Annotated in this window: 46 protein-coding genes (2 of these 46 only partly in view); 29 read left to right on the forward strand and 17 right to left on the reverse strand. The window is 40.2% G+C overall.

Features of this window, described 5'->3' with window-relative positions; translation table 11 throughout:
* The 4 genes from SD449_RS09025 to SD449_RS09040 form a co-directional block, all read right to left on the reverse strand.
* A protein-coding gene (locus tag SD449_RS09025; RefSeq protein ID WP_318310094.1) for a JAB domain-containing protein crosses the window boundary here: on the reverse strand, nt 1-344 show its 5' portion. It extends 106 nt beyond the left edge of the window; only the first 344 of its 450 coding nucleotides appear in the window; the start codon lies at nt 342-344; its stop codon lies off the left edge, out of view.
* Nucleotides 345-421: 77 nt separating this feature from the next.
* Nucleotides 422-802 (reverse strand): DUF6876 family protein, encoded by a 381-nt coding sequence (locus tag SD449_RS09030; RefSeq protein WP_318310095.1) that lies wholly within the window; start codon nt 800-802, stop codon nt 422-424.
* A gap of 76 nt (nt 803-878) precedes the next feature.
* Nucleotides 879-1,280 carry a single-stranded DNA-binding protein gene (locus SD449_RS09035; protein WP_318310096.1) on the reverse strand — a complete coding sequence of 134 codons (402 nt, stop codon included), beginning with the start codon at nt 1,278-1,280 and terminating at the stop codon, nt 879-881.
* Entirely contained in the window at nt 1,277-1,471 is a 195-nt protein-coding gene (locus SD449_RS09040) for a hypothetical protein (RefSeq protein WP_318310098.1), read from the reverse strand. Before SD449_RS09040 ends, SD449_RS09035 begins: the two co-directional genes overlap by 4 nt.
* Nucleotides 1,472-2,188: 717 nt before the next feature.
* Here SD449_RS09040 and SD449_RS09045 point away from each other — a divergent pair.
* The 8 genes from SD449_RS09045 (at nt 2,189) to SD449_RS09080 (ending at nt 16,633) form a co-directional block, all read left to right on the forward strand.
* Complete coding sequence (locus tag SD449_RS09045; RefSeq protein ID WP_318310099.1) at nt 2,189-2,878, forward strand: response regulator transcription factor; 690 nt, start codon at nt 2,189-2,191, stop codon at nt 2,876-2,878.
* A gap of 64 nt (nt 2,879-2,942) precedes the next feature.
* Nucleotides 2,943-3,635, forward strand: a complete 693-nt coding sequence (locus SD449_RS09050) for a response regulator transcription factor (RefSeq protein ID WP_318310101.1) — start codon at nt 2,943-2,945, stop codon at nt 3,633-3,635.
* A 163-nt stretch (nt 3,636-3,798) separates the two neighbouring features.
* Nucleotides 3,799-5,148, forward strand: coding sequence for a DUF5723 family protein (locus SD449_RS09055; RefSeq protein ID WP_318310102.1), 1,350 nt, complete (start codon nt 3,799-3,801; stop codon nt 5,146-5,148).
* A 2-nt stretch (nt 5,149-5,150) separates the two neighbouring features.
* Nucleotides 5,151-7,712: a VWA domain-containing protein gene (locus SD449_RS09060; RefSeq protein WP_318310103.1), complete on the forward strand. Its 2,562-nt coding sequence runs from the start codon at nt 5,151-5,153 to the stop codon at nt 7,710-7,712.
* A gap of 11 nt (nt 7,713-7,723) precedes the next feature.
* Nucleotides 7,724-8,212 (forward strand): hypothetical protein, encoded by a 489-nt coding sequence (locus tag SD449_RS09065; RefSeq protein ID WP_318310105.1) that lies wholly within the window; start codon nt 7,724-7,726, stop codon nt 8,210-8,212.
* Nucleotides 8,213-8,224: 12 nt separating this feature from the next.
* On the forward strand, nt 8,225-14,938 hold the full coding sequence (locus SD449_RS09070; RefSeq protein ID WP_318310106.1) for a thrombospondin type 3 repeat-containing protein: 6,714 nt from the start codon (nt 8,225-8,227) through the stop codon (nt 14,936-14,938).
* A 4-nt stretch (nt 14,939-14,942) separates the two neighbouring features.
* Nucleotides 14,943-15,605, forward strand: a complete 663-nt coding sequence (locus tag SD449_RS09075) for a fibronectin type III domain-containing protein (protein WP_318310107.1) — start codon at nt 14,943-14,945, stop codon at nt 15,603-15,605.
* A gap of 26 nt (nt 15,606-15,631) precedes the next feature.
* Nucleotides 15,632-16,633, forward strand: coding sequence for a LytTR family transcriptional regulator DNA-binding domain-containing protein (locus SD449_RS09080; RefSeq protein ID WP_318310109.1), 1,002 nt, complete (start codon nt 15,632-15,634; stop codon nt 16,631-16,633).
* A gap of 38 nt (nt 16,634-16,671) precedes the next feature.
* Here the strand turns inward: SD449_RS09080 and SD449_RS09085 are convergent, their stop codons facing one another.
* Entirely contained in the window at nt 16,672-17,319 is a 648-nt protein-coding gene (locus SD449_RS09085; RefSeq protein ID WP_318310110.1) for a nitroreductase family protein, read from the reverse strand.
* Between the two features lie 135 nt (nt 17,320-17,454).
* Here SD449_RS09085 and SD449_RS09090 point away from each other — a divergent pair, with 135 nt between their 5' ends.
* From SD449_RS09090 to SD449_RS09125, 8 genes are all read left to right on the forward strand, one after another.
* A complete protein-coding gene (locus SD449_RS09090; RefSeq protein WP_318310111.1) occupies nt 17,455-17,580 on the forward strand; it encodes a hypothetical protein in 126 nt (41 codons plus the stop codon).
* 119 nt (nt 17,581-17,699) lie between these two features.
* The gene (locus tag SD449_RS09095) at nt 17,700-19,151 is read left to right on the forward strand and encodes a pyridoxal phosphate-dependent decarboxylase family protein (RefSeq protein ID WP_318310112.1); all 1,452 of its coding nucleotides are present in this window, start codon (nt 17,700-17,702) and stop codon (nt 19,149-19,151) included.
* A gap of 19 nt (nt 19,152-19,170) precedes the next feature.
* Nucleotides 19,171-19,944, forward strand: coding sequence for a helix-turn-helix domain-containing protein (locus tag SD449_RS09100; protein WP_318310113.1), 774 nt, complete (start codon nt 19,171-19,173; stop codon nt 19,942-19,944).
* A gap of 21 nt (nt 19,945-19,965) precedes the next feature.
* Nucleotides 19,966-20,901, forward strand: a complete 936-nt coding sequence (locus tag SD449_RS09105; RefSeq protein ID WP_318310115.1) for an MBL fold metallo-hydrolase — start codon at nt 19,966-19,968, stop codon at nt 20,899-20,901.
* Nucleotides 20,902-20,944: 43 nt separating this feature from the next.
* A complete protein-coding gene (locus SD449_RS09110; protein WP_318310116.1) occupies nt 20,945-21,463 on the forward strand; it encodes a GNAT family N-acetyltransferase in 519 nt (172 codons plus the stop codon).
* A 430-nt stretch (nt 21,464-21,893) separates the two neighbouring features.
* Nucleotides 21,894-22,748 (forward strand): methylated-DNA--[protein]-cysteine S-methyltransferase, encoded by an 855-nt coding sequence (locus SD449_RS09115; RefSeq protein WP_318310117.1) that lies wholly within the window; start codon nt 21,894-21,896, stop codon nt 22,746-22,748.
* 561 nt (nt 22,749-23,309) lie between these two features.
* Nucleotides 23,310-23,726 carry a hypothetical protein gene (locus tag SD449_RS09120; RefSeq protein ID WP_318310118.1) on the forward strand — a complete coding sequence of 139 codons (417 nt, stop codon included), beginning with the start codon at nt 23,310-23,312 and terminating at the stop codon, nt 23,724-23,726.
* 556 nt (nt 23,727-24,282) lie between these two features.
* A complete protein-coding gene (locus SD449_RS09125) occupies nt 24,283-25,578 on the forward strand; it encodes a metal-dependent hydrolase family protein (RefSeq protein WP_318310120.1) in 1,296 nt (431 codons plus the stop codon).
* Between the two features lie 84 nt (nt 25,579-25,662).
* On the opposite strand, the gene SD449_RS09130 is transcribed toward SD449_RS09125, so the two are convergent.
* The 8 genes from SD449_RS09130 to SD449_RS09165 form a co-directional block, all read right to left on the reverse strand.
* Complete coding sequence (locus tag SD449_RS09130) at nt 25,663-26,358, reverse strand: hypothetical protein (protein ID WP_318310121.1); 696 nt, start codon at nt 26,356-26,358, stop codon at nt 25,663-25,665.
* A 949-nt stretch (nt 26,359-27,307) separates the two neighbouring features.
* Nucleotides 27,308-28,207 carry a class A beta-lactamase, subclass A2 gene (bla, locus tag SD449_RS09135; RefSeq protein WP_318310122.1) on the reverse strand — a complete coding sequence of 300 codons (900 nt, stop codon included), beginning with the start codon at nt 28,205-28,207 and terminating at the stop codon, nt 27,308-27,310.
* 627 nt (nt 28,208-28,834) lie between these two features.
* Complete coding sequence (locus SD449_RS09140) at nt 28,835-29,344, reverse strand: hypothetical protein (RefSeq protein ID WP_318310123.1); 510 nt, start codon at nt 29,342-29,344, stop codon at nt 28,835-28,837.
* Between the two features lie 150 nt (nt 29,345-29,494).
* A complete protein-coding gene (locus SD449_RS09145; RefSeq protein ID WP_318310124.1) occupies nt 29,495-30,166 on the reverse strand; it encodes a hypothetical protein in 672 nt (223 codons plus the stop codon).
* Between the two features lie 98 nt (nt 30,167-30,264).
* Nucleotides 30,265-30,807 (reverse strand): site-specific integrase, encoded by a 543-nt coding sequence (locus SD449_RS09150; protein WP_318310126.1) that lies wholly within the window; start codon nt 30,805-30,807, stop codon nt 30,265-30,267.
* An 894-nt stretch (nt 30,808-31,701) separates the two neighbouring features.
* Nucleotides 31,702-32,178 (reverse strand): META domain-containing protein, encoded by a 477-nt coding sequence (locus SD449_RS09155; RefSeq protein WP_318310127.1) that lies wholly within the window; start codon nt 32,176-32,178, stop codon nt 31,702-31,704.
* A gap of 252 nt (nt 32,179-32,430) precedes the next feature.
* Nucleotides 32,431-33,048: a Crp/Fnr family transcriptional regulator gene (locus SD449_RS09160; RefSeq protein ID WP_318310128.1), complete on the reverse strand. Its 618-nt coding sequence runs from the start codon at nt 33,046-33,048 to the stop codon at nt 32,431-32,433.
* A gap of 58 nt (nt 33,049-33,106) precedes the next feature.
* The gene (locus SD449_RS09165; RefSeq protein WP_318310129.1) at nt 33,107-33,736 is read right to left on the reverse strand and encodes an outer membrane beta-barrel protein; all 630 of its coding nucleotides are present in this window, start codon (nt 33,734-33,736) and stop codon (nt 33,107-33,109) included.
* Between the two features lie 566 nt (nt 33,737-34,302).
* On the opposite strand from SD449_RS09165, the gene SD449_RS09170 reads away from it, so the two are divergent.
* The 3 genes from SD449_RS09170 to SD449_RS19185 are packed head-to-tail and all read left to right on the forward strand — an operon-like array spanning nt 34,303 to nt 36,695.
* Nucleotides 34,303-34,971: a hypothetical protein gene (locus tag SD449_RS09170; protein ID WP_318310130.1), complete on the forward strand. Its 669-nt coding sequence runs from the start codon at nt 34,303-34,305 to the stop codon at nt 34,969-34,971.
* A gap of 15 nt (nt 34,972-34,986) precedes the next feature.
* Nucleotides 34,987-35,910, forward strand: coding sequence for an ABC transporter ATP-binding protein (locus SD449_RS09175; protein ID WP_318310132.1), 924 nt, complete (start codon nt 34,987-34,989; stop codon nt 35,908-35,910).
* 2 nt (nt 35,911-35,912) lie between these two features.
* Entirely contained in the window at nt 35,913-36,695 is a 783-nt protein-coding gene (locus SD449_RS19185) for an ABC transporter permease (protein ID WP_404828034.1), read from the forward strand.
* Nucleotides 36,696-37,534: 839 nt separating this feature from the next.
* Here the strand turns inward: SD449_RS19185 and SD449_RS09180 are convergent.
* Nucleotides 37,535-38,605 (reverse strand): family 16 glycoside hydrolase, encoded by a 1,071-nt coding sequence (locus SD449_RS09180; protein ID WP_318310133.1) that lies wholly within the window; start codon nt 38,603-38,605, stop codon nt 37,535-37,537.
* 382 nt (nt 38,606-38,987) lie between these two features.
* On the opposite strand from SD449_RS09180, the gene SD449_RS09185 reads away from it, so the two are divergent.
* From SD449_RS09185 to SD449_RS09195, 4 genes are all read left to right on the forward strand, one after another.
* Nucleotides 38,988-40,238, forward strand: a complete 1,251-nt coding sequence (locus tag SD449_RS09185) for a hypothetical protein (protein ID WP_318310134.1) — start codon at nt 38,988-38,990, stop codon at nt 40,236-40,238.
* 937 nt (nt 40,239-41,175) lie between these two features.
* Nucleotides 41,176-41,454, forward strand: coding sequence for a beta-galactosidase (locus SD449_RS19190; RefSeq protein WP_404828035.1), 279 nt, complete (start codon nt 41,176-41,178; stop codon nt 41,452-41,454).
* Nucleotides 41,376-42,134, forward strand: a complete 759-nt coding sequence (locus tag SD449_RS09190; RefSeq protein ID WP_318310135.1) for a DUF5597 domain-containing protein — start codon at nt 41,376-41,378, stop codon at nt 42,132-42,134. Before SD449_RS19190 ends, SD449_RS09190 begins: the two co-directional genes overlap by 79 nt.
* 257 nt (nt 42,135-42,391) lie before the next feature.
* Nucleotides 42,392-43,384 (forward strand): aldose epimerase family protein, encoded by a 993-nt coding sequence (locus SD449_RS09195; RefSeq protein ID WP_318310136.1) that lies wholly within the window; start codon nt 42,392-42,394, stop codon nt 43,382-43,384.
* Between the two features lie 89 nt (nt 43,385-43,473).
* On the opposite strand, the gene SD449_RS09200 is transcribed toward SD449_RS09195, so the two are convergent.
* The 3 genes from SD449_RS09200 to galK all read right to left on the reverse strand — a co-directional run bounded on the left by SD449_RS09200 (nt 43,474) and on the right by galK (nt 48,301).
* Nucleotides 43,474-46,002, reverse strand: a complete 2,529-nt coding sequence (locus SD449_RS09200; RefSeq protein WP_318310137.1) for a glycoside hydrolase 5 family protein — start codon at nt 46,000-46,002, stop codon at nt 43,474-43,476.
* A gap of 86 nt (nt 46,003-46,088) precedes the next feature.
* Nucleotides 46,089-47,135, reverse strand: coding sequence for a UDP-glucose--hexose-1-phosphate uridylyltransferase (locus tag SD449_RS09205; protein ID WP_318310138.1), 1,047 nt, complete (start codon nt 47,133-47,135; stop codon nt 46,089-46,091).
* Nucleotides 47,132-48,301, reverse strand: coding sequence for a galactokinase (gene galK / locus SD449_RS09210; protein WP_318310140.1), 1,170 nt, complete (start codon nt 48,299-48,301; stop codon nt 47,132-47,134). The genes SD449_RS09205 and galK overlap by 4 nt, the downstream gene beginning before the upstream one ends.
* 119 nt (nt 48,302-48,420) lie before the next feature.
* Here galK and SD449_RS09215 point away from each other — a divergent pair, with 119 nt between their 5' ends.
* The 6 genes from SD449_RS09215 to SD449_RS09240 all read left to right on the forward strand — a co-directional run.
* Nucleotides 48,421-49,119: an NUDIX hydrolase gene (locus SD449_RS09215; protein WP_318310141.1), complete on the forward strand. Its 699-nt coding sequence runs from the start codon at nt 48,421-48,423 to the stop codon at nt 49,117-49,119.
* Nucleotides 49,120-49,288: 169 nt separating this feature from the next.
* Entirely contained in the window at nt 49,289-52,231 is a 2,943-nt protein-coding gene (locus SD449_RS09220) for a SusC/RagA family TonB-linked outer membrane protein (RefSeq protein ID WP_318310143.1), read from the forward strand.
* Nucleotides 52,232-52,242: 11 nt separating this feature from the next.
* Nucleotides 52,243-53,841 (forward strand): RagB/SusD family nutrient uptake outer membrane protein, encoded by a 1,599-nt coding sequence (locus tag SD449_RS09225; protein ID WP_318310145.1) that lies wholly within the window; start codon nt 52,243-52,245, stop codon nt 53,839-53,841.
* An 18-nt stretch (nt 53,842-53,859) separates the two neighbouring features.
* The gene (locus tag SD449_RS09230) at nt 53,860-55,005 is read left to right on the forward strand and encodes a SusE domain-containing protein (protein WP_318310146.1); all 1,146 of its coding nucleotides are present in this window, start codon (nt 53,860-53,862) and stop codon (nt 55,003-55,005) included.
* A 143-nt stretch (nt 55,006-55,148) separates the two neighbouring features.
* On the forward strand, nt 55,149-56,333 hold the full coding sequence (locus SD449_RS09235; RefSeq protein ID WP_318310147.1) for a glycoside hydrolase family 53 protein: 1,185 nt from the start codon (nt 55,149-55,151) through the stop codon (nt 56,331-56,333).
* Between the two features lie 2 nt (nt 56,334-56,335).
* Nucleotides 56,336-57,671, forward strand: the 5' portion of a protein-coding gene (locus tag SD449_RS09240; protein WP_318310149.1) for a glycoside hydrolase family 2 TIM barrel-domain containing protein. The gene runs 1,112 nt beyond the window's last position; the window shows 1,336 of its 2,448 coding nt (coding positions 1-1,336); the start codon lies at nt 56,336-56,338; its stop codon lies off the right edge, out of view.

Here is a 57,671-nt window from a genome sequence, read left to right on the forward strand (position 1 = left end):
TGGGTCAGCTGTTTATCGGGTTGGCTCGGTTTGAGGTTTCCCGAGGGGTGGTTATGGGCAAGGATAATGGCCACGCTGAAGGTCTTGAGCACCACGGCAAAGAGGATGCGCAGGTCCACCACGGTACCCGTGATGCCCCCATCCGATACCTGATAGGTACCTTTGACCCGATTGGAATTGTTGAGCAATAGGACTTTAAAGGATTCTTTCAGGGCCAGGGTATCGGCATCCCAATTGTGGTGCAATAGTGCGGCCACATCACGGGAAGAGGTCAATTGGGGAGCTTCTGAAATTCGGGTATGCTCCCGGTAACTGATTTTTATTTCGTTAACTTTAGCTGTCATTTTCTTGAATTTAAGAGTGAAAAGGGAATGAAAGAGGGGATGTTCCAAATAGTTGTTTGGGCATCCCCTCGACCATTTTAATATTCGGAGGGCAATAGGAGGGTATTGTCCACAAAAAAGAGGCGGATCTGTTCCAAGGGAAAATCCGTGAAATGGTATTGCTGTAAGGCTAGTACGGTACCATTGCCATCGGTGTAGGTGATTGCGGCATCATGGCCGTGGGTCTCCACTTCGGATGGGGTATAGCGTCTAAAGTCGATAGTGATAAATCGGCTTTTGTCCCTGAGGCTCTTCCCCATTACGGAGGCGTCTGTCAGCAGCCAAAAGGCATTGGCGGACTGGGCGAGGAATTGGATACCCTCGGTGTACCGTGTTCGGCAGAGGGGAAGGGTGAAAATTTGCTGCGAGCCGTTAAACTGGCTAAGCTGTTCTTTGAGGTGTTGGATATTTGTTTCCATGGAAATTGAATTTGAATTGAAGAAAAAAGAAAAGAAGGGATGCCCGAAGGGGGGCACCCCATGGGTGCTAGGCATCCTATTTGGAGGATGTCTTTTTGGAGGTCTTGGTCCTAGGGGCCTTTGGTTCGTTGGCCTCTTGGGCAGCTTTGGAGCCCAATAGCAGCACTTCATCGGCCACGATTTCGGTCACATAGCGCTGGTTGCCGTCCTCGGTGGTATAGGAACGGGTCTTGATCTTCCCTTGCACACCGATTTCGCTGCCCTTTGCGGTGTACTTTTCGAGGATATCGGCGGTCTTGCCCCAGGCCACGACCTGGTGCCAGTCGGTGTTCTGGATCTTTTCCCCTTGGTTGTTGGTGTAGTACTCATTGGTGGCCATGGGAAAACGGGCCACTTTACGTCCTCCATCGAGGAGGGTGATCTTGGGGTCTTCCCCCACATTTCCGATTAACTGTACATGATTTCTGAAATTGCTCATGATTGAAAGGATTTATGCCCGAATAGGGCGGTTAGAAAATAATTGAACTCTTGATTGAAAAACCGAACTACAACCCCAGCAGCATTAAAACAAAGGCCGCAGGCAGTTGATTTACTTATGGTATCTGGAGCGTCTTCCTTTTTTTGATGGTTTTGTGCTTCTTCCGATAGATGGGATGTGTACGATTTCATGGTTTGTGGTATTTGATTTACTTCCAGTAGTGCCATCGCTGTCACCTTTTTTTGATGCTAAATGCGGTACGGCATCCCTTGCTGTGGGAGCCGTATAAAAAAGAAACCCCTCCGAGGGGAGGGGTCTGGCTTTATGCCGGCTACAGGAAGGGATGTTGTTGTTTTGCCACCCAAAAAAGAGGGACGGCAGGCTTAATGAGGAACATCAATTACGAAACGGGAAAAGTCCATTTGCCATGGAAGTAGCACAGAACAAAGAATTAGGAGGAGGATTGCTTTCATAGAATATCCTCTTGGATATCGTAGGAAGAATGGTAATTTTTTATTGCTTTTAAGTTGGCGTAAAATGACATTGAACTCCTTGTTATTATCCTGATAATAGGGAATAAGAATTGAACGACCGAATGAATACCAGATTAGCAAATGATTTGAGTGAATATGTATGGTGCTATGGCCAAACGCTATGATGTCTTTAAATTGAATCTTGTTTAACTAGAAGAGATTGTGCTTAGGGGGACAATTTTGTAACTGGTATAATATAATATATGGGTGTTTTTTAGTTCCCTATACATTCTATTAAGACTTGTGTACCATTTATTTATGGTTTTTACCCCATAAATATGTAAAAACAACCTCGAAGTGCGCCTCAATAATCACATTTTGAGTATATTACATAAGTTCCTTTAAATCAGAAAGTAAAAACTAGCCAATAACTTTATGAAATCCAAAGAACTAAGTGACCAGCCCAAACAACTCTATAAACTAAGTCAAATGATTCAAAAGGGTCTGTTGGACTTGGATGATCTATCTGAAATAGTCCCAGGTATGTTACATATTAATTCCCGTGATGATTTGGCATTGGAGTATATGTCCAAAACAGGGCAGGATATTATAAGGTATTCAATGGAAGAATTGGATATGTTGGGGGCAGAGGTGCTTCAAAGACATCAAAGTGACTATACTTTGAACGTTACCTATCCCAAGCTTTTTGAACAGCTATCAAGGGATGAAAATGATAATTCAGTTTCTTTTTTCCAAGATTGGAGACATGACAAAGACGACAATCCTTTTTTAGTCTATACCACCAGTAAGATACTTAATGATAATCAATTGATTTCCATTACCCTATTTCCTCAAAAAATTAAAGAATTATCAAAAAATGTAAACGCTATTATTGGAATCAACCTAATATTTGAGCGGTATTATCAGCAATATTTGTTCCTCACTAAAAGAGAAAAGGAAATCGTTAATTATTTAGGCAGAGAGTTTACAAGAAAGGAAATTTCCCAAATACTTCACATAGACCCAAAAACAGTTAAAAAACACTGTGAAAACATTTTCAAGAAATTGGGTACAAGTAAACGAACTGAAATCAAGAAAATCGCTGATGCATTTCGGTTACTTTAAAAATAGATTTTACAGAAGTATATCATTGCTGATTCGTATGTCATAACCCATAATTTTTTAGTAAATGACTGAAAAGGAATTTTTTAACGATCAACCGAAACAACTATTCAAATTAAGTAAACTCATCAATAACGGCACGATATCGTTGGATGACCTTTCGGACATTATTCCGGGAATAATGCATGTGAACTCAAAAGAGGATTTAGCGATAGAATATATTTCCAAAAGGGGACAGGAAATCTTACGCTATTCCCTTGAGGAATTGGGAGAAATGGGGGCCTCAATTTTTGAAAAACACCAAAGTAAACATACTAGGGAAATCGTTTACCCCAAGTTAATGGGCGAGCTGGCGAAGAATGACTTTCACCAAGTGATACCTTTTTTTCAGGATTGGCAATACCATAAGGATGACAACCATATATACCATTTTACTTCGACCAAGATTTTAAATGAAAACCAACTTATTTCCATTTCACTTTTTCCCAATGATATTGAATACTTGACCAACAAGGTAAACCAGTTATTTGGTATCAATAAGATTATCAACAAATACTTCACCCAATTTAATACGCTTACGTCCAGGGAAAAGGAGATTCTAGCCGAACTGGGGAAGGAAAAAACAAGGAAGGAAATTTCCCATACTTTGTTCATTTCCGAAAAAACGGTCAAAAAACACTGCGAGAATATATTTTTAAAGTTAGGCACCTCCAAACGGACCGACCTTGAAAAAGTGGCCAGGGCCTTCCTACTCTTATAAATAGGCCTATTGGCGTATTGACCACTTTATTGTTTCAGTTTAGCTTACAACTGTAAAACTAACTATCTGCAATTCGCGACCAAAAAGTTGTCATTCACGACATTTTTCACAAAAACACATTGATATTCAGTTAGTTTGGTTTTAGTAATCGCATGCCAGACTAATGGATATTATTTTCAAAAGATTCATACAACTATTTCTAACAGGGAGTATTGGTATATCTGCAAATGGACAATCGTATTTGGGGTACAATACTGACAACTACAGTGGCCTTCACGGTGTGGTTACCAATCCGGCAAACATTGCGGATGCAAGGATCAGGGCTGACATCAATTTATTTTCACTGAGTGCCCTTGGGGCCAATGATTATGTAAACCTATCCTTTGAAAACATCAGCGATTTCGCGGAGGGGAGCGATTTCGTAGGACTGGATAAAAATCCTTCCGATAGGAACAATCTTCTGGTAAACCTTGAGGTTTTGGGGCCTTCTTTTATGTTCAAGTTCAAACAAAACCAAAGCATTGGTCTAATCACAAGGCTAAGGGGCGTCAACAATTACCTCAATTTCAATGGGAAATTCTTTGAAGCCTTGGTGGATGGTTTTCCGGATACTACGTTTGATTTCCAACAAAATGATTTTGATGGGACATCACATGTATGGGCAGAGATTGGTTTGGTGTATGGAAGGATTTTGTTTGATGACCGTAATAAGAACTTCATAAAGGGTGGTATTACCGTTAAATATTTGTCTGGCATTGGATTTTCACAAGTTTACTCCACACAAGTATCAGGAAGTCTAAATAGGGACAATCAAACCGTTGAGCTCAACGGTAATTTTTCAAATGCTTCCAATGTTGAAGATACACTGGGAGACCACGACATCCTGAAGAATTTGGCTCCAGGGTTTGGTTTTGATATTGGAGTTGTATATGAATATAGAACAAGGTCTTCACAATCCTATAATGGACGGGAAAATCCGGATGCTGTAAACAATTATCGGTTTAAACTGGGCGTCTCCCTTTTGGACTTTGGAGCCATTACTTACAACAATATAGAGCTCAAAAGTTACATATTAGATGGTGCAATTGATGTAGCAGAGGCCGAAGATGACATCATCGTGGCCATTGAGGACAACTTTCAGGAAACCCGTGAACCGGGAGATGTTACCATGGCATTGCCCACTTCTTTAAATATCAATATCGATTATAAATTCTCCTCGGATTTGTATTTGAATTTGGATGTCAACCAAACGTTGGTCAACAAAGACAAATACTACAACAACAACAGATTGAATCTGATTTCCCTGACACCCCGTTTTGAACGAAGAAAACTGGGATTCTATCTGCCCATAGGCTATAGCACTTTGGGTAAGTACAGTATGGGCATAGGAATGAAACTTGGCCCATTAGTTATAGGTTTGGGAAGTATACTTGGAAATGCACTTACAGCCAACACCCAAACAGCTAATTTTTATTTGGGGTTTAAGGCACCTCTACATTACAAAAGAAGATAATCATGAAAAAAGAATCCCATCTACCCATACTCAAATTGATACCGTTTTTGTCATTGTTTTTAATACTAGGATGTTCTACAACAGAATCCCCTATTGATGAAAATGTATTGGATGGTGACGAAGAAACCGTAACAGACAACCCTAATGATTCTGATAATTCTGGCAATGATAACGACTCGGATGGAAATCCTGTCCTTGCCGATTTTTATCGATTCACAACCTATCAAAACTCTACAGCAGATCCCTTTGATGTAAATATTTTGTTTCACGTTTCTGATAATGCATTCAGAGGTGTGCCCAATTTAAAGATTGAAGATTTGATTATAACCGAAAATGATGAAAAAAGCCCAATCGATGAATCCAAGGCGGCCTTGTTCGATAGAAATTCCTTCGAATTAGTGATGAGAACGGCTCTCCTGATAGATGTTTCCAATTCCATTCAAACCGACTTTGCGACGCTAAAGGAAGAACTTAAGGCTTTAATTGATGGGGCTTTGCCTTTCCAGGAAATAGCCATTTATACTTTCTCCTCCACAACCGAGCTGGTGCAGGATTATTCAACAGATAAGGAACAGCTGAAAGGTACTATTGACAATCTACAATTGGGAACTAGTTCCACCGATTTTTATGGAGCTGTGGTGACCGCTGCAAATTCCTTCACTAATGGTTTTGTTGAGAATGAAGTGACTGTTGGTAATCTAATCATATTCACCGATGGGGATGATACCCAGGCGAGAAATACCTTCACAGCAGCCAAAGAAGCACTTATCGATAAAAACGCTTATGTCGTAGGTTTGAGCAGCGCTGATTTGGACGAAGACAACATCAAAAATCTTTTTGGAGATTCCTTTTATTTCCCATCTGAATCAATTGGAGGTGTCAATGAAAGCTTTGGATTGATACAAACAGAGATTGAAAATTACGCCAATAGTGTTTATTTATTGAACTATGAGACACCCAAAAGAGGTGACAACAACCACTACCTTAAGATTTACCACAAGGAAAACAGCAATGATGGAGCCGACCATTATGCCGTGGGAGAATTTGTCTCAACTGGATTTTATGAACCTGTTGCCCCAACGGCGGCAACATTAATAAGTCCAATTATTAGTGAAGAAATCACACTTACGAACATGTGCAGCGTCACGTTTGAAGTTGGTAAAAGTATCGATGAGAATTTAACTGCAAACGATGAAATCACCTACGAATTCTATTTTGGAGACTCTGAAACAACACTGGAATTAATTGACTCTAGAACTGTTCCTGTCACTCAAGAAACAATTACCTTTGAAAGTCCCAGTGGTTTGATTACAAATTCAAATTATTCATGGCAAATTAAAACCAAAGATGATGATTTTGAGGAATTGGATGTAGAAAGCGAAGTTCAATCATTCAATTATCAAGGTGCTGTATTCGAGGGGGATATCTCTATATCATCCCAAGAGCAGTTAGATTCTTTTTGTTATACATCCATTACTGGTAATTTGAATATTGCCAATCAAAATTATGGCATCCCAAATGTTGAGTTCGTAGATTATCAAAATCTAGAAATTGTAAAAAACGTTGAGGGATATGTCTGGATTCGAAATGAAACAAAAGCCAATCTTGATTATCTCAATAACTTGGAAACCATAGGCGGTTTTTTAAGGATAAACCAATTTAATGGAACAGAAATAATTTCTGGATTTAAAGGTTTACAAGATCTTGGAGGGGGACTTTCAATTTTCGATATACAAGGTCAAAATACAATTAGAGAAATCAATGGATTCAATTCACTTGAAGGAAGCTTTAACACTTTAAGTTTATCGGGGCTTTCAAATCTTGAATCTATAGTTGGCTTTAACAATCTTCAGTCGCTCAACCTCTTCTATGTCGGAGGTAACCCAAAATTAAGCTCAATAAATGGCTTTGAGAATCTAAAAACAGTCAATGAAATAAATATAACTGAAAATGATAAACTAGAATCGATTTCAGGTTATTCGAAATTGGAAAATATTGTGGAATTTAACCTAGACCGAAACCCAATTTTAAAATTATTAAATGGATTTAATAGCTTAAACAGTATATGGTCATTAAATATTTTCCAATGCGGTTTAGAAAGTTTTACTACAGAGGCAACTACAATATCAAATATTCAAATAACTGGATGTCCCAATTTGGTATCTATCGATTTTAAAAATGTTGTCAACAAAATCTCAGGACTTAAACTAATTAACTTAAAAGATTTAAATTCTTTGGAAGACACTTTTGATTCAAATCTAAACATTGAAAATTTAACCTTGGAAATTTTACCTGGTTTAAGAGACCTCAAAGGTTTCGAAGAATTGGAAGGAATCGAGGTTTTATCATTAAATAATAATATAAACCTGGAAAGTCTTAATGGTTTAAGTCAAAATAACCCATTGGGGACTTTAAGCTATATCGCAATTGAAGAAAACACTTCATTAATTGATTTATGTGGCTTATCCACTTTAGACGAATACACAGTTCAAACCTATAGAGTTTTGAACAACGCTTATAATCCAATTTTAACTGATTTAATCAACGGTAACTGTAAACAATAACCTAGTTGATTATGAAACTCTCATCCATAGCTATATTATCCACTACTTTCTTTCTATCGCTTTGTACAGAAAGCACGGAAGTAGACCTTGTAAACTATATTGAGATTACATCAACCTCCCAGATTCTGGAATTTGATGAGTTGCCTCAATCTTATGAATCCACTTTTGACACAGATTGTTTCAGATATTTTAACACGGTTGGCTTTAACTACAACGGTTTTGATGGAGAAAACTCCATGGTATTGGAGATTTCATCAGACAATGAAAGCTTAAGGGATGGCCGTTACAGTATTGTGAATGGGGAATGCGAGTATGTGGATATTTCATTTTACCATGCCGACCTTTTGAGCTTTAATGAAGACGCCTATTTCAAAGAAGGTACTATAACCATCAGTGATAATGGTAACAGATTCGAATTTTCCGGGCGTGTATTCAAATTGAATGCCAATGATTTAGAATTTTTTATAGGAAATGCCAAAGGAGTTGTAGTCCTGGACTAAACTAAATATGAGATGAAAAAACAATTACTATTAATCCTATTGATTTTGGTTTCCGTTTCTGGAAAAACCCAAACCCCTGGTGAACTAAATCCAAATTACGGCACCAATGGAGTGGTCACCTCATTTTTAAAGGAAATTAGGTTCACCACTTATGATGCTTCCTATGAAAATTATATGATTACCGTTCTGGGTCAATTTTCCGATCTAAACAAAACCCAACAGGTCGTTTTAAGGTTTAACAATAACGGTGTCTTGGACACTGGTTTCGGAATCAATGGCATGGTTGTGGTCAATGATGCCAATATTGGCAATGGCCTTACGGCACAATATATTGATGCCTTTCCCGACGGCTCTTTTGTGGTTGGAATACAGGACTTGGTTACTTACAACCCAAAAATTGTAAAATATACTCCACAGGGCCAGTTGGATAATTCCTTTGGGGTAAATGGTATTGTAACGATAGATTTAGTGGAAGATGTAAGATTGGTACTTAGCCCTATTGCATTTCCTACCAATTATAAGATAGTTGTTCCTCTAAATAGAAACATAGGTGGCTGCCATCTTTTAAAGTTGACCGCAAGTGGCCAATCTGATTCTACTTTTTCTGGTGATGGTTTGACCGATGTATTGACCGGAAGTATTCTATCCGTGGATAAAGAAACTTTCACTGGGGTAGGTAATTATGTTGTTGTGCATAATCCTCCATCTGGTCAAAATGCTAATCTATCTATCGTGGAGCATACCGGGGATATCCTTTCCGGTCCTTTTGATATTGGTGAACAAGCAGCCATCTATACCCCCAATGGTATATTGGTCGGGAGTAGTGGAAATTTTCGACGGTACAATACAACAATTGCAGATTATGATTTAAGTTATGGTGATTTTGGAAGGTTTAGCTCTGGGTTTTCATTGTTCAAAACTGGGTTTGGGGGTTATGGAACATCAAATAATTTCCTTGATTATGCCAATGGTGAAATTTTATACTACGGCTCGGATAATAGATGGACTGATTTTCATTTTCGAAAAATAGGCCCAAATGGTGGGTTGGTCAATACCTTTAGCCCAGATGGGGTATCGGAACCCTTTGATTTTTTGGGGTACCAAGACTTTTTGGTGAAAGGTTTTAAAATGGATAATGCTGAGGTGCTTGGTGTTGGTTACAGCAGTACAGCTGACTTTTATGACTCTACAAGTGGTTATACGTTCACATTAACTATGATAAGGCTACAGTCCAATACCCAGCCCGATCCCAACTTCGGCAACCGTTCCGGAAGGTATATCCTAGAACCCAAGCATAAAGTTACAAAAAGCCTTTTGACCAAAAGGTCCAGTGGCAATAGCACATCCCCTTTCCCAGCCATTGTAATGAGCGAGCAGCCACTTACTGGATATAAATATATCCAAGCGGTAAATCCAAATGTAGGTGGTAATGGGTATATAGGAGAGGTAGCTACGACCCTTGTTGATTTGGAGTTGAACGATGGTCAGTATTATCAAGACAATTCCGGTAATACAACTACTGATGAACATTTAATCGGTATTGGCTCGGTCAATACCAATGGTGACAATGATTTTATGTTGGCCCGGCTTACGGAGAATATAAACGGGGCATTTACAGTTATAGATTTTGGCGGACAATCAAATGGTCTTGTCCAGACGGATATCAATAATGGAAGCAATGATATCGCCTCATCCGTTGCTTCGATGGATGATAATGGAGAAACAAAATTATTGGTGGTCGGGACCAGTGATTCAGAATTTGTGATCGCCCGTTATTTAGGGCAGGGAACAAATGCCGGGCTGTTGGATACTGGTTTTGGTACGAATGGTATAATAACCCCAACTATTGCCAGTGGGAACTTTGCCCCTTCAAAAATTAAAACGGGAAATGATGGGAATATATATGTAAGTGGCGAATTGATCAATGGTACATCCAGAACTTTTGCCCTCAAAAAGTTTAACCTCAATGGTGTTGAAGACACCAATTTTTTGGCAACGGATACCTATACGGCCAGTTCCAACAATGCAATGGATTTTGTTATCAACGATGAAGGGAGTTTTTTGGTCCTGGGCAACGAAAATATATCGGGCAATAGGGTAAAGGTGAGAAAATACAATTCCGATGGCAACCCAGACAATTCCTTTGGTACCAACTCATACCTCTATCTTGGCCTTTCCAATGCTAACTTGAGGGCCAATGAAATTCAATATTTAGCAGGAAATAAATACGCCATCGTAGGTACAAGCGGCACCAATGGTTTTATTGCTGTATTTGATGATAGAGGAACAATGGACGCCTCATTTGCCAACAACGGTATTTTGGAGCAAAGCTTTGGACTCAATGATGTAGAGCTCAGCTCGGTTCAATTAGTTGATTCTTCAAAATTATTGGTTAGTGGTACGGGTATTGAAAACGGGAATAGGGTTTCCTTGTCCTCAGAGATATTCGTGGATACATCGATTACTGAATATACTCAAATTCCAGACCCCATATTTGAGCAATACCTAATCGATCAAGGAATTGACATAAACACTACCATTGACGGTAGGGTACCTACGGCATCCATCAATACAGTAACGACATTGGATATCTCTGATTACAACATATCCAGTTTTGAAGGAATACAGGACTTTACGGCACTGGAAGATTTCCGTTTGATCAACGATCAGGCGGCCTCCTTGCCACCAATCAATTTTTCGGGAAATCCAAACCTGGTAGGTCTATCCATTATAAATGCTCCACAATTGGGTGGAGTGGATATCAACAGCAACAATCTGTTGGAAGATATCACCTTGGTGCCACGGGGAACCCAATTTACAGCCATAGACCTTACGGGAAAACAAAATGTGAAATCCCTGCTTGTTGCTGATTCCGGTATCTCCAATTTGGATTTAAGCAGCGTACCCAATTTAACCTATTTAGGGGTGCAACTGAATGAATTGCTATTGAATATCGATGTAAGCAGTTTAACTGCTTTGGAGATATTGGAAACTTATGGGTCTGGTTTAACGAGCATTGATATTTCCAATAATCCAAATATGACTAGGCTAAGCGCTTACGACAGTTATAATGGAGCATTAACGGAGGCCAACATCCAAAATGGTTTCAATGCTTCTATAACAAGCCTACAACTGGAGAACAATCCCAATTTAAGTTGTATACAGGTCGATGCTTCAATAGTTGGAACATCACCCACTGGTTGGGTGAAAGATAGCATGGCCACATACCAAGCCAATTGTACATCCGAGTACACTTTGATTCCAGACACTGTTTTCGAACAGTATCTGGTCGATCAAGGGATTGATGCAACCCCAAACGATGGTAGGGTGCTCACTTCGGCCCTCGTTGGGGTGACGAATGTCAATGTGGAGCGATTGTTCATCAATTCCATGGAGGGAATACAGGATTTTGTCGATTTGGAAGTCCTGAATGTTAACCAAATCAATCTGGGCACCATAGATTTGAGCCAAAACCTACAACTCAGGGAACTATATGCCAATGCCTCCAGTCTAAATACATTAAATCTAGTTAACAACGTAGCATTGGAGGTACTGGAGATCTTTGGAAATGGTATAAGTGATTTAAACTTGGAGTTCAATGTCAGGCTTCAACGCGTGGATGTCAGTTCAAATCCCTTGGCATCATTGTTCCTTTTAAACCATCCTGACTTGAGCAGCCTCGATGTATCCAATACCGGTATCAGATTTCTGGCGATTGAGGGCACCCAATTGACTTCGTTGGACTTGTCGAGCAACGATTTTTTAGAGAACCTTTCCCTTAGATTCAATACTATTTCGAATTTGGTATTACCGGCAGATGATTCTCCATTGACCTCCATGGAAGTGGCAGGGGAGGACCTGACTGCATTTGCTGTGGAAAATAGGTCGAACCTTGAAGATTTGACCATTTTTGATATCAGTGCAACTGATTTGATTGTAGAGAATTTACCACAACTTACCAATTTTCAGCTGGATGAAAATATTCTTCTCAATACCCTGAGGGTTGCAGGGACATCACTTAGTACCTTTAATGGTTTACAGTTGAACAATAGGGCTTTGGTCAATGTGGAGATCGAAGGGAACCCCAACTTGCAAAATTTGCCCTTGTCTGTTTCTTTAAGGGATTTAGAACGGCTTTCGGTTGTTGACAATGACCTGACAAGCTTGGACGTATCAAACTTGGCTATGCTTGAAACGCTGAGCGTTAGAAATAACCCCAACCTTACAGCGTTAGATCTTACAAGTTTGCAAGACGGTGGAGCACCCAGCAGTTTAACTACCTATGAGGGTGAGAACACTGGGATTACTTCATTGGATTTTTCCGCTTGTCCAAATATTGACCGCATATTTTTGGCACACGATGGTACCAACGGAGGTGTACCATTAACTTCATTAAATTTAAAGAATGGAAACAATGGAAACATCAGTGATGTTATCATTACGGGCAATTTCCCGGATTTATCATGCGTTGAAGTTGATGGGACCACTGTGGGCAATGTTCCATCGACTTGGCAGTATGATCTGGGGACACAATTTTTGGAAGATTGTTCTGCTGCCCCCAACCAAGTTAGTGTAGCATTTTTGGTATCGAGTGAGTCGATGCTCGAAGACCTTGCTTTTCCAAATCCACAATTGGTACTAAATGGTTCCGTGACCATTCCAACAACTATTCAAGTTACGGATGTGACCAGCAATGCTTCTTTAAGTAATCCTGCTGTTGCAGGTTCAGACTATGAATTTAATAATGGGCAGCCACTAACCATTCAAATACCTGCACAAACCTATGACGGCAACAATCCAATTCCTGTTCCAGGTCTTGTTATACTAGCCGACACCGAAATAGAAGGAAATGAATCCATTGTGTTGGAAGTGACATCGAATTCTACTGAGCTCCCATTAATTCCAGGGGATTTGTCCTTCATTTACAATATAATGGAAGATGATTACCGAATTGAGGTAGCCGCTGGAAACGACGTCGATGAAAATGGCATTCCCTCAGTTTTTACCATTACGCTCACCGACGGGAATGGGAATGCCTTGACCAATACTAGTGGGCAGGACATCCAATTGAATTGGTTGGACACTGGTACAGCTCAGCAAGGAACCGATTTCAGCCTAAGTGGAAATGGGATTATAGCCAATGGACAGTCTTCCATGGATATTTCAATCAGTGCAATAGACGACTCGATTTATGAAGGTCTGGAATCGGTTGGATTGGAAATACAGGAAGGCGATGGATATTTTGTGGACATCAATGGGTTATTGCCGAGTGCCCAATTGGGGATAGATGATAATGACAACCATATTATCTTGACGAAAATCCAAGATGGGGCAGAAGGTGTTCAAGATGCCGTCTTCGAATTGGGCTTGGGAGATGATAATGGAAATAGTGCAACTAATGGCACGCCAAATAGCCTTGGGTTTGATATCACCTTGTCCGAAAGTTCCCTTGAGGCTTCAGCCGAATTGGGGGTCGATTTTATAAATGGGCTAAAAGATCAGCTCGGCAGTACCGTATTCATTGAACCTGGAGAATCATCGGTAATTTTTGGGATTGAGATTATAGACGACCCTATTGAGGAAGAAGTTGAGACCTTTATTGTCGAAATAGCCACCAATGAATCGGATATTACGATTCCAGTGTCACAAGTAGAGGGACGGATAATCGATAATGACGCTACAAATGGTTCGGATTCTGACAATGATGGCGTTCTTGACGCAGTAGATAACTGTCCTACTACAGCAAATGCTGACCAAGCTGATTTGGATGGTGACGGTATTGGTGATACCTGTGATACCGATGATGATGGTGATGGCATACCGGACATGGAGGATGCTTTTCCTAGAGATGATAGTGAGGATACGGATACCGATGGTGATGGAACAGGAAATAATGCTGATTTGGATGATGATAATGATGGCGTTCCCGACAGTATGGATAATTGCCCACTTGAGGCAGGTGTATCGAATGGGAATGGTTGTCCAGAAACTATACTGGACATTGGGCTGGAAGATATATCTGTTTTGGTACTGAGTGAAACTTGCCCTGGCAGGAACAATGGTAGTTTTGAAATAAGTACCCTTAACGAGCAGTATACATTCGAAGTAAGTTTGGATGGTAGTCCAGTGGGCACAGTGAATTTTAGCAATGATTATGTTGCGACCAATTTGGGCCAAGGAAGTTATCAAGTGTGTATTACAACCGGTGAAATTCCAGATTTTGAACGATGCTTTGGAGTTGAGATCAAAACATACGACCGTATATCGGCTACGACCCAAGGTATAGATTCAGGTAGCCTGAAGGCTCGATTTATAGTTGATGGAAGTAAGACATATAAGGTCTATGTAAACCAAAGGCAATATAGCTTTAGTGTAGAAAGCACTGGAAAGGAAATACTTACGGTGCCGGTGGAGAAAGGTGAAAATGAAATTAGCATAACGGGTGCTTCCGATTGTCAAGGAATATACACCGATGTAATCCGTATAGGAGATATTTCCATTTATCCAAATCCAGTGGTTAACATACTGAATTTCCAAGGGTTTACAACAGATGAAAATGGAAAACTAAATATCTTCTCGCTGAGTGGTCAAATGGTCAAACAAGTGGAGTTGGAGATAACTTCCGGTAATGCATCTATTGACTTGTCAACCCTGCCAAGTGGTGTTTTCTTCATCCAATCAAGTAGCTTGGATGCTAAAAAGTCGTTTAAAATTGTAAAAGAATAAATTTATGGGGTCATTTATTAGAAATACTTTCATTGTTAGTTTATTCTACATCCTTTTGACGGGTTGTGAGGGAAAGTTCGAAACCAATGTAGACTTGCAGGCAGTTACCTTGCTAATACCTGAAAACAACTCACAATGTTTGGGTACAGAATTGGGTTCGGGGCTGATAAGTGTCCAACTAGATTGGGAAGATGTGGACGGTATGAATTCATTTTTATTGGAATATGAGGATGTGGTGACAGGTACACAATTTACAGAATTGACAGAGGCGTCTTCGACTATCTTAGATTTAGAGCCCGGAACATTATACCGATGGAAGGTGACTGTAACGGATGGATTCGGCAATTCCAAAACCAGTGAGGAATTTACTTTTTATACTGAAGGGTTGTCAGAAGCGAACCATGTTCCGTTTCCACCAAACTTGGGGGTTATAGACAATGGAGACAACACAGTAGACCTGTCTTGGCAGAGTTCAGACCTTGATGATGACATATCCCATTACAAGGTCTTCTTTTCACCAAATGACCCACCTGATGAAGTAATTTCAGGAACTGACCAAACATCCACTACCATTGGTGTAGAGCCCAATATGGAATATTTTTTTAAGGTGATTGTCTATGACGAAAATGGCAATTTTTCCAGCAATGGGATATCGTTGGAACTCTAAGGAGCATAAGATTTAATTTTGGAGAGATGCTCAAGGATATTTACTCTAATTTTTACAACTACCTCCGAGGCGCAATTTTCATTCTTGGTTTTTATCATCTCATCATCTTTCTGATCAATAGAAATAAGCAGTTTTTATATTACTCGCTTTACTTTCTTTTCTTATTTCTCTTCTTTTTAGGGCAAGGGCTTTCCCCTGGAATTTACAGGAATATTCATATCATGAGCAGTCCCAGTGTTCACCTTGCCACTTATATTTTTTATATATCCTTTGCCCGAGTACTGCTCGATACCCCAAAAAAGATACCGCAATGGGATAAGGCGTTGGTTTGGGCACGGTATATTTTGGTGTTAGGAATCTTTATCATGATGATGCTACTGGGTATTTGGGGACATAGTTCGCAAAAAGGCGTATTTATGTTGTTATCCCCCCTTTTTTCAGTTTTCGCTTTGGTCAGTTATGTCAAGTTTTTCAGGTTAAAGACGAAGGTGGCTACCCTGTTCGTTTTTGGTTCGCTATTATTTTTCTGTTTTGCGAATTTGTCCTATCTGGCCCAGATTTTTTATGGTTTTGATGGTTTTGAGAATAGATTTAACCTTCATGCATCCTTCTTTTTGTATGTAGGGGCCTTATTGGAGGCCATAGTTTTTGCAGCGATTTTGGGTGTACGCTTTAAGAACCTCGAAATTGACCAAAGGGAGTCCTCAAAAAAAATTGATGAATTAAAAAGAATAGTCATCAAAAATCACATTGTCCTTAAGGATAAGGCTAGGATATATATAAGTGACCTGATGTATATCAAAGCCGATGACCACTATTTGAATATTTTTACCAGTGATGGTAAAAACCATTTCGTGAGGGGAAAACTTCGCCAAATTAAGGAAGAGCTACCCCCAAATTTTATACAATGCCACAGATCCTACTTGGTGAATGTAAATTTTATCAAACAAAAAAGCTACAATTCGTTGACGCTAATGGAAAAAACCAGTATTCCGGTTTCGAGGTCCTTTAAAAATGAAGTGAATTAGAGATAAATTGTCACTTAAAATCAACGGAGAAAAATGTTTTAATTAGCAATAGCATTAATTTCAATAACAAAATCCTTGTCCGATTTCCTAACCTTTTTCAGATTGACCAACCAATCGTTGTCAGTATCCCGGTAACCAAGGCATAGGGCGACCACACTTTTTAAACTTTTAAGGTCGAGCCCCAAGGCCTTGTCCAGTGCACTATTGTCAAAGTTTTCTATGGGCGCAGCATCAACTTTGAGCAGGGCGGCTGTTTCCATGCAAAACCCCAAGGATATGTATGCCTGTCTTGCGGCATGGTTAAAGTTGATTTCCGAACTTCTTCGGGTGTACAGATAAGCAATACGATCCATATATCGGTTAAGTAATTTATGGTCGTCTCCCCTAGCTTCTTTTATTCTTTGGTACACGTCATTGATTCGTCCCTCGGTATAATTGTCCCAAACGGCAAAAATCAATAGGTGTGAACAATCTGAAATCTGGATTTGATTACGGAATATTGGGAGTATTTTCGTTTTAAGATTCTTATCCGATATCAAAACCACATTAAATGGCTGTAAACCAGATGATGTGGGTGCAAGGTTCGCAGCTTTTAAAATGATGTCCAACTTGGATTTTTCCAAGCTTTTGTCGTTTCTGAACTTTTTTGTCGCGTAGCGCCATTCCAATGCTTTGAGAATATCCATAGAATTAAATGTTTTGTTTTCTGTGACCTTTATAAAAGACCATCGAATTGTTTTGCTTGAAAACATGGACTTGCAATATTAAACAATCATTGGGTCTTAGACGTATTAAGGATTTTGTGAATTAAAACAATGTTTATGGGAGATATTTCAAAAATGGACAAGTACTGCTGGTTTGTGGTCATTATCAATTTTAGGTCAAAAATTGAACAGTACAGCAGCATTTCAACCTTTCTAATCTTGTTCACCATGTCCATTCTATAGGTATAGATTTGACTTGGAGAACCAATGAAGCCATATCTAACCGTATGGATACTCCGTAACAATGAATAAAACCGCAAGAATCGGCTTTGATATATGATGGACTCTCCTGAATATTGTATTTGAAACACCAAAGTATCACGATGCAGTTTGATTTCAAGAAAAAAGACAGGTTGGAAACACTAGGTCTGGTCATTGAAAAGCTAGAGACCTATTATAATGCCACCAAAAGCTTAAAAACCAATCCTGAACTAAATATCGATGCCATACGAGGATTGTTGTTAAATGAAGAATTGGAGTATGGAACCCAACCTGAAAAGGCGATCGATCATATAATCTATGGCCTTGAAACCTATGCGGTGCATACACCGCATCCCAAATACTTCGGTTTGTTTAATCCAAGATCTAACTTTGCTGGCATTTTGGCCGATTTAATTGCGGCAACCTATAATCCACAACTAGCGGGCTGGAGTCATGCACCTTTTGCCGTTGAAGTAGAGGATTTACTTATACGAGAGTTTGCTGCCAAATTTGGGTATAAGAGCGAACAGGCCGATGGGGTCTTCAAATCCGGTGGTGCGGAGGCAAATCTTACTGCGTTACTATGTGCCTTAAACCATAACTATCCAAACCTATTCGAAGAGGGTTTGATCGGAATGGATAAAAAACCGGTCATTTTTTGTTCCAAAGAGGCACATCATTCTATTCAAAAGGCAGTCAAGATTGTAGGTTTGGGGACTAAACTGATAAAATCGATTTCGATTACAGACGAATCAAAACTGGATACGGATATATTGGAACAGGAGTTGAAAAAACTTGATTACTCGGTGTATGCACCACTTATGGTCATTGGGACTGCCGGAACAACCGGGACTGGTACCATCGACGACCTTCATAGGCTCAGCACCATTTGCAAGAAATACAATATGTGGTTTCATGTGGATGCGGCCTATGGAGGCGGGGCCATACTAAGTTCGGATTTAAAACCGTATTTAAGCGGTATAGAAAAGTCCGATTCCATAACTTTTGATGCACACAAATGGATGTCGGTACCTATGGGGACCAGTATTTTTTTAACACAGCACCATGATATTCTTGAAAAAACTTTTGGGATTTCAACACCGTATATGCCAAAGGATGACGATGGGCTAAAGGTCACCCAACCCTTTACACGATCCATCCAATGGTCAAGAAGGTTTATAGGATTAAAGGTTTATCTATCCCTGCTGATATATGGATGGAAAGGGTATGAGCAAACCATCAATCATCAAGCTGGGATGGGTAGATACCTCAAAAGGCGATTGAGAGAGGAAGGGTGGAGCGTCATAAATGATACAGTTATACCGGTGGTCTGCTTCACAAAAGAAGAATTTAAAAATGATATGCATTTCACACAGCACATCATTGACAATATTCTAAAAAACGGCACATCTTGGTTGTCGCTCTATCCCATTGATGGGATTTCAACCTTGAGAGCTTGTATTACCAATTACAATACAACCGAGGTTGAAATAGAGGAATTGATAACGGAGCTAAATCAGGAAGCAGCTTCCTATATGGCAGCAGTACGTTAAAAGCACTTAAACTGACACTATGAATCATTTTATATTATGGAAGGATATGCGTCTTTTCCATGGAAGCCATCCGCGTTCGGTGGTCGAACACAGCCATCCAATGATACAATTGGTCATTGCGGTCGAGGGCTTGTTTAGGTCAAAGGACAAAAACGAAAAAAGGGTATCACAAAAAGGATTGCTCATAGCACCAAATCAAATCCATGAGTGCGATGCCAACCAAGTGGGACTATTAAGCCTGGAAATCGATCCGCACTCCAATTTGGGTGAATGGATAAATGGCAATCAGTTAAAGAATAAAAATGTCATTGAATATCCCTCAGAACATTTCCCAAACCTTGACATAGAAAAAATCCTAGAATATATCGGCATTGAAGATTGGACTGAAATTCGGCAAATCATTTACAAGGCTTTTGATTTTAAAGGTATCATCGAAAAGAAAACTATAGAGCCGCGGATTCAAGAAGTCGTGGCTTTTATCAAAGGAAACATCAAACAAGATATAAGCACACAACAACTGATGGATGTGGCCCACTTGAGTGAAAGTCGATTACTTCATCTATTCAAAGAAATTCAGGGTTTACCGATTCGAAACTACATCCTATGGTCTAGGTTGGAGATTGTATTGGGTTTGATTGTGAAAGGCCAATCACTTACAGTAGCGGCCCATGAAGCTGGATTTAGCGACCAAGCACATTTAACGCGAACGTTCACAAAAATGATAGGTGTTCCACCTTCTCTAATAGCTAAGAATAGCAAATTCATTCAAGTTTCCTTTCCGGAGTCAATCTAGCTTTGTACAAATGACAAAGTTGTGAGTAAAACCAAAAAAATATGGATAGTCATATTGGTGTCCTTGATAGTGATTGCTTCAAGTGCAACGTTTATTTTGAGTACGTCGACGAACGTGATAAGAACTTCCTATCAACTTCCAAACACCGAAATAGATAAAAAACCTTGGAAGGAAATCATGTATTCGAATACATTGATCGATGAATTTAAAGTATTGAACACCGGCTCCGTGAAAGTTCCGTTGGAAGGTATGTTGAATACGGGGAAATTAAGGGATAATCATAAATTAAAAGACTATTTATGGGTAGATGTATTCGCTTTCCTGTTCCATCATCAGGAAAAGGGATGGTTTATGATTGATTCAGGATTGGATAGTACTTTTCAAGGTAATGGAAATATAAATGGCTTGTTGGCTGATAACTATATCATAGCATCAAAACAAAGGAAAGGTCAAAATATAGCCTCCCAATTACGACGTGAAGGAAAAAAGGTCAATGGAATATTTTTCACCCATCTACATGGAGATCATACGGCTGGCTTGCCCGAACTTGATCCCTCAATTCCGAAATATGTGGGAAAGGGCGAAAAGACTTTGGATATTCCGCTACTATACCGTTCCAACCACTTTACCAATGGGTCCAAACTGATGGAATTGGACTGGTCAAAAGGGGTTACGAAACCTCCGTTTAAAAAAGTAATGGATATTTTTGGGGATGGGTCATTGTTGGGCATCCATACACCCGGCCATTCCAAAGGTCATATGTCCTATCTGCTGATGTCACCCAATGGGCCTGTACTATTAACGGGCGATGTCAGCCACACCAGATATGGGTTTGAAAATAATATTGAGCCAGGTTGGGTCGACAACCGAACAGCTGCCGAAAACAGTTTAAATCAAGTTGTCAAATTTCATCAGATGTTCCCCAAAGTGCACATCATTTATGGGCACGAACGATGAACTATTTGATCAGGTGTGTTTGAATGATAAATACTTGGAACCAATGGAGATAATTTTAAAAACAGAGCGGTTGGAAGTTAGGCCAATACATATTATGGATGCAGGCTTCATTTACCAGTTGGTAAATACCGAAGAATGGAAAAAATTCATTGGCGAACGAAACATCAATAATCTATTGGATGCCATGGATTTCATTACAAGTATTTGTAATGACCCCAATCGTTCATACCATGTTTTTGAAATAAATAAATCCCGAGTGCCCATTGGTATCATCACTTTTCTGAAAAGGGAGGACGAAAAGTACCCAGACTTTGGTTTTGCCATGCTGCCGGAATTTCAAAAAAAGGGTTATGCGATTGAGGCCTGTGAGTCCTTTCTAGAAAAAATTAAGACTTTACACCAATACAAAAACATCATTGCCATTGTGAAACCTGCTAATGAGCGGTCAATTCATCTTTTGAACAAACTAGGTTTTTCCTTTATAAGTAACCATAATAAAAACGGAGAGTTGCTCGCATATTATAGATTAAAGGAAATAAGTGAAAACAATGAAAGTAATTAATTTCAAGGAGAAATTAAGTCTAATCAACAATTACCCTGGCCAGAACATTAAGATGATATGTTTTGAGTAATTGAAGATAAAATTACATTAGTTCTAGACAGAAAACACGAAAATGGAAATTTGAGAAATGAATTTACCAAAAATAACCTGGCCTCAATTTAATTTGAACAAGTGAAGTTTTCGAAGGATAAATCCAGGAAAGAGGATGAAGGGCCTCTTCAAATCCAGTGCTGTTTGAGAAAACAAGTGGTCTTCGTAGAAATTAAAAAACGGATGTCAAACCGTATCAGATATTGTCCTTTTAAATACAAACGTTTTATGCCATTGTTCTTGATCTGCCAAACGTATAATCCTTATGCTTGGAATTCCGCAAGAAACGGTTGGTCAATGTCGGTTGCTATCCATAGTTTTAAAGTAAAGTAAGTTCCAAATGGAAGACAAAAAGCATATGGATTTCAAACGGATCGAACTAGCGATTGGCTATATCCGTGCACATTTTAAAGAGCAACCTAATTTGGATGAGGTTGCTGATCACGTCCATTTAAGTTCATTTCACTTTCAACGGATATTCAAAGAATGGGCAGGAATCAGCCCCAAAAAGTTTCTTCAATTTTTGAATATCTCCTATGCCAAAAAAATTCTAAGGGAAAGTGAAGTGTCCATTGCACAGGTGGCATATGAAACAGGACTATCCAGCACTGGTAGGTTATATGATCTTTTTATCAACATTGAAGGGATGACTCCGGGAGAATATAAAAATGGTGGAGAACACCTTCTGATAAATTATAGTTTTGCCGCAACACTCTTTGGTGAAGTATTGATAGCGTCCACTAAAAAAGGAGTGTGTCATTTATCATTTGTCCAGTCCAAAATTTTGGATTTCAACCGATTAAAACAAGAGTATCCCAAAGCTACATTCAGGGAAAATCACAATAAGGTCCAAGAAAATGCGCTATTGATATTTTCACTCGACTGGGGCAAGTTAAGTGAGGTTAAGTTGCATTTAAAAGGCACACCATTTCAATTAAAAGTATGGGAAACGCTCATAAAAATTCCGGAAGGCAGTCTTTTATCGTATGGTCGTGTTGCTTCCATGATCGGTGAACCTAAAGCCTCAAAGGCTGTGGGCTCAGCGATTGGAAGTAACCCTATTGCGTTCTTAATACCGTGTCATAGGGTAATCAAATCAACAGGTGAATTCGGTGAGTACAAATGGGGAAGTCCTAAAAAAACGGCCTTAATCGGTTGGGAAGCGGCGCAAAATAATTATTGGAGCAAAACGTAATTGTCATGAGGGAAACAATGGGTGATTTCTGAGGTGACGCAACGTATCGAGCCAAGAGACATTTGGACACTTGTTTGGCATTTTATATAAGGTCATCGATCAAGGTTCAAAGTCTGATGGATGAGCGATCATCTAAATATCAGCATCCATAATAAGTAGATTAATATAGGAAGAAATACTTAAACCCATAAAAATAAAAAATGAAGATAAACTTATATCAAACAGATGCTTCTACCGATAAGTTGTTCGGAGGGAATCCAGCCGCTGTCTAACGGTTAAATTATTGGCTTGACAATGAAATTTTTCAAAGAATTGGTATAGAAAACATTCGTGAAGAAATTACCATTTTTGTTCCAATGTCAAAAAACCGTTTTCATTTGAGGTGGTTTACCTTGAATTTGAAATGGACTTATGCGGCCATACAACCTTAGCATCTGCATTCGTGATTATGGTGCAGTTATGCGCAAGTTGAGGAACGAAATCAGATTAATAAATGTAGTGTTGTACTTAATAATCAGTTCTTACATGTCCACTTGTAAACCGAATGATGTAAAAATTAAAATGGAACAAGAAAAACAAATTATTCAAATTTGCACCGAATTTGCAAAAAAGGCAGACGAATTGGAAACAAAGGGATTTGTTGATTTTGATTATAAAGAAAATGGGTTCAAAGAAGATTTCAACAAGCTATTTGACCAATATTGTTACGGGAAACAGAACCGAACGCTTTCTGGGTTGAATTTTGGACAACCGCCGCGATATTCAAACGTTACTTTGGCTAAAAGACATCTTATTGAAAAAAAATCAAAAACCCGATATCAAGTAACTTTTGAAAAGGAACCAAAAATAGGCAGTATTCGATTTATTCTTGACAAGAAAAATGGGAGTTGGAAAATAATTCGATTCGAAACATACATTGGAGTTGCAAGTCACGGAAAGACTAAAGGTGAAGAAATTTGGAGAAAACAAAAATTATAAAACCTACGTACAACAAAAATGGCTATAAGCAATTACATTACTTCCTGTCACCAGACAGGTTCTCGCCAACCCTTCAGCTGGCCCTGGACATTGCTTCTGATAATCCTCGCGGATATACAGTTTGGTATCTGCTAGCAAAGTTTAGTGCTAACCACACAACGACTCATGGATACTGTGTCAAATAACATGTCTTAAATGAGGAGATATTTGTAAGTGGGGCATTTGGTTAAATCGGAAGGTTTGAGTATCATCGAAGAATCAATGTCACCAAAGGCACAAGAAAAAAACACCATTATAATATTGCCCAATAGTTTTTTTTGGAATTTAATGGAGAGGTCAACTTTTGAAATCGAAAATGAAATCACAGTGATAGCAAACAGAAGCGGAATTCACGTACCACCGAAAACAAAACACTGGATTAAGAAAGACCAAGTTAAGGTTTAGGAATTTATCTTTATCTGGGAACCTCCAAGCCATTGCCACAGGTTTGACGAAAAAAAACACTGGACTAAAATAGGCCCTGTCCATTGCTCTAATTGTAGTAAATATAAAATGTATGTGTAAATATTATTGTACTTGTTTATTGTTGTTTTTTGCATCGGTCCTTTATGGTCAGCAGTCAAAAACCTATATCAAAGCTGGTGTTTTTTATGATAGCGAACAAAACAAACTGCTTCAGAATAAATTGATTGTCGTGGAAAATGGTAGTATCACCGATGTCTTGGACGCCAGCGAGACAAAGATAGCGGAACACCACTGGATAGATCTTTCAGACCACACTGTTTTGCCCGGATTGATAGATGCCCATACCCATGTGCTTTTCTCCCAAGCAGCAGATGTGGATTTTACAGAACATTCCATGGCCATGCTGACCACGGAAAATGATGCCCTGAGAGTACTTCGAGGGTCCAAGAGGGCCAAATCATATCTCGATGTGGGAATAACCAGCATCAAGGATTTGGGTAATTCCGGGCTATATTTGGACGTGGCTCTTAGAGATGCTATCGATGAGGGTACCATCATTGGACCTCGTATTTTTGCATCAGGGCCCATTCTATCCGCTCCCGGTGGTCAGATTTATGGGGTTGTCCCCAAACATCAAGATTTGATTTCGGCAGAGTATCGAATCATCCGAGGTGTGGAGGATGCGAAATTGGCCGTTCAGGAGCACGTGAATCAAGGTGTTGACCTGATTAAAATTTGTTCGGACAATTTACCCAATAAAACCTTGCTTTCCCTGGAGGAGATGCAGGCCATCGTACATACGGCACATCAGTATGGGTTGAAAGTGACCGCGCACTCCGTTACCGATGAATCGGCAAAACAAGCGATTAATGCTGGTGTTGACGGTATTGAACATGGGTTCAATATTTCTGATTCCATATTGACGATGATGGCGGAAAACGATGTTTTTCTTGTACCTACTGAAAATAGTACGGATTATATGGAGCTGTACAATAAACTGGCCGGATATGACCAAGAAGATGACCAGTGGATCGAAGGGTACAGAACAGCAATGACCGATAGATTGCAAAAAGCACTTAAAATTGGTGTTACCATTATTGCTGGGTCGGATAATTACACGCAAATAAACGTGCCTAGAGGTGCTTCATCCAGGGATATGTTGAAAGCCTATTATGAATCGGGTATGGCACCCTTGGATATCCTTAGGGCATCTACCTATCTTTCGGCCCAAAAACTCGGAAAAGAACACGAACTCGGAGTACTCAAGAAAGGTGCTAAAGCCGATATCATTGCAATCAAAGGCGACATTAGGACACAATTTTATGAAAGTATGGAAAACGTGGTGTTTGTCATGAAGGACGGTCAAGTCTTTAAGTCTGTGGAATAATAGAGGCGTTACAGACGATGATTGCCCTTCAATGATTTAGCCCAGGGCATTTAAGGAAGCACTGAAGGCTTGGCCAATGGCTTTTTATCCTGTATTTTTTTTGCTATTGATGCTTGTGGATTTCAACTTTTGGTTCAGGCGTTCGATAGCTTCTTTTTTTTCGATGAGTTCCTTCAGTGTAGCCTCAAAGGTATAGGTGTCGGTCAATTTAGGAAAAGATAGTTTTCCTTTTGAAATGGAGTATTGAATCATGACATTAAAGTAATTGAGGATTAATATCAATTGTTGGATACTATCGCCCTTGACCTTACTGAAGCCAATCCGCTCTGCCGTCCTTTCATTGATGATATAACTGGTCCCTCGGATCACAAGCGAATCCTTCTGTTGGGCCTCATAGGAGGATATCAAATCCAAAAGTCCTTGTACATACTGTTGAAGGATAAAGCGTGTCCGTTGTTTGGCGTTTTTTTTGCCATCGATAACAAAGACATAGTCCAAAAGTGTTCCTCCATGCACTTTTATTACGTCATCCTTGGGGAATTCGGAAATAAAAAGTAACGAATGATACTTGAGCTTCCCACTTTTTTTCAACGAAGGAACATCAAAAAATGGAGCAATAATGGATAGCACAATGGGAATGACTACAATGATAAGAAGGTAGAATCCTGTTAACCAAGAAATCAAAGAGAAAAGCAAAACAACAACTAATGCGGCAGCTCCAATCAATATTTGAATTTGGTTCTGTTCTTTTTTGGTTTTGATATAATATTTATGCTGCAATCCTATTCTGGTTTGTATTAGTGATGAGCGAAAAGCAAAAATAAAATTTAGTGTTTAGAAGGGCAACTGGAATGCCCGATATTACTGGTTATATGACCTCGGTCTATGTGCAAATTTTAGCGTAGCCTTACTTAGAAAGAATGTCAATGAATTTGGGATAATCCAAAAGTTGTTCATTAACCACAAAGGGATTGGTTTTACAGTAAATAAGCGACATATGAATTCGAGGAATGCAATTGTCCTATCAAAGATGCCATGGATGATTCGATACAAAGTGATATGTTTTTCCATTATTAATTGATAGCCATGAGAATGTTGGCCACTTTACGACCTCCATCGAGGAGGGTGATCTTGGGGTCTTCCCCAACATTTTCGATTAACTGTACATGATTTCTGAAATTAATCATGATTGAAAGGGTTTATGCCCAAAGCGGGCGGTTAGAAAATTATTGAACTTTTGATCGACAGAGCGAACCATATCCCTAGTAAAAGCAACATAAGAGCCTCAGGCAACTGATTTACTTTTGGTATCTGGAGCGTCTTCCTTTTTTTTAATGGTTTTGTGCTACTTCTGATAATTGGGATGTTTACGATTTCATGGTTTGTGGTATTTGGTTTACTTCCAGTTTTATGGAATGAAAATCGAAATTTACCATGGTATTGAAGTATAAAAAGAGGACTTCTTGACTCTGGCATCTATTGGAATTAGTTAGGAAAGAATTATTTCAAGAAAAGATTCTACGGTATTTATTACATTTTGTTGGATAAAAAAGGAGGCTTATTCAGTCTTTTCCATAACCTAATTTTTTATCATTTTCAAAGCCGAAATTCACAATCCCAAAAAAAGTTCTTGGTCTCCAAGGCATAGCTTACCTTTAACTTGTTACTAATTATGTAAAGTTTTGGTTTACTTGTTGGCTTTCAATTAGCAATATAACAATACCAAAGACTACTTGTCCATAAAATAATCCCAAGATGCTCTTGAGATATCAGCTATAATTTTTTCATTGGTCTCAAGGCTTTCCGAAGATGAAGTGATAAACACGCTTATGATGTAATAGTTCCCATTTGGAAGAAATACTATTCCAATGTCGTTAACTGCAGCTGTTACTCCCGTTTCTTTGTGTTTCCCAGACCAGCCTGTTTTGTGTGCAGCGGTTATTTCTTTGGGTAATTGCCCTTTTAATCTATTTTTCCCTGTTTTGGTGCTTTTCATTACCTTCCATATAAAATCGTAGCTTACTTTGGACAGAAGTTCATTTTTGTTTTCATAGAATGATACCAATATTTTGTTGGCCTCTTTCGGTGTTGTCCAATTTTGAAATTGTAACTCCCAATTGCTCTGCATGGTCTTTTCATTAATTTTGACTGCAAAATCTTTAAAACCGAGACTGGAAAAATAACTCTCGACGACCTCAGGTCCTCCGAGAAGTTTTAACAACACATCACAGCCAACATTGTCACTCAGAGCAACGGTATATTGTATGATTTCAGCTAACGTAAGAACGGTTCCATTTGGATATTTTTCTTGAATGGGACTCCATAATCCGGGTAGTAGATCATCTTTGTTGATTTCTATTTCTTGGTCAAGCGAAAGGTTTTCCTTATCAATTTCGGATAGGGTTGCCAGTGCAATTGGAAATTTGAACACACTTTGCATTGGAAACTGTACATCGCCATTGATACTTAGGGTATCTGTGGCATTCATTCCGTTAATGGCAACTCCAACAATTGACTTTTTATTCTTAATCAGGTCTTGTATTTCATATTTTAAAGTCTCTATCTCTTGACAATGGACTTCTGTGGTGAATGTTAATAAGATTCCTAGAATTGTATAGATTATTTTCATGTGCTGATTCTGGTAGTAAACAAGTGATTTGTGCCTTGGAATTGATGTGATTTATAGTACTAAAGTCTCTACAGTTGGTATTTTGAAGCATTAGCTTTACACTTCTTGAAATGGCCGATTGAGGCTTATGTTTCAAGGGAGTTTATTATGTACGTCCTTCCACTGGTTTCTCATATACCATAACATTCGGTTCCCATAATTCAATTTTATTACCTTCATTGTCCATGATAGGTATAAACTTTTCATATTCGAAATCTTCAATACATTATCTAAGATTTCGACTTCGTTTTTTCTTAATTTCTCCAAGAGCTTTTCAAGATGTAAAAATGCTATAGTCAATCATAAAGTCTTTTTCTGAGGGTTCAAAGTATTTTGCTTTTATATTGAATGGACTCCATTATGTAAACCCCTTTTAGTTTAAACTCTTTCCAGATATCTTTCAAAATTTGAAAGCGAGTTGTATACACCGTTGTAAATGAGATGATACCTCAACCATACCCATTTTGAATATAATTTTTGAATCCTTCATTTACCTTATCTCATTTATTATTTGTTTTACGTTGTTTAATGAATCTATCGAAAAAGAAATTCTTTAATCTTATTCCATTTAAAAAGAAAAAAAATATTTTACGATTTGGCTCTATTAATAATAAAACGAATTCCTTTTCGGATGAGCATATATTCGACTGCATATATAATTATCAAAACAAGTCCAAATACCACGGGCAATATACCTCCAAATCCATAAGCCATACTGATTATAAAACCCAAATAATACTCTCCTTTATAAATGGGAAAGAACAATGCCACAAGAAATGTTAGGAGTAAAAGATAATTATGAATGTTCCATGGGCTATAGAATAGGCCGGTCATTATTATTCCAAATAAAAACGCGCCTATAAATCCATAGAGCTGAGGTTTTGATACCGGGGACAATTCGTTTTTTTCGTTGAGATTCCTCTTTTGAATATTACTAAGCACAAGCCAACTAACCATTGGAATTGTCAGCAACCCCCACCAATTCGATACTTTCGGAAGATTTTCATTGGCCAGGAGGTGATGTGAAACCACACCGCCACGGAAATACTCCAGTAGAAGAATTGACAATATAAAAAGAATGATTGCTGAAGTGATCAAAACTTTCGTTTTAGTATTTAGGATTATATGCATACTTTTTCTTTACCTATCGCTTGACCAAATCAATGCCTAAAGTGACCTGTGGTTCAATTCAACTGTTTGTAATTCTCTGCCATCGTTTAAGAAAGATAGTGATTAATGGTGTTCCTATCATATTGTTTTAGGCCTTTTTCGAAATTGGACGCGAATCAGCCAGTAAATTAGGGAGACTAAGACCAGCACCACTGGTAAAAAAAGAATAAACGTTCCGCGAATAGCTTTCGGAAATACTTGCGGTTGTCCAAGAAACAACGATGCTGCTGCAATGAAAAATGCAAAACACATTCGCCATAGGTGACGTAAAATACGATGTTTTCCAGAAACACCACCCGAACGTATTACTTTAGCATCGAGTATGGCAGCTAGTAAAGCAATTGAGCCGAAGAAAAAATAGGGGACAGGTGAGGAACTTGATCCTTCATAAAGAACTATTTCACTCCTAAGCACTTTTACGCCAATATAATAGGCGAATACTGTTGTCAGCAGTGCTACAAACATTGCAATTTTTTCAAAAACCCCTGCTTCCCCCTCTTTGTGAACAGCAGTGGTCCAGGATGTTGCGACGAGATAACACGCCAAAACCCCACCGACCACAGAAAGAGGTTTAGATACATAAATAGCTAGTCCTGCTGCAGTTGCCCCCATAATCAACATAGAAACAAAAAAAGCATTACCGGATTTCCGATGGTAGCGGCCTCCTTTTTTGTATATCATTGCGATAGTTCCGGAGAACAGGGCAATGGTTCCTGCGATAATATGAATACTTACAAATACATTTAACATGGTGTCGTTTTTTGATTTTTAATTGAATTGAGCATCGGGTTACTTTGCAGAAGATGAGTAAAATGAGTGCATGATTTGCGTTATGGCAACCGTACTTTTTACGATTTGATTTTATTAAGAATAAACAGAACACCCCTACGAATGAGTTTGTATTCAACAAAGTAAATAAGGATGGAAACTCCCCCGAATAGGATTGGAAGTACACCTCCAAAACCATAAATCATACCCATGACATAACCAAAATAGTATTCGGCTCTATAAATAGGTAAAAACAGTGCTAAAACAAAGCTAGCTATGAGAAGGTGACTATTTAAACCAAGCTTGGCATAAAAGAAGATGGTCGTAATGATACCAAATAAAACTCCGCCAATAAAGCCATAGAATTGCGATTTTGAGATTGGTTTTTGTTTATTGTTTTCACCTTTGTTACGCATTTGTAAATTGGAAAGTGAGAGCCAGCTAAATAGTGGAATAGTTAACAGCCCCAACCAATTTGATATCATAGGTAGGTCTTTGTTGCCCAAAGGATGGTACGAATTAATACCGCCCCGCAAGTATTCCAACAAGAGCATTATTGACATTAACAAAGTGGCAGCAGCTGTCAAAATCAGTTTAGTTCTTAATTTTAAAACAATATTCATAATCTAATTTTTGAGTCTTTTCTGTTTTTATCCTGAGGAATACGAGGCTAGCTTTGTTTATTACTTAAAGTCTTTCACATCATACCTTTGTGATTCTTGCAATATCGAAGTTTATAGAAACCTAAGACTTCACATTTGTTAAGTAATGTCTTTTGTTGTGGCTAATGGTTTTTGAACTGATGACCGATTTGACTGCCTTGGAATTTATAATTGATTTAAACTATAAGCCTGATATTATCTTAAATGGAAATAAGTTTTATAAGAGGTGTTTTCCGTATTTACATGTGTCGCTTTGGAAAAGTCAAATTCAGAAGGTGATTCAAAAAATGAATACCTATTCAAGAAGTTTTACTGTATTTGAATGATATGTTGAGAAGGTGCCTTAATTTCCCTTTCATGAAACATCTTAGATTCCGGTTAATTCATTAAACCCAAATGAAAATGACTTAGTTATATTATCTTATTTGAACTGGAAGGAACACGGTCTTTTTTGAATTTATGGATTTGGGAGATGACGAGGGTATCGTATTTTGAGGGTAGTTTTTCCATCCAGAACTGTTTATGATGAAGCAAACAAAAAAGTTCCCATTGATTCGAGAATGGCGGAATTGATCATTTCCCTAGTCGAGCCTAAAAGATTGGTTTTTGAGGCAAAAATGATGGTGTATGGAGGATTTCAATCACCAATTCAATCGAATTCAAACAATGCTGGATAGGCCTCATTTCATAATTTCAAACAGAAAAACACGATTGGACAACATAATCGTAACAAACTGAACATTTGTAAGCTATATAGCCCATTCTTTATCAGTAAACATTATAAAACAGGGGTCCCAATTAAGAAACCCCTGTCCACAAAATGACCACCTAATGCGTGGTCGGTACAAGGACCTTCTAGTCTTTTACTTTCGTAAACAAAAGAATGTTTCCATCGTTTGACAACATCAGGTTTTCATTCGAAAGGTAGTATTCCATGCTATTGAAAAGCATCTCAAGATAGACCGCTTCAAATTGGTTCCAACTCGATTCTGGACATAATGCTTCGGTTGCATATAATTGAACAAAATCAATGGTATTATTGTCCAACTTTAAAAGTTCGCCTCCATATTGGTTGCAACTGGCATTTCCACCTAGAAAAAACTTTAATTCTTCGTTGAGGTCCGATTCAAATTCCAATGTAACCGTTGTCGGGGGCGGTATGGTTTCATCCCTGTTTTGGGAGTCAATTGAAACCAATTCCCATTTCCCACGTATGGATTCGAAAGCATTGGAACTGACATTCAGGTTGGTGGCAGATATGACCGATTCATTGTCGTCATTGCAGGAAATAATTAGCATAAGTGAAACCAATAATGTGATAAAATTTTTCATGGCAAAATAGTTAGTAAATAATGATTGTCTTCAATAATCTCAATGAAGTCAAGAGGCTGAGGTGACATATACTTCAACTTAAGTTTATCATACATGTTTTGCATGGATAATTTGCATCAAATTTTTGTTCAGAGGCGAATTGGCTCGACTTAACTAATAGGAACAACACACCTCAGTTTGAATGTTAATTGGTTTGATGAAAGTCGCGATTTATTGGGTTATTCGAGTTCACAATTGTGAAAAAAATAGGTTTTACAATTCTTGTCGAATACGGCTTAAACTGCCCGCATTTAGCCCTAAATAGGAAGCGATGTAGTTTAATGGCACGTTTTGAACAATCGCGGGATGTGTGCGCATGAGTTTCAGGTAACGCTCTTTTCCCGTTAGTGTGGTCAGGTCAATTGTTCTTTGTTTGATTGCTTGCAAATGATATCGAAGTACCTTCTCAGTATATTCTTGTGAAGTGATACCTATATTGGATGCCTTATCTACACCTTCTCTACTGACCCGCAATAGCTCGCAATCAGTAATGCAATGTAAGTTTTCGTTGGATATGGTTTGGTTTATAAAATGATAGTACGAGGTGAAAAAACGTGGACCATTGTTTATGTCAGTTGTTATTTGTTTCCCCTCTTCATTGTGATGAAACATCCGCATGTGTCCAGAAACAATAAAGTTGTGATGTTTGTGTAAGGTTCCTTCTTTTTCTAGGATAGTGCCTTTTTCTACAAAAACTGGTGTAAATAGCCTGCGACAAGTCTCCTGGTCTCTTTCAGGGATCGCTACCAATTGACGTACATATTCAAAGAATATTTCAAACAAGTATGACACTTTGGATGGATTATGAATGATTTTGTGATTAGTTATCATGGCATTCGGTTTTCAATCGAGCTCAATTCCATTAACGAGATTTCAATTGGTTTGGATTTTATTTTTTTGAAAGTTGAATACTATAGGTGATTTGCAATGTGATAAGGGAGAAGCTTACGGGTTCAAATATTTTTCTTCTATCATCATTTAGGTCAACTATTTCAAAACCGGATATTTTTTGTTTGGGATACCATCTAAAAGAAATGATGAAGTCATTCAATCCAAATCCTAACTCTGGAGCAACTGTAAATTTGGATAGGGAAAGTCTTTCGGTGTCATTCACATTTATTTCCCGTTTGAAGTTTTGTATACCCATTGCAATACCAAACAAGAAGGCAGTGTCGGAATTTTTGTTGTCTAAAAAGTATCTGGTGTGCACCATCCATAGATTGGAGTTGGTTTGATTAAATTCAAAAATATCCGTATTGCCTTCACTTATGGTAGGTAAGTCCTCGGACCAAAAATTCCCGGTTCCGTATGTTTCATATCCTGCGCCGACAGACCAGTTCTTCGCAAAGTCGTATGACAGGCCCAAGCGAATCCCAAAACCACCTCTTCTGTCATCCCAGTTGGAGGGAATTTTAACACCCAGACCTATGCCAGGTTCCAAATTCCATTCTTGGGCCGAAATCGTATAATTGTCAATACAAATAGCAAGGATTGAAATAAATAGGTATTTGGCTTTCATTTTCTTAAACATTTCTGAAAAACAGGTGGAATTTAAATATTAGAATGTCAAGGTTTTAAAAAATTCACTTCTTTTTAACAAGTATTTGAGCATATTTTATTTTGTCAATCAATTACAGATGAGAGATTCCTTTGGTAAACTTTTATTTCCTTACGGTTTATCCATGCCAAACCTGATTACCTAAACCATTTATGACGTCTTTAGTACCACCTTTCAGGTCCACTTCACCTGTAACAAATTCATCGGCTATTCGTCCACCTATAAACATACTGCCTAATCTGGATAGCAACAAGTATAGGATTGAGCTTTCGCTTAGGGCATCAGGTCTGCAGTAATAGCTAACTAATTTATGGAACAACAAAATTGTATAAAACGGCTCAAATTTTAACTGTTGATACTATACTCAGTACAATAATGGTATTCTGTTCTCTTTTATTCAATTAACTGAAACCAACAGTAGACCAACTTATAGTGCAGATTATCCTCTTGATAGTTTGACCAGAATTGCGATTTGTTAAACAAATAAAAGCAGCTAATTAAAACTTTTTAACCTAAATAATTCAATCATGGACACTTTTTTGGTAAGGACGTTATTCTGGGCACGAAACAAAGGCCTGCTTGTACGTTTTACATTGGGCGTAAGAATATTATTGGCGATTGCTTTCATTCCTACAGGAGCAGTTAAATTGTTGGGAAGAAGGTTCACAACGGGTATTCCAGAAGAAGATTCGCCTCTTATTCTTTTCGAATCACTTTATCAATCAGGGATTTACTGGCAATTCATTGGTTTTGTACAGCTTTTTGCCGGGCTACTTATCCTATTCTATCGAACTTCAGCGCTGGGTGCGATTTTATTCTTGGCCATCGCTTCAAATATTCTTTTGATTACCATTTCATATGATTTTGGATTGACCGTTGTGATAGCCAGTGGTATTGTCTTGGCCAGTCTATGGTTGGTCTTTTGGCATTGGGATAGGCTACGTTATTTGTTTCTTTACGATTTAGCTTCAAAACCAATCGTTTTAAACAAACCGGTCATAAAGAGTATGTTCGAAAGAGCGATTTATGTTGTTGGTTTAGTGTGCGGGCTTATTCTGTTTTCCATGCTAAGGGGATTAAAATTGCCCGGATTCGCTGTCTATGTTGCTCTTGTAGGAAGCATCATTTCTTTTTTATTGGCTTTGATTCTTGGAATAAAAAATCGAAACCATGGTCTGAATTCAACTCATCCGTGATAAAAATATAATTAGATGAAAACCAACGTATTGGAGACCAAAAACGTGAACTTCACCTATAAAGGAAGCTCTGATGGTATCAGTGACCTAAATATAGCTGTACCTCAAGGTTCAATTTATGGGTTTCTTGGACCTAATGGTTCGGGTAAAACCACCACGATCAGGCTTATTTTAGGTTTGATACGTTCTAAATCAGGCACCATTTCCTTTTTTAACAACGTTTTTAAAGAAAATAGAATTTCTTCATTGCGACGCATTGGTGCCCTTATTGAGAATCCCTCGTTGTACACTCATCTCAGCGCCTATGAAAATCTGCAAATTATTTTAAGGTACAGAGGTAAGTCAACGGAAAAGGACCGAATTGTTGAGATTTTACGAATGGTCGGGTTGGAAGAGGCAGCCTTCAATCAAGTAAAAACGTACTCTTTGGGGATGAAACAACGGTTAGGAATAGCAATTGCATTATTGGACGAACCAAAATTACTGATATTGGACGAGCCAACCAATGGACTCGATCCCAAGGGGATTGTTGATATCCGTAAACTAATCATTGATTTGAATAAAAATAAGGGGATAACCATTTTTATTTCCAGCCATTTGTTGACTGAAATTGAAAAAACCTGTACTCATGTAGGAATCATATCGAAGAATGGAGAAATGCTATTTCAAGGCCCCTTGGATAGTTTAAGAAAGAAACGTGATGAGCAATACCAAATCGATATCGAAACCGGTCAAAACCTGAAGACGATTGCGTTGTTGGAAGCCATACAATATGCCCCAAAAGTTAAAGATGCTGACACCGTTTCGGTTATGGTAAAAAGCAAAAGTGATATTTCAGGAATCATTGACTGTCTGCGCAAAAGCAACATTCCGATATACCAACTTGTAAATCAAAACTCCATGGAATCTTTGTTCCTTCAATTAACAGATAAAAAATGAAAATGCTCCAATCATATTGCCAAAGCATCATCAATGAACTGATCAAGTTAAAAAACTCATACTTGCTGACCATCATGGTTTTAAGCTCTGTATTTATCCCTGCCATTTATTTTGTGCATTATATTGTCGATCATAAACGTTTATTGCCGGACATAACTGGAAATCATTGGGACAAGTTTTTTTTGGGGCAATTAACAATGACCCCAACATTGATCACTTTTTTTGTTGTATTGATTGCAACCTTTACCGTTCAGATAGAGCATCGGTCGGAGGGATTTAAGCAATTGTTTAGCCTGCCAATCCCAAAATCCATGGTTTATAATGGGAAGCTATTCATCTCCGCTCTTGTGATATTTATAACGTATCTATTCTTTTTGGTCTTTGTCCTCTTGTCTGGTTATGCCATCTCATTGGTATTTCCTGATTATGGGTTCTTATCCTACAGGCCAAATTTGATTTTTATGATAAAGGTTCTCTTCAGTTCTTACTTGACTACTTTGGGCATACTTGCGATTCAATATTTTATAAGTTATAAAACCAAAAATTTTATCGTTCCTATAGGGATTGGAATTGTGATGATAATTCTTGGGTTGATATTGTTCAGAAGTCCCAGATTCGCGCCTTTTATGCCCTATGCCTACAACATTTCAAATTTCGTTAATTTAGATTTAAAGAATCCATCCTTAATAAGCTGGTTCACAAATTATAGTGTATACAGTATTGTCGTTTTTATTGGAATTTCAATATTTGGCAGCAGAAACATTACAAAAAGTAATGTCATATAAAGTCAACGGATAAAATCTGGTAATTAAAGCATTTTTAAAAATTTTTGACTGCAACAGGATGGATTAAAATCCAACACGTTTATGGTGCAATATGATATGTAGTTTAGGAAACCTTTCTAAGTATGGCTGATAGCAGACGAGAATATTTCAGTGAAGCTGGATGTTAATCGGTAGGAAGGGGTATTGTAATTAAAATCCCGTCCTTATGAGACTCAGTTTTTTTGCGAAATGTACTTTATCAATCTATTATAACAAATAAGTGCCATTATTTTTCAAGAATTGAAATTCATTTGAAGAATTTGATCTTAGAGAATTTTTGCAGCCTCTCCAGATTGGGTGGATAAACCCCGTCATATTAAAAAGTTCATTGCCAAAAATAGTTATGATTTTAGGTTTGTTTATGCTGGCGATCTTGAACGTTGATTAAAATTGGGGTCGATATCGTATAAGTTTAGCATTTACAAAAAGGGAAAACTTGTTCAAATGGACTCTGTAAGGAAAGAAGGGATTTTAAAAGGACTAATGTAAAGTCTCAAAAAGGATAGAAATATTGGTGACTAAACCTTATGTATTTATCTAACTAAAGATAGTTGACAGGGCTTGGATGCTCAAATGTACTAATGGAGAGTTGATATTCAATATAAGTCCCTAAAGGATATAATGGTTCTGTGCAATAGTTGTTTATTCAGCTCAAAACAAATTAAACCTGTAGATGGAGCATAAACCAAAAAAATTAGTAGTAAGAGCAATGCTGTGTTGAGAAATGGTTTTTGAAAGAGATCAATTACCCAATTCTCCTTTAATAACTTAATAATCAAATTGGGTAATTGACCAATTAACTATTCCATTTTACCCATTATGCCCCAACCATTGGCTTTATCTGATACTGCCACCAGAATTTCATTCTTGCCTTTTTTGGTCTTTAAGTACAATACGTTTCCATCAATCAGCATATCACCTCGGAACGTGGGACCTTTTGCCCTAAAGCCATTGATGCCCTCAAAAAGTTTAACTCCATTGAAGTATAGAACCACATCATCACTGAAATCAAATGAGAATTTTCTGTAACCATCATCAGTGGAGGTAAAGGTATGTCTCGCCCAAATGATATTGACCGGATTTTGTTCAAAATTACCCGAACTGGTTTTGGAACGATATTTATTTATGGGCAACAGCCCGGAAGGCTCTGCCATAAAATACTCCCAATCCATTTTCGATATATCCGGATAACGGTTTGTCTCCATATCGGCAATATCGTAGCTATCACTTAATTCCCAACCTTCAATCACATCGGGTGCATAATCTTTGACATCCGCAAGTGGTGTGGTGTCGCTAAAAGCGGTATATGTAAAATTGGCAAAATAAGCACCTAGAAAACTGTAGAATCCGATATAACCTTGCTTATCGTTTCTCTTCAACTGGCTTACAGTCAATATGGGTTCAGGACTATCATTGAGATACGCTTTGAGAACGGAACCCTGAAATACGATTTTAAGGTGATTCCAGGTCCACGGGTCAAAGTTCACGACCGCTTGATGCTCTCTATAAAGTTGCCAATTGGGTTCGCCGTTGTATTCGGGATTGTATTGGACGGCATCAGGGAACCCTGATTTATGCAATCGGACATAAAAGGTTTCATTGTCTCCCTCGCCTTGTGCACGAAATTGCAGACCGGCAAAAGCTCGCTTCTTCTGTGCCATAAAATCGATTTCGATAATTCCATCCTGAAAAACAACATTTTCCAACATAGCGTGACCGTTGAGATAGAGCGCCTCTTTTCCATTGATGTTTTCGAAACGTTTGGGCTCCCTTTCGGAAAATGACCAGTTTTCGGAGTCAAAGGGTACGCTAACTTGTGCATTCATTACAAGGGCCAGAAGGAATAATAGTGTAAAGCAATATTGTTTCATGATTTTATATTTTCTACGAATTTCCATCTTTACCGAATGAGACATTTGTTCATTATTGTTCATTTTATGTTCAAGTTGATTCTTTGCCAAACTATAAGTGACATATAGTATTTCAACAATAAGGAAACCACCTTTAAAACAAAAGCCCAGGCCCCTTATGGTCAGGTGTTTTTGTTTTTTTTGACTTTTAGAATACTATTTTAAAATTTTTCCATCGAGGATCCTTTAAGCGAACGCAAGATTTGGCTTGATTTAATGATGATAGATAATTTGGGAATATCTTAAAAATCAATTTTTATAGAATGGCTACCTTTAGCGACTGGCAAGTAGAATACTAGCATAAGTTCTGGTGGCGGTAATTATACCGTAAAATTTTGCTCAAATGAAAAAGGATGTACATTATGAAACCTCTATAGACCGCTTGAAAACCCATTTGCTTAACTTTTTGAGCTGGGGAGAGGTCGATCAATGGAGTACACGAAATTTTAGGGAATTGAGCGATTTGATCTTTGAACGTACTTCGATACAGTTGAGCATATCCACCCTGAAGCGGTTTCTTGGAAAGGTGGCCTACCAAAATAACCCTTCGGCAGCTACCTTGGATGCCATTGCATTGTACCTAGGCTATCAGAATTTTGCTGACTTCTGCCAAAGAAATACTGAAATACGGAAAAAAAGCAAGCAGAGGTTTATTAATAAAAGATCTCTTGTTTTTGTATTTTCAATTTTAGTTTTGGTTGGGATTCTTAGCGTGCTGGCGTTCATTGGACTTCCAAAATCGGAAATAGATCCTTCACAAGTCGCCTTTTCAATCCGAAGGGTGGACGTAGGTCTGCCCAACACCGTGGTCTTTCAGTATGATGTTTCCGGTATAAACGCCGAAATGGTGGAAATACAACAAGATTGGGATCCTTCCAAACGACATAAAGTAAATCCCAAAAAAAACGTGTTTACGCATTATTATAAGTATCCGGGGTACTATAAAGCCAAATTACGCGTCAATGGTAAGGTGGTAAAGGAGCGTGATCTTTTTATACCCACGGATGGTTGGATGGCTGTAATTTCTGATAAGCGTAGCAGCTCACCACGATATCTCCATCGGCATGAATTTCAAGGCGATACAATACTTGGGATAGCCGATAATCTCAAGGAGGAGTTTATAGCTACAGATGACGGAACCGTATTGGATTATTACAATGCCTTACCCGACCCAAAATATAGCTTTCGTGACTTTGTTTTTGAAGCTGATATGAAATTTGATGGTTCATCCGGTAAAACCCCCTGTGAGTTTAGGAAGCTTATACTCTTTGGAACCAAAATGTTTATTAGGATACCGATTAGTGTGCCAGGTTGTGTATCGAAGAATAACTTGAAGTTAGGAAGTTTGGTGGTAAGCGGTGCGGAAAATGATCTTTCGGCAATTTCCACGCCGAGTGAGGTATGGTCCAAGGTAAAGGTGGTAAATTCTTCAAATCAACTTGCGGTATATATTTCGAATAAGCAGGTTTATGAAACGACCCTTAGGGATGACTTCGGTAAACTTGCAGGAGTACGAATCTCATATGAAGGATTTGGCCAGGTTAAGAATTTACATCTATCAGCTAAAGGGCAGCAGGTTTTAACGATGCCATAAAGACCTTTATACATCTTCTAATCATGGAATAGGATTTCGTTATTGTTCCCTTATGTTGGTCCGAAACAAGCACTTGTTAATGTTTGATAGGTTTAACGGTAATTTTAATTCGCTTCCAACATCATGATTTACCACCAATTCTTATGGTTTTGTAGTTTTTTGTTGTTACCGAAGAATACTGCGTACTCTGACTTTTTGTGGTATTGTTTGTTGAGGTGTTTGATATGGTATTATCCAATTTGGTACCTGTTCTGTATGACCTGTCTTCCAATTACCTCCTCCTATGAACGGTTTTTTGGGATGGTTAGGTTAGGTCTATTGGAACAGGTAAATATCATCAAATTCCATTGTTGGAGACTAGCTGAGATCATTGTAGATTCAAAACTCCATATGGGGACTGCAGGAATCTTGACAAGGGCGAGATACGGATTGGCCCATTAAGAAAAGCGATTCTGCTCAATTTTGGCTTCTCCCAGGTATGATAGAACTTACGATACAGTGGCGAAACAGAGTGGGCTAACACAATGAACCAGGAGTTGGGTCTGTAGCCTTACCCCTTTTAGGGAAGGCTACAAAAGGGGTAAGGCTACAGGTGCGGTTACAGATGACCAAAACCAAGTGTAAAAGGAGACTAAACAGCTAAGGTTTCAGCCCAATTTTATTCTGTTTTTGGATGAAATACATGTATATTCAAAGTCGATAATCAATGATTTGAAACTATTTTCAAGATAGCTGAATTCTCCTTCCTACTTTTTATTCTTTTTTTAGGGTTTCATCAGTTTATCCACAAAACAGCATTCCACATCTTGAAACAACCGGAGAAAAAACACATTTAATTGTTGATGGGGACCCATTTGTTGTTTTGGGTGGAGAACTTGGGAACTCTTCTTTCACTTCGGTGGAATATACGAAGCCACATTGGAAGAAATTCCATGAGATGAACCTCAATACCATACTAGCACCTGTGTATTGGGAATTGATCGAACCCGAAAAGGGGAAGTTTGATTTTGAACTATTGGATAGACTTATAGCCGAAACTAGAAAAAATGAACTAAAGATGATTATTTCATGGCTTGGTACTATGCCAAATTCATGGAGGAAATCACCAAGACGGGAAAAGCCATCTATCCCTAGCCCATGTTTGTCAAGGCGGCACTCATCCGACCTGGAAAAATCCCTTGGGAATATCCCAGTGCCGGTCCATTGCCGCATCTAATGGATGTTTGGAAAGCGGGAGCACCTTCAATTGATATGCTCTCACCTGATTTCTACACCCCTGATTTTGAGTATTGGAACGACCTTTATGTTAGACAGGACAATCCACTATTTGTTCCTGAACATCGATTTGATGATACCGTAGGTGCAAAGGCATTGTTCGCCATAGGACATTATGAGGCTATAGGATTCTCACCCTTCGGTATTGAGAATGGGGTGAATCCAGAATTATCAAATGCCTATGATCTGATTGATCAAATACATCCATTGTTGGCAGAGAAGTTCGGTCTAAAAAAAATAGATGGCGTGCTATTGGACAAGGACAAAGTGATGACCACGGTGGTTCTGGGCGACTATGAATTTTCCTTTAAAAACAGCTATACATTGGGATGGGAGGCCGGTGCAGCCAATGATGTATGGGATTCTGGTGGTGCGATCATCGTGCAGACGGATACAAATGAATTTTACATTGCTGGTACAGGGATTGTTGTCACATTCAAAAATTGGAAAAAAAGGGATAGAACAGTTGGTATTTTGAAGAATGAGGAAGGTTTTTTTGAAGACAGCGAGTGGAAAGTCCTTAGGCACCTCAATGGCGATCAAACACATCAGGGAAGACATATTAGAATAAGTCATGGTCAATATTCCATACAAAGAATCGAATTGTACGAATATGAGTAAAGAGGTTTGGGTCGATCCAGTATGGATTGACTATTCTAAACTATGGGCGGCTGCTGTAATGAGCTACAGTGACAATATTTTTTTGTCATAGCCAGGAAAACACCTTAATGTACTTCGAAATCGATTTGATTTGGACATCAGATTGGATGAACGGATGTTGTAAACGATATCTCAATCCTATAATTGGAATCCCAAAGCTTATTTGTTTTATTTTCGTTTTTTGGTTGTAAATGATGTCCGAACAGAAAAAGTATATTTTGACCAACACCAATGGCATTGAAATCACTTTCATTCCTTATGGACAAAGATTGGTCTCCCTAAAACTTCCGGATAAGGACAATGGAATGGTCGATATTGTTTTGGGATATTCGACGATTGGGGAATATATGGACCACCCATCCAGTTATTATGGTGCGTTTATTGGCAGGTATGCGAATAGGATAGCCAAAGGCCAATTTAGGTTGGATGGGGTTAGGTGCCAGCTTTCCATAAATGGGGCCAACCATCATCTCCATGGAGGAGACCTGGGTTTTCATAATAAGACTTGGGAGGTAAAGGCCGCATCTGGAAACACCCTTATTTTTAGGGGTATTTCACCCGATGGTGAGCAAGGATATCCCGGTACTGTTGAGGTGGAGATCAGATATGAACTTAATGACTTAAATGAATTGCATATCAATTATTGGGCAAGACCTGATAAGGCAACCCACATCAATTTCACCCACCATTCCTTCTTCAATCTTAAAGGTCATGGAAATGGAAACATTGAGGACCATATTCTTCAAATCAATGCGGATGCCTATACACCTATCGATAGAAACCTTATCCCAACGGGAAGTATTCAAGCTGTGCGCGATACGCCAATGGATTTCACAAGGCCAAAACCCATTGGTGATGATATTGATGCAATGGATGATCAGCTCTTATTTGGCAAGGGGTATGACCATAACTTTGTACTTCAAAAGAGTACGATGACCAAGGGAATTTTACCCATGGCGGCCAGTGTTCTGGAACCAAGGAGCGGACGTAAACTGGAGTTGTACACCGATGAACCCGGTCTACAGTTTTACAGCGGCAATTTTTTGGATGGTTCCCGCGGGAAATCGGGCAAGACATATTCGTTCCGAGGAGCGTTTTGTTTGGAGCCACAGCATTTCCCCGATTCCCCAAACCAACCAAGTTTTCCAAGCACGCTTTTCAAAGCGGGCGAGGTTTATACTTCAAGCACCATGTTCAAATTTATTTACTGACCCCCACAGTAGTTGCTCTTGTGACAAAAGGATACTAGAATCGTCCTGTCCTTATCCATATGAATTGCTTTTTGAACCGAGTCCCTGGCTTACTCCAATCTAACGGAAACCAGACCGATTCCATGTTTGTCCTTTACCTTATCCTTTGCAATACCTGGGCCGATTGAAAATTGAATGCTCTCAATCTTATTGATATCAAAGCCCTCTGGATTGTTATGGGTGAAATAATAGGGTAAAAAACTAGGATAGGGCCTTGGCAAGGTAACGGTCCTTACGGGTGCCAGATCGATCAAATCAATACTGTATTCACTGGCCGCTCCAGGCTTCAATTCAATGGTTGACCCATAGGAGGAACCATTGTCCATCACAAATGCAATCTGCAATTTGCACGGTTTTCCGTTGAGGCTATAGCCCTTGAAAACTACCTTTTCCTTGTCCTTAAGATCACCCTTTCGACCTTTTATCCTGTCGATGAGATAGTGCTTGAAGGAGTAGTCATAAATGGGTGGGGCGTTTAGGTTTTCATTGTCCGGCACAAAAAGTCTTTCAATGTTCATTTCATATGCGGCCTCGTTCGGTTGCTCCAAGGGAACAAGACGGAAGCCATTCCGCCACTGTCTTACCAACCATTGGTAATCCTCCTTGGCCTCAAATAAACTGAGAGGGTATTCGCCTGGCAATACCATAGTGGAATATGTTTCAGTGCCCGTATAGTCCCAATCACCTGGCGAACCGTCGTAACCATGTGGGTAGGTCTTCTGTGTCCCATCCTCCATACTGACAACGATGTTGTACGTAAGCGGGCCTGGGCTCAATTCGGAGGATGGAATGGTGATTTCGTAATCATAGGCGTTTTTGGTGTTCATCACATGCCTTATCGGACCTTGTCCATTAAAACCGCGCAACTCGATTTTTACAGGTTTTTCATTTGATACATAGCGTGCTTTGAGCAATAAATCTTGATCTAGGGAGGCCTCTTTAAAGGGCTCATGAAGGAACCATTCCCCTTCGATGGCTTGATCTGGACCAAAATAGGCGTCCAAGCCAGTGTTTCCAAAAGAATCATTTGGGGACCATTTACCGGAAAACCCTTGTTTGGTCAACATATAGGTGCCAGGGCGAACGGTGAACTCAGCCTCTTCGACCCTGGGCGTGAAGGTATTGTTTGGGTTAATGGGCTCTACCCTAAAATCCGTTCCCAGGTCTTTGAGATTGATTTTTAGGTTACGTTCATTATGGGCCAGGACCCCCACTTTTTTATCAAGGCTATTGGAACCGAAAGGGTTGTCAACACGAATGGCATCCGGCAGTACTTCCAATCTCCAAAGGCCGGGAGCTATCTTATCCAAGAAATAGGCCCCCAAACCATCATATTCGACCAAAACGGAATTTCCATAACCGGCAATATGCTGTAATTTCCCGGTATCCTTGGGTTTATGTTCTGTGGAATTGGTATAATAAAATGCGGTGCTTGAGCGGTAAACGGCCAGATCATGATCCTTGTCGATTTCAACATTCCCAAAGGAATTGTTCTCTGGATAATCGCCAAAATCGGAATACAAGGGGACCTCATGAAAGATTGCGGAACTTATTTTGAGTGCCAGTGCCTTCTTCGGGGTGTAAAGAAGGTTCATGTAATGGGTGTCGTATTCCGTATTGAAGGGTGCCAAAAAGGTAGGGTCGTAGGCAAAGTGTGTTGCCAGTTGAATACCTGCTTCCCTAAAACTTCTCGCCATGGCTGGATATACATGCGATTCAGCTACATCCGCCGCATCAAATTCGTAGACAATCTTTGCGCCCTGGTGTCTTTTGATGTCCTTGTCAAAAGGGATATCGTATTCGCTGACGTTGGGAAGCACGTTGCCCGGGATGGGTCTTTGATACCCCAGACCGGTCGGATACCATTGGAAGGTACCCCCATCTATGCCCGCTTCGAAATAGGCATTGACAAAATGGACACCATGGCTGATATTGTAGAAGATGGGTTTTCTAGTACCCGTGCCTTTCATGGCGTTGACCATTTGCTCGACGAATCTTGTCACTTTATCGGCCTCACCGCTGTGGTGCGGTTCATTGCTGATTTCAAAAGCGATAAGGTTTGGGTCATTTTTATAGGATATCCCTTTGTATGGATTGGTATGGTTCAAGAACTGTTTAAGATATGTTTTTTGGGCAGCTATACAGTCCTCATTGGTAAGGCAATCCCCTTTTCCGTACTTATGCGAAAACCCAGGGGTTTGCTCGTCAGGTTCCGGCCAGCCATTTCCCCAATAAGCTATGGGTGTGATCACATAATTGATATCGTACTCGGTTAATTTTTTGAGGAGATAATCAAAGGCATCGAGATGTTCGTTCTCGATAAGGTTCCCTTCCGTATCGCTGATTTCCGTATCCCATACATGTATCCTGTAGAGGTCAAACCCAAGACGGGAAAAATGATACACGTCTTGGTCGATAAGCTGTTTTACCGACAACCCCATGCGCTTTGCGGATCTGTATGCATGTGCAAATGGAACAGTGTAATTGACTCCAAAACCGTGGATTTCCTCCTTATCGGAAATATACCTAATGACCCCGGACTCATCCACGAAGGCATCGTTGGATCTCTCTTGGGCCATACAGGGGAATAGGAACAATACGCATATCAAAAAAAACAAGGGGGCTAAACTATTCGATCTTTGAATTTTCATAATGTAAAGTAGTCTTATTGATTTTTGATTAGGTAATGGACATCTGGAAGGTTTCTGAGCGATTCCGCTGCCATCTCTGCGGTAATGTCCCTTTGCGGTGAGGCGAACATCTCATAGCCAACCATAAACTTTTTGATGTCCGCTGATCGCAGCAAAGGTGGGTAGAAGGACATATGAAAGTGCCATCCTTCATGGTCTTTTCCATCCGTTGGTGCCTGATGGATACCTGCGGAATAGGGGAACGAGACTTCAAACAGATTATCATATTTTATGGTCAACCTTTTTAGTATGTCAGCGAATGATTCCACTTCCCGTCCACTTAGCTCACCGATGTGACGGTAATGCTTTTTGGGAATAACCATACTCTCGAAAGGCCAAATCGCCCAGTAGGGGACAAGTGCTACAAAATCGTCGTTTTCCAAGAGGATACGGCTGCCTTCGTCCAATTCCTGTTGTAAGTATCCGGACAGAAGGCTTGTCTTATGGGTTGACCAGTAACTCTCCTGATGCATCTGTTTTTTCATCACCTCGTCCGGAATGGTGTGTTGGGCCCATATTTGGCTATGTGGATGGGGGTTGCTGCATCCCATTATCTCACCCTTGTTCTCAAATATCTGTACATGGTTGATAAATTCCATACGCCCCAAATCTTCATACTCTTTTATCCAGAGTTCGATTACTTTTTGAATTTCCGGAACGCTCATCAGGGGCAGGGTGAGGGAATGGTCGGGGGAGAAACAGACTACCTTGCAAATACCTGGTTCCGTCTTAAGTTCCAAAAAGCCATCTTTCGATTCTTTACTTTCTTTTTCAGGTACCAGTGCGGAAAAATCATTGACAAAACTAAAGGTCTGTGTGTAATCCGGATTTTTAGCCTTGTTCACCCGTTCATTTCCCGGACACAAGTAGCAGTTGGGATCATACCCCATTTTGTTCTCAACAGGTTTCTTTTCCTTATTGCCTTGCCATGGGCGCATGGTTCGTTGCGGCGATACCAAAACCCATTCACCTGTCAGGATATTTTTTCTTCGGTGGGGTTTTTTGTTATAATTTTCCATCATTGTTTAGTTTTGGTTTGTATACCTGGGTGTATCGAAACAACCAATGGGGTCAGGTCCAAATCAAACTCTTTCCTGTAGGCAGATGAAATCGTGTCCAGGAAAAGTTCCAGTTCAGAGGTCTTGACCAAGCTCAATGTGCATCCGCCAAAACCACCGCCCATCATTCTGGAACCGATGACGTAGTCGAGTTCCCTGGTGAAATCCACCAGAAAGTCCAATTCGGTACAGCTGACCCTGAAAAGATGTTGCAGCCCTTCATGGGATTCATATATAAGTTTTCCCACGTCTTTCAGCCTTGATTTACGTAATTTTTTAACAGTAGATTTGACCCGGTGGTTTTCCTCGATGACATATTTGGCAATCCCAAAAAGTTCCGGATCCATTTTATTCTTAAATCTCAGAAGCCGTGCTTTTGGAATGGATGCCAGTGTCGGGTATGAGGATTTTTTTTGGTTCAATATCCCCAATGCCTCACGACATTGGTTGGTTCTTTTGTTGTATTCACTATCGGCGAGCTGGTGGGAAACATTGGTGTTGAGCAAAACCAGGGAGTAAGGGCCGAAGTCCACGGGAATCATTTGTGATTCCAAAGTCTCGCAGTTTAGGTATATCAGTTTGTCCCTTTCTCCCTTTACAACGGCAAATTGGTCCATTATTCCACATTTGGTCCCTACAAATTCGTGTTCTGCCCGTTGTGAGAGTTTGATGATTTCCCAATCGGAATATCCGAGTTCAAAAAGTGCGTTGACGCCGGTCGCCAGACCGCACTCCAGAGCGGCCGAGGAACTTAGCCCGGAACCTGCTGGCAGGTCACTCTCAATATAGCAGTCGAATCCCGGCAGAGGTTTCCTTCGGTTTCTTAGGATTTGATCCAGCACACCCAGGACAAAATTTCTCCACATTGTTTTTTGAGGGATGAAATAATCCATTTCGCAGGAAAATCCTTCCTCTATGTTCTTCGAATAAAAATTGCTTTGCAGGGTATTGTTTTTCCGTAGGTACAGTTTGATGGTCTTGTTCACAGCACCTGGTAGCACCAGGCCCCCATTGTAGTCGGTGTGTTCACCGATAAGGTTGATTCTGCCGGGTGCTGTGACCAGGATATCGTAATTATCTTTGGTCTTTTGGATGTCCTTAAATTTGTCCGTACGGGATATATGCTCCACATTGATTGTTTTTCGTGATATGGCGCAAATATAGGAAATATAATAAACGTAAATAATACGTTTATTGTAATGACTGCTATTTTTTCATTTCTTTAGTGGTTTGGAATTTAAAATATGGTATGGAACAACAAGTGGATTATTACGCGGGGAACGATAAAATGTACGTTGCCACCGATTGCATTGTGTTTGGTTTTTCGAACAATGAGTTAAGATTATTGGTATTTCCAAGGAGAGTTGAACCAGACAAGGGGACTTGGTCCTTAATTGGAAGTTTTGTGAAACTTGACGAGGATGTGGATGCGGCAGCGGAGCGTGTACTTCATGAGATAACAGGCTTGAAAGACGTATATTTCGATCAATTGAGGACCTATGGGAAAGCTAACCGTGATAGTGGTTATAGATGCATCTCTATTGCCCAGTATGCCTTGATTCGCATCGATGAACATGATAAGGAATTGGTCGAGAGCCATGGTGCCTATTGGTACCGTTTGGACGAATTGCCCGAATTGTGTTTGGATCATGGGGAAATGGTCGGTGCCGCCTTGGAAGAGCTCAAAAGAAAAGCCAGGTTCCAACCCATCGGATTTGAGCTGCTTCCTGAAAAATTCACCCTTCCCCAATTGTTGAGCCTTTACGAATCCATTTATCGACAAGAGCTTGATTCCAGGAACTTCAGAAAGAAAATACTTTCCCTCAATGTCCTTACCAAATTGAACGAAAAGGATAAGACCACCTCAAAGAAAGGTGCTTATCTATATCGGTTCAATCATGAAAATTACAATAGATTATTAAAGTCAGGTTACAACTTTGAAATATAGCTCTTGAGGATTTGTGAATTTTACTTGCCATCCTTAATTAATTCTATCATTTTAACCATTTAATTTTGTTAATTCAAAATATTAATCCCATATTTGCTTCGAAATAATAAGCGTAAAAAATACGTTTAATAAAATTCAACCAGGTTTAAATAAGCCAAGCTATCACGATATGAAGATTAAATTAGCACTATTGTTTTTGTTGTCGGGAGTGTTTTTGAGCAATGCGCAACAACAAGTTTCGGGTAATGTCACCGATGCCTCTTCGGGACAACCCATTTTAGGGGCCAATGTGGTCGAAAAGGGGACCACTAACGGAACTACGACAGATTTCGATGGAAACTTTAGTTTGGAGGTGGAAGCCGGGGCCTCCATAGTGATATCCTACATTGGTTTCCGGTCCAAGGAGGTTGTGGTGGATGGTCCACGCGTCAACGTGGCCCTTGAAGAGGATACCCAGGTACTGGATGAAGTGGTCATCATAGGGTATGGTACCACAACGGTTAAGGATGCTACGGGATCAGTGGCCTCAGTGACTGCGGAGGACTTCAATCAGGGTAACATCGTGACCCCTGAAAACCTCATCAATGGACGTGTGGCCGGGTTGACTGTAAATACTGGAGGCGAACCGGGGTCGGGATCGACTATTCGGATTCGTGGGGGTTCGTCCCTTGGAGCTTCGAATGATCCTTTAATTGTAATCGATGGGCTGCCCATAGACAACGTCACTGTAGGAGGGTCAAGATCGATTTTAAGTACCATCAATCCAAACGAAATCGAATCCTTTTCAGTATTGAAAGACGCCTCTGCCACTGCAATCTACGGATCACGGGCTTCCAATGGTGTAATCATCATTACCACAAAAAGTGGACGAAGTGAGTTGTCTGTCAATTTGAACGTCCAGGCGGGTGTAGGTTTTGTGTCCAACAAGGTTGATGTGTTCAATGCCGAAGAGTTCAGGGAACTGGTGGCTGAGAATAGGCCTGACCTTGTTCCATTGTTGGGCAATGCGGATACCGATTGGCAGGATGAAATCTATCGCTCACCACTCAACAGCAATGTGAATCTATCCATACAGGGTTCCATCCTGGATAAGCTGCCCACCAGGCTCTCTTTGGGAAGGACGCTTCAGGATGGTCTTAGGTTGACCTCTGAATTTGAAAGAAACACGGTGTCTTTAAGCATGAACCCCACTTTTTTTGACGATCATTTAAAAGTAAGTCTGAACGCTAACGGGACTTTGGAAAAAAATAGGTTCAGTCAGGGCGAGGAGGGGAATGCCATAACCTTTGACCCAACGCAACCGGTTTATGATCCCGATTCTCCATTCGGAGGCTTTTTTCAATATTATAATCTGAACGATGATGGGGTGATCAATGAAGCAGACCTGATTTCATTGGCGCCCTTCAACCCGGTCGCCAATCTATTGCAACGACGTGATGTCAGTGAGGTCAAACGTTTATTCGGGAACCTTAAGCTCGATTATCAATTTCATTTCTTGCCTGAATTATCGGCAACGGTCAACCTGGGATATGACGAGCAACGAGCGGAGGGCAGTGTAAGGGTCTCCGACCAGAATCCATTGACGCAAAATGACGGTAGAATCGTGGGTTCCGAGTCCAATTACACCAATTACCAAAAGAATACCCTGTTGGATGCTTTTCTTACCTATGACCATGAGGGGGACAGACTCGATTTCGACCTGACCGCTGGATACTCCTTTCAAAAATTTGATAGTTCCCAATTTGTCTCGGGTGAGTTATTGGATGACAATGACGATACCGCACCAGTGTTCAACGTCGACCCTGACCTTGTACTGATTGGTCTTTTCGGCAGGGCCAATATTTCCTGGGCCGATAAATATTTATTGACGTTGTCCTATCGTAGGGACGGGACCTCGCGGTTCAGTGAGGAAAATAGGTGGGGTAATTTCCCGGCTGCGGCTTTTGCCTGGAGAATAAGTGATGAATTTTTCCCAGAAGCAAAAGGATTGTCCTCTCTAAAGCTGAGATTGGGGTGGGGCGTTACCGGCCAACAGGATATAGGAAGGGTGAATTCCGATCTTTTCCGACCTCGATATGTCCGTGGGCTTCCAGCCTCACAATACCAGTTCGGGGGGCAGAGCTATCCGGTGGGCATACCTTCCTTTAGAAATGAAAACATCAAATGGGAGGAGACGAGTACCTATAATGCAGGGTTCGACTTCGGTTTGATTGAGGACCGTTTTTCCGGTTCGATCGAAGGTTTTTATAAGGAGTCAAAAGATCTCTTGGCCAACGCGGCGATTTCCGATGGCTCGAACTTTAGCAATTCCGGATTTCAAAATATTGGGAACTTTATCACCCAGGGTCTGGAATTCGCCATCAATGGGGATATTGTCAGGAATGATACGCCTAAGGGCTTTAGATGGAATTTGAACTATAACGCTACCTATCTGGATACCGAAATCAGGAAATTGGCTCTTGATGAGGACCAATTGGTTGGTGGCATTGCAGGTGGTGTGGGCAATACCATCCAAATCCACAGGGTCGGTTATGCGCCTTTTACCTATTATGTCTATCGTCAAGTATACAATACGGAGGGGCAACCTATAGAAGGGGCCTATGCCGATCTCAACGGTGACAATATCATTAACAACGATGATAGGTACCTTTTTAAGAATGGGGTCCCTGATGTTACTATGGGTCTATTGTCGAACATGGGTTACAAAGGTTTTGACCTGTCCCTGAACATGAGGGCCAGTATTGGGAACTATGTTTACAACAATGTGAACTCCGCTCGTGCTCAACTGAATCTTTTACAGAATAATTCAGTGGTGTCAAACTTACCCGTTTCCGTGCTGGATTCTGGCTTTACGACCACTGAGGATGTCATTCTATCGGACTATTACATTGAAAACGCATCGTTTTTTAAACTGGATAATATCACCTTTGGCTACACCTTTGACGAATTTCTCCGATCTAGGAGTAGTCTGCGACTTTTCTCCAGTGTCCAAAACGTGCTCACGATAACAAATTATTCCGGATTGGATCCTGAGGTTTTTGCCAATGGTATTGACAATACGATTTATCCCCGGCCTACCACAATTTTATTAGGCGCAAACTTTCAATTTTAATCAAAGAAGCTATGAAGAATACAAAAAGATTATTGTTTGGAACGATACTGGTGCTTATGTCTGTTTTTGGATGCACCGATGAGCTGGAGGTCCTGCCAGAAGACCCCAATACTTTTTTGGTCGATGATTTTTATACTACGCCGGAATCTTACCTAGAGGGTCTTGCCGGGGTTTACGGCAACTTGACCCTAACCGGTGCTGAGGGACCCGACAACTCCAATATCTCAGGTCTTGATGCTGGAACCAGCCAATATGGGCGTGGGCTTTGGAGTATGCAGGAACTAACGGCCGACGAAGTGATATGGTCGTGGGAGAACGACCCGGGAACACGGGAACTGAACAGAAACACCTGGTCTGCGGACAATGTGATCATCAGGGGCTTTTTCGGAAGGGCCATGACCCAAGTGGCCTTCGTCAACGAATATCTAAGACAGACCTCTGAGGAATCCTTGGATGCCAGGGACGTCGATCAAAACACTAGGGATAACATAAGGGCCTATCGCGCTGAAGCTCGGTTTTTACGGGCCTTGGCCTATTTTCATATGATGGACTTTTTTGGTCGTGCCGGGTTTATTACCGAAGACGATCCCGTCGGTGCTTACCAGTCCCCTGAATATTCAAGGGAAGAACTTTTTTCCTTCATAGAAAGTGAATTATTGGAAATCTTACCGGATATGGTCGACCCCTTGCAAAATGACTATGGCAGGGCGGACAAGGCAGCAGCATGGATGTTGCTGGCCAAGATATATCTCAATGCCGAAGTTTATACCGGTGAGGAAAAGTACGTGGAATGCTTGCAATATTGTGAACAGATTATTTCATCCGGTTACGAGCTGAGCACTGAATATCTGGATGTTTTTAAAGCGGACAATGATACAGGGTCAGCAAGAAACGAAATCATATTCCCGGTATTGTCGGACGGGGTGGTGACCCAGAATTATGGGCCCACGACCCTAATGATCAACGGTCAGGTCGGCTCCCTGGAGCAGAACGGGTTGGACTTCGGTGTAAATGCTGGTGGCTGGGGGGGAGCCCTTCGGGTCACACGTCAATTTTCAGAGCTCATGTTGAGCGGTACGTACGATGCGGATGACAGGAATACACTGATCATTGGTGACCGCCCTATTGACGCCAATCCGATCAATAATAACGGTACTGGCTATATTATTGGCAAATGGTCCAATCTGACCTCTGATGAAGTTCCAGGGTCTGCCACTGAAATCGTGGACACGGATTTCCCAATGTTTAGATTAGGGGACGTTTATCTAATGTACGTGGAAGCCCATTTAAGGGGCGGCGGTGGAAGCCTGCAGACAGCGGTTGATTATTTCAACCTCCTTCGGACAAGGGCTGACAACCCTGTTTTGGTGACAGCGGGGGATTTGGATTTGGATCTGGTACTGGAAGAAAGACTTGTGGAGCTCCACTGGGAAGGTCACAGACGACAGGATTTGATACGATTCGGCCAATATACGGGAGGAACCTATAACTGGTCATGGAAAGGGGGAGCCCCCAACGGCATTCCAATTGCGAACTACCGTGATGTCTTTCCCATACCCAACGCAAGTTTGGCGTCCAACCCCAATTTGAACCAAAACGAAGGCTATTAACAAACAAAGAAATTAAAGATGAAAAAGGTATTTACAATCTTATTTGCAACAGCTTCCCTATTTTTTATGGGTTGCGATGAGGAGACAGGGCCCGTTTTTGAAGCACAGGCCTCAGATGAAACATTTACGTTTTTGAACGAATTTGCCAGTTCTTACGCTATTTCCGAACAAACGGAAGATAATATAGCCGATAGGCTGATATGGAATTCAGCAGATTTCGAAGTGCCTTCCAATGTGACCTATGAAATCCAAGGCAGCATTGACCCAGATTTTGAAAGTTTTGACATTGTGGGCTCCACCAGCGACACGAATTTTCCAGTATTGGTAAGCCAATTACTCGAATTCGCGGAAGCTTTGGCCCTTGACAACGATCCAAATACTTCAACTTCGGACGGTGCGCCCAATAATACAGGTCAGGTCTTTTTTAGGGTTAGGGCATATTTGGGCACGGGGGCGGCCAATGCTGAGGAAATGATGTCGGATGTTCAATCGATGAACGTACTTTGGTTGGAGGAAACGGAAACCGGGGGACCTTGTCCATCGATATTTGTGGTAGGTGCCGCTGCCGTTGATGCTGGATGGGACTGGGGATCGCCCATAGAATTTACCTGTGAACAAGATGTGTATACCGCTCGTCTTGAACTGACCAACGACAATTTCAGATTTTTTGAGATTGAGGGCGACTGGGACTCGGGACTGAACTACACCTATTTTGAGGATGAAGGATATAGCATAGATGAGCTCTTGGAGAATGCCAATGATGGTGACAGTAACTTTAGTTTCGTGGGTACCCCGGGTATATACGAAGTCGTTGTGGACGGCAATACAAGGACAATTACCTTGACACCATCAACACCCCTATTTGTGTTGGGCGATGCCGTGCCAAGTGGTTGGGAATGGACAGCTCCCGTACAGTTGCCCGAGACAAGTCCTTACATTCGAAGTGCGACCTTTGAATTCAATGCAGGTATTTTCAGGTTCTTCACCGTTCAAGACGATTGGGGAAGCGGTTTGAATTTTCCGTACTATGAGGATTTGGGTTATAGCATTGATGAAAGTTTCGTGAATGCCGAGGATGGTGACAGTAACTTTAGTTTTGTAGGAACTCCTGGCACCTATACCATTACTATCAATGAGTTGGAACGTACCATTACCTTGGAATAAAACATTTCAAGGTTTAAAGTAAAGCTACTGTTAGTAGCTGAGTTAGTTAGTTTAGTTTTATTCAAGGCTTTAAGGGGGGATAGGTGCATATTCCCCTTTTTTGCAAAAACACATGATTCTTTACCACACGCAATACATTTAAAATGAAATATTTTAACGTTTATATGGTTGCTCTTCTCGTTTTGACCGCATGCAGTTCAGAGGGAACATCGTCCCCCACCGATCCGCCTGAACCTGAATCTCCCATTGGAGAGAATGGGGGAGAACAGAATGGAGGGAACACCGATGGCCAAAGTTTCTTCCTGGGCGCAGATTTGTCCTATGTCAATGAAATGGAGGATTGCGGGGCGGTTTATTACGATAGGGACGGGGTCAAAAAAGATCCCTATCTGATCTTTGGGGAAGCAGGTACCAATCTGATACGATTGCGGTTATGGCACAACCCACAATGGACGGACTATTCCAATCTTTCGGATGTAAAAAAATCCATTGCACGAGCCAAGGGTTTGGAGATGCAAGTATTGCTTGATTTTCATTATTCGGATACCTGGACAGACCCTTCTCAACAGGAGATTCCTGTAGCATGGGCCGATTATATCGATGACACCCCCGCACTTGGTGATTTGCTTTATACCTATACCTATGAAACCCTAATGGAATTGAACGATGAAGGCCTGTTGCCGGATATCGTACAGATCGGTAACGAAATCAATCCCATGATTTTACAACAGGGCGAACTGGAATGGCCCATCGATTGGGAGCGTAACTCCTATCTTATCAACAAGGGGATACAGGCCGTTCGTGATGTTTCTTCTGAAAATCAAATAAATATTGAGGTAATGCTGCACATCGCGCAGCCGGAAAACGGGCTTTGGTGGTTTGAACAGGCCGTGGATAACGGTGTCACCGATTTTGATTGGATCGGTCTGTCCTATTATCCGATTTGGTCCGAATATGATTTGGACGAGGTATCCCAAGCTTTTAAGACCTTAATGGATACCTATTCGAAAAGACTTATGGTGGTTGAGACGGCCTATCCGTATACTTTGGATAATGCCGATGGCGCCAATAATATACTTGGGGAGGAGGCCTTGGTGCAGGGGTTTGATGCGTCGCCGGAAGGTCAGCTGGGTTATCTAAACAAGCTATACGGTATAATCAAGGATGCCGGGGGCGAGGGATTGATTTATTGGGAACCCGCATGGGTATCCACAGATTGTTATACCCTTTGGGCCCAAGGGTCACATTGGGACAACGCTACACTTTTTAACCGTGATAATAGAGCGCTCAAGGGCATGGAATTCTACGGTATTGAAAAAACTGACTGAATATGAAAATAAGTAAAATAATGTTGCTGGCCCTATTTTTTTGCCTTGGACCATCCATGCTGTTGGGGCAGATTAGGGAATATCAACTGTTGCAAAAAGACTGGAAATTTCAAAAGGGCGATCAATCGGATTTTTTGAAAAGAGAATACAGGGACATTCCCTGGGAAAAGGTAAGTGTTCCCCATGATTGGGCCATTTCCGGTCCCTTTATACTGGATGGAAATGGAAATACAGGTAAATTGCCGTGGAAAGGGGAGGGTTGGTATGCCTTGGATATTTCCATACCGACAGAAAGTAAGGGAAAAAGACACTATCTGATCTTTGATGGCGTCATGTCATTTCCCAAAATCTATCTCAATGGACAGCTAGTAGGAAAATGGGATTATGGCTATAATTCCTTTTATCTGGATATTAGCGATCATATCCGTTATGGTGCGGCTAACACCTTGATGGTGCATGCCGACACCAGGGACCATGACAGCAGGTGGTACCCAGGGGCGGGAATATTTCGTAAGGTACAGCTTTTGACCACCTCTCCGATTCATTTGGGAATCTGGGACACGCACATCACGACCCCTATCATAAAAGAAGATTATGCTGATGTCCGTGTCGGCACTGAAATCAAAAATACTTCGCAGGAACAAGGCTTGATCAAGGTGATATATGATATATGGGATGCGGAGGGAGTGAAAATGGCCTCGACTGAAAAAATGGATTCCATCCCAGCAGGTAAAAGTAAGTATCTCGAAGGAAACCTGGTCCTGACTACACCCCGTTTGTGGGACGTGGAGGACCCTTATCTGTACAAGGCCAAAATTTCCATATTGGCCAATGGGGAGATATTGGACACCACCAGTACTTCATTTGGGGTCCGAACTATGGAATTTACCGCTGACGATGGCTTTCATCTCAATGGACGGAGAGTACAGTTGAAAGGAGTCAACCTACACCACGGACATGGGCCATTGGGAGCTGCTTTCAACTACAGGGCGATGCAGCGGAAACTTGAAATCATGAAATCCATGGGGGTAAACGCCATCAGGAATAGCCATAACGTGGCTGCTCCAGAGGTTTTGGAACTCTGTGACCGTATGGGACTGCTTTTTTTCAATGAAATATTCGACAAGTACGATGGCAAGGCCGATATCTTGGAGGATACCGATTTTGAGGAATTTGCGGAACGCAACATACGAAACTTTGTCAAGCGGGATAGAAACCATCCATCGGTGTTCTTATGGAGTGTGGGCAATGAGATCGGGGACGTACAATGGAATATCAACGGTGGTTTCAAAAAATTACATACCATGGTCAATTATGTGCGTAAATATGATCCGACCC

It is taken from the genome of Flagellimonas crocea (genome assembly GCF_033441595.1).
Classification (GTDB): Bacteria; Bacteroidota; Bacteroidia; order Flavobacteriales; family Flavobacteriaceae; genus Flagellimonas; species Flagellimonas crocea.

Excerpts from the sequence above, each read along its gene's own strand:
- SD449_RS09030 (WP_318310095.1), bottom strand. The coding sequence starts at position 802 with ATGGAAACAAATATCCAACACCTCAAAGAACAGCTTAGCCAGTTTAAC.
- SD449_RS09035 (WP_318310096.1), bottom strand. The coding sequence starts at position 1,280 with ATGAGCAATTTCAGAAATCATGTACAGTTAATCGGAAATGTGGGGGAA.
- SD449_RS09040 (WP_318310098.1), bottom strand. The coding sequence starts at position 1,471 with ATGAAATCGTACACATCCCATCTATCGGAAGAAGCACAAAACCATCAA.
- SD449_RS09045 (WP_318310099.1), top strand. The coding sequence starts at position 2,189 with ATGAAATCCAAAGAACTAAGTGACCAGCCCAAACAACTCTATAAACTA.
- SD449_RS09050 (WP_318310101.1), top strand. The coding sequence starts at position 2,943 with ATGACTGAAAAGGAATTTTTTAACGATCAACCGAAACAACTATTCAAA.
- SD449_RS09055 (WP_318310102.1), top strand. The coding sequence starts at position 3,799 with ATGGATATTATTTTCAAAAGATTCATACAACTATTTCTAACAGGGAGT.
- SD449_RS09060 (WP_318310103.1), top strand. The coding sequence starts at position 5,151 with ATGAAAAAAGAATCCCATCTACCCATACTCAAATTGATACCGTTTTTG.
- SD449_RS09065 (WP_318310105.1), top strand. The coding sequence starts at position 7,724 with ATGAAACTCTCATCCATAGCTATATTATCCACTACTTTCTTTCTATCG.
- SD449_RS09070 (WP_318310106.1), top strand. The coding sequence starts at position 8,225 with ATGAAAAAACAATTACTATTAATCCTATTGATTTTGGTTTCCGTTTCT.
- SD449_RS09075 (WP_318310107.1), top strand. The coding sequence starts at position 14,943 with ATGGGGTCATTTATTAGAAATACTTTCATTGTTAGTTTATTCTACATC.
- SD449_RS09080 (WP_318310109.1), top strand. The coding sequence starts at position 15,632 with ATGCTCAAGGATATTTACTCTAATTTTTACAACTACCTCCGAGGCGCA.
- SD449_RS09085 (WP_318310110.1), bottom strand. The coding sequence starts at position 17,319 with ATGGATATTCTCAAAGCATTGGAATGGCGCTACGCGACAAAAAAGTTC.
- SD449_RS09090 (WP_318310111.1), top strand. The coding sequence starts at position 17,455 with ATGGGAGATATTTCAAAAATGGACAAGTACTGCTGGTTTGTGGTCATT.
- SD449_RS09100 (WP_318310113.1), top strand. The coding sequence starts at position 19,171 with ATGAATCATTTTATATTATGGAAGGATATGCGTCTTTTCCATGGAAGC.
- SD449_RS09110 (WP_318310116.1), top strand. The coding sequence starts at position 20,945 with ATGGAGATAATTTTAAAAACAGAGCGGTTGGAAGTTAGGCCAATACAT.
- SD449_RS09115 (WP_318310117.1), top strand. The coding sequence starts at position 21,894 with ATGGAAGACAAAAAGCATATGGATTTCAAACGGATCGAACTAGCGATT.
- SD449_RS09120 (WP_318310118.1), top strand. The coding sequence starts at position 23,310 with ATGGAACAAGAAAAACAAATTATTCAAATTTGCACCGAATTTGCAAAA.
- SD449_RS09125 (WP_318310120.1), top strand. The coding sequence starts at position 24,283 with ATGTGTAAATATTATTGTACTTGTTTATTGTTGTTTTTTGCATCGGTC.
- bla (WP_318310122.1), bottom strand. The coding sequence starts at position 28,207 with ATGAAAATAATCTATACAATTCTAGGAATCTTATTAACATTCACCACA.
- SD449_RS09145 (WP_318310124.1), bottom strand. The coding sequence starts at position 30,166 with ATGTTAAATGTATTTGTAAGTATTCATATTATCGCAGGAACCATTGCC.
- SD449_RS09150 (WP_318310126.1), bottom strand. The coding sequence starts at position 30,807 with ATGAATATTGTTTTAAAATTAAGAACTAAACTGATTTTGACAGCTGCT.
- SD449_RS09155 (WP_318310127.1), bottom strand. The coding sequence starts at position 32,178 with ATGAAAAATTTTATCACATTATTGGTTTCACTTATGCTAATTATTTCC.
- SD449_RS09160 (WP_318310128.1), bottom strand. The coding sequence starts at position 33,048 with ATGATAACTAATCACAAAATCATTCATAATCCATCCAAAGTGTCATAC.
- SD449_RS09165 (WP_318310129.1), bottom strand. The coding sequence starts at position 33,736 with ATGAAAGCCAAATACCTATTTATTTCAATCCTTGCTATTTGTATTGAC.
- SD449_RS09170 (WP_318310130.1), top strand. The coding sequence starts at position 34,303 with ATGGACACTTTTTTGGTAAGGACGTTATTCTGGGCACGAAACAAAGGC.
- SD449_RS09175 (WP_318310132.1), top strand. The coding sequence starts at position 34,987 with ATGAAAACCAACGTATTGGAGACCAAAAACGTGAACTTCACCTATAAA.
- SD449_RS19185 (WP_404828034.1), top strand. The coding sequence starts at position 35,913 with ATGCTCCAATCATATTGCCAAAGCATCATCAATGAACTGATCAAGTTA.
- SD449_RS09180 (WP_318310133.1), bottom strand. The coding sequence starts at position 38,605 with ATGAAACAATATTGCTTTACACTATTATTCCTTCTGGCCCTTGTAATG.
- SD449_RS09185 (WP_318310134.1), top strand. The coding sequence starts at position 38,988 with ATGAAAAAGGATGTACATTATGAAACCTCTATAGACCGCTTGAAAACC.
- SD449_RS19190 (WP_404828035.1), top strand. The coding sequence starts at position 41,176 with ATGAACCTCAATACCATACTAGCACCTGTGTATTGGGAATTGATCGAA.
- SD449_RS09190 (WP_318310135.1), top strand. The coding sequence starts at position 41,376 with ATGTTTGTCAAGGCGGCACTCATCCGACCTGGAAAAATCCCTTGGGAA.
- SD449_RS09200 (WP_318310137.1), bottom strand. The coding sequence starts at position 46,002 with ATGGCCCAAGAGAGATCCAACGATGCCTTCGTGGATGAGTCCGGGGTC.
- SD449_RS09205 (WP_318310138.1), bottom strand. The coding sequence starts at position 47,135 with ATGATGGAAAATTATAACAAAAAACCCCACCGAAGAAAAAATATCCTG.
- SD449_RS09215 (WP_318310141.1), top strand. The coding sequence starts at position 48,421 with ATGGAACAACAAGTGGATTATTACGCGGGGAACGATAAAATGTACGTT.
- SD449_RS09220 (WP_318310143.1), top strand. The coding sequence starts at position 49,289 with ATGAAGATTAAATTAGCACTATTGTTTTTGTTGTCGGGAGTGTTTTTG.
- SD449_RS09225 (WP_318310145.1), top strand. The coding sequence starts at position 52,243 with ATGAAGAATACAAAAAGATTATTGTTTGGAACGATACTGGTGCTTATG.
- SD449_RS09230 (WP_318310146.1), top strand. The coding sequence starts at position 53,860 with ATGAAAAAGGTATTTACAATCTTATTTGCAACAGCTTCCCTATTTTTT.
- SD449_RS09235 (WP_318310147.1), top strand. The coding sequence starts at position 55,149 with ATGAAATATTTTAACGTTTATATGGTTGCTCTTCTCGTTTTGACCGCA.